Genomic DNA, 57,671 nt, shown 5'->3' with positions numbered 1-57,671 from the left:
TTCCAAATGGGCTGCGCTGAAATCCTTCGTGGATTCCGGAAATGTTCTGCTCATGCTGTTCGTTGCCTTCGGCTCCGGCACAACAATGTTCTACTGGACGAAATGGCTTGGCAAGCTGATTGCGGTTCCGCACAGCTCGCGTCCGCATCCGGACACGGTCCATAAGGATGAGCGTGTTGCACTCGGAACTCTGGCTGCACTGGTTGTTATCCTCTGCATCCTGTTCCCGCTGATTTCTTCCAATCTGGTTCGTCCGGTGTTGGTCGCAATGTTCCACACCAACGAGCTTTCTATCATTACGCGCGGCGATATTCCGATTATGCTGCTGATGATGTGCATGATTGTGATTATTCCGCTGGTAGCCCGCCTGCTCACAGCGGGAAAGACAAACAAGCCTTCCCTTGCTTACATGGCTGGTATCAACAAGGGCGACGACGTCACGTTTGTGGATTCCTTCGGCGAATCCAAACAAATGTATCTTGCCAACTGGTATTTCCCGGAGCTTTTCGGTGAAAATAAGCTTCTGAAGCCCTGCTTGGCAGTCGCCTCCGCAATCCTCGTAATCCTCATGGTCGTCTCAATCGGAGGTGTTCTGTAATGGAAGTATGGATGACAATTCTGAGAGTTGTTCTTTTCCTTGTCCTCGCGCCGTTTGTCGGCGGTCTGCTCTCAGGCCTTGACCGCAAGATTTCCGCAAGGTTACAGGGCAGGCAGGGCCCTCCGCTTTTGCAGCCGTTTTATGACCTTGCAAAGCTTTTCAACAAGCAGTCGCTTATTGTGAATAAGTTCCAAGTGTTCCTCATCGGCGGATATGTACTTTTCACCGTGTTCACGGGCTGCCTGTTCTTCGCGGGCGGAGATTTGCTTCTTGCTTTCTTTGCGCTCACGCTCGGTGAAACCTTCTTCATGATGGCTGCGTTCTCCGCGAACTCCCCGTTCAGCTCCATGGGCGTTCAGCGTGAAATGCTGCAGGCAATGTGCACCGAACCGATGATTCTGATTGCAACCATCGGCTTCTACCGTGTGACGGGAAGCTTTATGGTCAGCGATATCGTCAGCACGGACATCTCTCCGATTGCTTACCTGCCCGGTATGTTCATCGGTTTCCTCTTCATCCTGACGATTAAGCTCCGCAAGTCTCCGTTTGACCTGAGCACTTCCCACCATGCTCACCAGGAAATGGTCAAGGGAACAACAACGGACCTCACGGGTAACGTTTATGCGCTGATTGAGCTTTCTGAGTGGTATGAACAGGTTCTGCTCCTCGCTTACATTGCACTGTTTATTTTGAACCGCAATCCGTGGAGTATTCTTGCTGCAGTAGTCGTTTGCCTGCTGAGCTTTTTCCTTGAAATTCTCATCGACAATGTTTTCCCACGCGTTAAGTGGGATGCCATGTTCCGCTCCGCGTGGATTGTCACGCTGATCTTCGGCGGCATCAACCTGCTGGCGACATTGTTTGTCAACGCGATTCATTAAGGAAGGTGACGTGCAACCATGAAAATGTCTAAATCACCGTGGCTCCTGCATTACGATGGTTCCAGCTGCAACGGCTGCGACATCGAGGTGCTGGCCGCGACAACGCCCGTCTATGACGTGGAACGTTTTGGCGTTGTGAATACAGGCAACCCGAAACATGCCGACATCTTCCTGATCACCGGCGGCATCAATGATCAGAACAAGGATGTCGTGAAACAGCTTTATGACCAGATGCCGGATCCGAAGGTCGTTGTTGCAGTAGGCATCTGCGCCTGCGACGGCGGTATCTTCAAAGATTGCTACAACATTCTCGGCGGAGTTGATAAAGTCATTCCGGTCGACATTTATGTCCCGGGCTGCGCAGCTCGCCCGGAAGCAATCATCGACGGCGTGGTGAAAGCCATTGCTCTGCTCGACAAGAAGCGTGAGCAGATGGATTTGGTTGAAGCCACGGAAGGAGGGGCTGAACATGTCTGAAAAGAATTCCGTCAATGTTGAAGTCAGGCAAATCGAAAAAGAGAACCTGCTCACGGAAGCAACCCGTCTGAAAGCGGAAGGCTATCGCCTGGCTCAGATGTGTAGCACCAAAGTGGAAAACGGTTACGATATCCTCTATACTTTCGGGAAAAACTACGATTTGCTCCACTTGCATCTTTCTGTTTCCGCAGGTGACAAACTCGAGAGCATCAGTCACATTTTCCCCGCAGCGTTCTTTTATGAAAATGAAATTCACGATCTTTTCGGCGTACCGGTTGAGTTTATGACGATCGATTACCACGGTGGCCTTTACCGCACAGCCGAACCAACACCTTATCACTGAAGGAGGAGTGCCAAATGAGTAAACGGAGTGTCGTTCCTTTTGGTCCTCACCACCCGGTTCTGCCGGAGCCGATTCATCTGGACCTCGTTCTGGAAGACGAAAAAGTGGTTGAGGCAATTCCCTCCATCGGTTTTGTGCACAGAGGCCTCGAAAAACTGGTGGAGAAAAAAGATTTCAACGAAATGGCTTTTGTTGCCGAGCGTACTTGCGGTATCTGCAGCTATATGCACGGAATGTCCTACTGCGCGGCAATTGAGCACATTATGAACGTTGAGATTCCTGAGAGAGCAAAATATCTTCGCACCGTGTGGTGTGAGCTGTCCCGTCTGCACAGCCACCTGCTGTGGCTCGGTCTTCTGGCGGACGGCTTTGGCTTTGAAAGCCTTTTCATGCAGTCTTGGAGACTTCGCGAGAAAATCCTCGATATGTCTGAGGCTTCCACAGGCGGCCGCCTGATCTCTTCAGTCAACAAAATCGGCGGTCAGCGCAAAGACGTGGATAACGCCATGCTCCGCGGCTTCGTGGAGGAGCTGGACAAAATGGAGCCGGAAATCCGCGAAATGGCGCGCACGTTCCTCAACGACAGCGCAGTCCGTTCCCGTCTTGACGGCGTAGGTGTCCTCTCCAAAGAGAAGGCGCATGAGCTCGGCGCTGTAGGACCGTTCCTGCGTGCAAGCGGTGTTCCTTACGATATCCGCACCACCGGATACCTCGCTTACGGCGACATTGACTTCGAGCCGGTTACAAGCGATATCGGCGACAGCTATGCCCGTACAGTCGTCCGCATCAACGAACTCTTCCAGTCCATTGACATTATCCGTCAGGTTGTCGCAAAGATTCCGGAAGGCGATGTTGCGGTGCCGGTAAAGGGTTTCCCGAACGGCGAATACATGATGCGCGTTGAGCAACCCCGCGGCGAGGCGCTGTACTATGTCAAGGCGAACGGAACAAAGTTCCTCGACCGCCTGCGCATCCGCACTCCTACTTTTGCGAATATTCCGCCGATGCTCGAAATGCTGAAGGGCTGCCAGCTTGCTGACGTCCCGATGCTGATTCTGACAATTGACCCGTGCATCAGCTGCACCGAGAGGTGAGAAATATGAGTTATTTTTCGTTTGTGAAAACTGAATTGAAGAATCTGTTTTCCAAGCCGGCAACTCGCCCGTATCCGCAGCAGCCCCGCAAATATGCCGAGCGCACGCGCGGACATATCGAAAACAATATGGATGTCTGCATCCTCTGCGGGCTCTGCTCCAAGAAATGCCCGACCGGCGCCATAACGGTTGACCGCACGGGAAAGACTTGGTCCATCAGCCGTTTCAGCTGCATTCAGTGCGGCTATTGCGTGGAAAGCTGCCCGAAGAAATGCCTTTCCATGAAGCAGACTTACACGCAGCCGGACGCGGAAAAGAAAACAGATACCTTCGTGAAACCGGAACAGCCTGCACCGGCGGCTCAACCGGCAAAGCCGGCTGCCGATGCTGCAAAACAGGCATAACCTGAGTTTGGAGTTATAATGACCGTTCACATTACGGTTTTCGGAATTGTACAGGGGGTCGGATATCGACCTTTTGTAGCCGGCCTTGCGGAAGAGGCCGGCATTTCCGGTTTTGTGAGAAATTGCGGAGGCATTGTCGAAATCAGTGCCTCCGGCAATCCGCAAAACCTGAAAAAATTTACGGAACGGCTTCGCCGAGAAGCCCCGGAAGGCGCCTTTGTCCTTCGCGTGGAAGTGCAACAGGCGGAAGAAGAGAAATTCGACGGTTTCCGCATTGCGGAAAGCGGCGAAAGACCCACTTCTTCCTCGGAGCCTCCGCTCATCCCGCCGGACCTTCCCATGTGTGAAGAATGTGCGCGTGAGCTGGAAGACCCGAAAAATCGGCGCTACCGCTATCCGTTTATCAGCTGCGCTTCCTGCGGACCGCGTTACAGCATCATCACAGGTCTGCCTTATGACAGGCCTCAGACGACCATGCGCGAGTTCCCGATGTGCAGCGCGTGTGAAAAAGAATACGCTAAGGGAAGAAGACGCCATGCGCAGACCATTTCCTGCCACGACTGTGGGCCGCAGCTCCTATACTGCGGCGCGGACGGCAAGAAATGCGAGAAGGAAGAGGCTTTGCGCCTTGCAACTCAGCTACTGAAAAACGGCGCCGTGCTTGCCCTGAAGGGCGTGGGCGGCTACCAGTTTGTTTGTTCCCCGTTCCTTCCAAAGACCGTCGAAAGGCTGCGCCTGCTCAAGGGGCGGGAGAAAAAACCGTTCGCCGTCATGTTCCCGTCGGTTGCGTCGGTCCGTGAGTGCTGCGAAGTATCTTCGGAAGAAGAGAAACTGCTTCGTTCCGCCGCACGGCCGATTGTCCTTCTGCGAAAAACGGCGGAGATTTTTTGCCCGTCCGTCAGCGGAGACAGCCGCTTTATCGGCGCGTTCCTTCCTTATACGGGTTTGCATCAGATTCTGACAAAAGAATGCGGCCCGCTCATCGCCACGAGTGCGAACCTTACCACAGAGCCGATTCTTGTGCGCGATGAGGATGTTTTTGCCATGAAATCACCGTACCTTGACGGGGTACTGTATAATACAAGAGAGATCCTAAATCCGCTCGATGATTCCGTCTCCCGCGTGTTCCGCGGAAAGCCGCAGCTCATTCGCCGCAGCAGGGGATATGTGCCGCTGCCGATTCTTTTGGACAAACCGACAAAACGTGCGGTGTTCGCCGCAGGCGGCGACTTGAAGAGCTGTTTCTGCCTTCTTTCGGGAGACCGGGCGTATCTAAGCCAGTATTTCGGCGACCTTGAGAGCTTTGGCGTGCAGAGGAACTACCGTGAGGGCATCGCCCGCATGGAGCAAATCTTCGGCATCACGCCGGCGATGGTTGCCTGCGACCTTCATCCTCGCTACTTTTCCTCACAGCTTGCAAAGTCTGAAGCGGAGCGGCTTGGGCTTAGCAAACCGGTTTCGGTTCAGCACCATCACGCCCATGCGGCCTCTGTTATGGCGGAGCATCATCTGGAAAGCTGCATCGGTGTGGTGTTTGACGGCACTGGTTACGGCACCGACGGCACGGTGTGGGGCGGGGAATTTCTTCTCTGCCGCGGCGCTGCGTTTGAGCGTGCCGGCTGCCTAAGCGGCATCACGCTTTGCGGCGGTGATGAAGCGGCGAAAAATGCCGCTCAAACAGCCGATTGCTACCGCATCGCTTCGGGAGAAACAAAGGGCGGAAGTCCCGCGCTGCCTCTCGTTTCGGCGGCCGTTGCAGGCGGAATCAATACCTTTACTTCCTCCAGCATGGGCCGTCTCTTTGATGCAGCCGCGGCGATTTTCGGCATCCGCGAAAGAAACGGCTATGAGGGTGAGTGCCCGATTGCGCTGGAAAATGCGGCGGCTTCGGCGCTTGCAAAGGGAAAAGAACCATATCCGTTCCGGTTCCGCATTACGCAGGGCGAGAACGGACGTTTGACAGCCGACCAGGCGGATTTCGCCCGTCAGTTGATTCACGCTTCCGAAAGCGGAGCTGACGCGGAATCTGCGGCGCTTGGGTTCCATCTGGCGATTGCGGAGATGGCAGAGAATATCTGCCTTAAAATCCGCGAAAGAACGGGGGAGAACCGCGTTGCTTTGAGCGGCGGGGTCTTTGCCAATCTTTTGCTTTCCAACGAATGTTTCAACCGTCTGGAAAAAGACGGATTTAAAGTTTACACCAATCAAATTGTCCCGTCGAATGACGGGGGCATCAGCCTAGGTCAGGCGTGGATCTGTGCACGTCTGCAAAACGGCTGACCAACGCGAAACGGAGGTTTAGAATGTGCGTTGCATTGCCCGGTAGGGTTGTTAAATTAAAAGGTAGACACGCCACGGTAGATTTCAGCGGAAATCTCGTGGAGGCCGACGCCGGCCTTGTCCATGTAAAGCCGGGGGATAATGTTCTGGTTCATGCCGGCTGTATTCTTCAGGTGCTTTCTCCGGAAGAAGGCGAACAGATGCGTGAACTGTTTCGAGAGCTGGAGGAAATATGACCGATATCCGCACATTTTTGAAAAATTATGACGGGCCGAAGGTCCGTCTGATGGAAGTCTGCGGGACCCACACGGCTTCCATCTCCAAAAACGGAATCGTCTGTATGCTTTCGCCGAACATCCAGCTGATTTCCGGGCCGGGCTGCCCGGTCTGCGTTACGGTAACCGCTTACATCGATCGCCTCACGGAACTTTGCATGCAGCCGAATACGATTGTTCTGACGTTCGGCGACCTCATGCGTGTGCCGGGTACCGAGCGCAACCTGAACGACGCGAAGGCTGCCGGGGGAAGCGTTCGCATGGTTTACTCTCCGCTTGACGCCTTGCGCTACGCGGAGGAGAACCCGCAGCTTACCTGCGTTTTTGCTGCGGTTGGGTTTGAGACCACGGCTGCCGTTTATGCCTCGCTCCTGCAGGAGGCCTTGCAGAAGGAAATCAAGAATTTCCGCCTGCTGACCTCCTTGAAGGTTATGCCGCCCGTCCTCGACTGGGTATGCGCCAACCAGGGTGGGATAGACGGCTTCATTGCTCCGGGTCATGTCAGCGTTATTACCGGTTGGAAAATATATGAACCATTAGCCAAAAAGTATAACATCCCATTTGTCGTTTCCGGCTTTGAGGGCGGACAGCTGCTCGAAACGATTTATGCGTTGGTGAAGCTGCGCGGGATGCCGCGTGTCATGAATCTTTACCCGTCGGTCGTCACGGAGAACGGAAACGAAGAAGCGCTTCGCGCCATGGCGGATTGCTTTGAACCGTGCCCCGCCGCGTGGAGGGGCATGGGCGTGATTCCGGATTCTGGCCTGCGCCTGCACGGCGAATATGCCATGTTTGATGCCGGAAGCGACGGATTGCTGCAAGACCACAGCTTCAACACAAATTGCCGTTGTGCCAAAGTACTTACGGGCGCGGTGTCGCCGACGCAGTGCCCGCTTTTCGGAAGAGTATGCACACCGCAGACGCCGCAGGGCGCCTGCATGGTTTCGCAGGAAGGCAGCTGCTACAATTATTACATCAGCGGGAGAGGTTCCAAATGAAGATTACAATGGCGCACGGAAGCGGCGGAAAGTCCACTTCCGAGCTGATTGGCACAATATTTGAGAAAGAGTTCAGCGACCCCACACTTTCCAAGATGGAAGACTCCGCTGTGCTTCCCGGTTCCGGACGGATTGCGCTGACAACGGACAGCTTTGTTGTAACACCGCTTTTCTTTCCGGGCGGGGACATCGGGCGTCTGTGCATCTGCGGAACGGTAAACGACCTGCTGATGAGCGGCGCGGAGCCGAAATACATCACCTGCGGCTTCATTCTGGAAGAAGGTGCCGACACCGACGACCTGCGTAAGATTGCACACTCGATGAGTGAAACGGCAAAAGAGGCCGGCGTGCGCATTGTTGCGGGCGACACGAAGGTCGTGGAAGGCAAGGGTGGCGTCTACATCAATACGGCAGGTGTCGGTTTTGTCCCGGAGGGCGTGGACATCGGCGCGGAAAACTGCCGGGAAGGCGACGTCATCCTGCTTTCCGGAAACCTCGGCGATCACCATGCGGCTGTTTTGAGCAAGCGCATGGGCATTGAAAACACCATCGTCAGCGACTGCGCCCCGCTTGTGGAGATGGTCAACGCCATGAAGCGGAGCAGCGTTCACATCCACGCCATGCGCGATGTAACGCGCGGCGGCCTCGGTACCGTTTTGAACGAGTTTGCGGCATCTTCGAACTGCACCATTGAGCTGCAGGAAGAATCCCTGCCGGTTTCCGACCAAGTGCGCGCCTTTTGCGGCGTGTTAGGCCTTGACCCGCTTTACATGGGCAACGAGGGCAAGATGGTCGCTGTGGTTGCGGCGGAAGACGCCGAAAAGGCTCTTGCCTGCATCCGCGCAAGCCGCTACGGAGAGAATGCTGCGGTCATCGGCCGCGTTCTAGCCGGAGACAGTGCTGTCCTTTTGAAAACACCAATCGGCGGAACCCGCGTCGTCGGGCCTCTTTACGGAGAAGGCCTCCCGCGTATTTGCTGATAGATTGCTTATAAAAAAATCCCCGCCTCATGGTGGGGATTTTTTGCTGCTCAATTTTACGAACGCTCAAGATGCGCAAAGAGCTGACGCACTTCGGCGCGAAGCCCCCGGTGTTCCGGAAGGTCCAGAGTCTGGTCGGCGGAAAGAATCTTCTGCGCGGCCTCCTGCGCAAGGTTCAGCGTATTCATATCTGCCGCCATATCCGCGATTTTCAGCACCGGCAGGCCGTGCTGGCGGTTTCCGAAGAAATCGCCGGGCCCGCGCAGCTTTAAGTCGGCGTTTGCGATTCGGAATCCGTCGTTTGTGGAGCAAAGCACTTTCAGGCGCGTCGTCGCTTCCTCATTCTGGGCATCGGAAATCAGAATACAGTAGGACTGGTGCTTTCCGCGTCCCACACGCCCGCGAAGCTGATGTAGTTGCGAAAGTCCGTAGCGCTCAGCATTTTCAATCATCATCACCGTCGCGTTCGGGACATCGACGCCAACCTCAACCACAGTGGTAGAGACAAGCACACTGATTTTTCCGGCGCTGTAAAGGTTCATAATCTCATTCTTTTCCTGCGCCTTCATCTTCCCGTGCAAAGCTGCCACCGAGCAGCCCGGCAGCCATTTTTTGCGGAGCTTTTCGGTGTATTGCTGCACGCTAGCCATGTCACTCTGGCCTTCCTCAATCATGGGGCAGATGATGTAGCACTGGCGGCCCGCTTCGATTTGCTTTCTCAAGAAGCCGAATGCGCGCTGACGCTTGTCCGACGTAATAAAATAGGTCTTGATTTCCTGGCGGCCGGGCGGCAGCTCATCGAGAATCGAAAGGTCCAAGTCTCCGTAAATCATCAGCGCAAGGGTGCGGGGAATCGGCGTTGCGCTCATGACAAGCAGGTGTGGGTTGTCGCCTTTCCCGGAAAGGGCAGCCCGCTGCGCCACACCGAACCGATGCTGTTCGTCGGTCACAACGAGGGCAAGGCGGCGAAACGCAACGGCTTTGGAAATCAGCGCGTGCGTGCCGATGACAAGCCCGATGCTCCCGTCCGCTAGGCCCTCCAGGATTAACTTTTTCTGAGCCGGAGGAACAGCGGACGTAAGTAGCGCAACCTGAATCCCTGCCGGCTCAAAAAGTTTCCGTAGAGATTCATAATGCTGCCGCGCGAGAATCTCCGTGGGCGCCATCAAGGCAGCCTGCATTCCGTTTTTCACGGTACTGTAACACAGGGCAGCCGCTACCGCCGTTTTGCCTGAGCCGACGTCTCCCTGTACCAACCGATGCATGACCCGCCCACTCATCATGTCCTCCATCGCCTCAGCGACGGAACGGCGTTGTGCCCTTGTGGGGGAATAGGGGAGAAGGCGGAAAAACTCCGCAGAAAAGTCTTTTTGTAGCTGAAAGCCGCTTTTTATCGTTTCGTGGTTCCGCATCAGACCAAGCCCAAGCTGAAGGACAAGGAGTTCCTCGAAAATCAGCCGCTTGCGCGCTTCTTCCACCGCCGCCGCATTCGGAGGAAAGTGAATGTGTACGATAGCCTCGCGAAGGCCGCAAAGGCCATATTGTTCACGAATCGGCTGAGGGAGCGGATCCCGTATTTTTTCCGGCAGAAGCGCAAGCGCTTCCTTTACCGAATTTGCAATCAGGCGGCTGCTGAGGCCCTGTGTCTGGCGGTATATCGGCCGAATGGGAGGGCAGGTCTCGGCAGGAAAAAATTCCGGAGAAACCATTTCCCGCTTCAGAAAATTCGCGTTGACTTTCCCGTAAAATAGGTATTCCTGTCCCTCTTTGAGAAGGTCGGTTACATAGGGATTGTTGAAAAACAACAGGGAAAATTCGGAATCTCCGTCATCCGCCTTCCCACGGTAGAGCGTCATCCCGCCGCGTATGCGCGTGCCTTTCGGAGATTCCGTCACAACAGCACGGACAGCGCACGGCACACCAATCGGTGCGTTGCGGATTGCGCAGGGATTGCTTAAGTCCTCATAGGCTCTAGGGTAGAAACGAAGCAAGGCGCCGACCGAAGACACGCCGAGCTTCTTAAAAAGCTCAGCGCGCCGACTTCCGACGCCTTTGAGTGACTGAATATCTTTCCGGTATAGAGTTGCCAAAATTCCACCACCTACCGGTCCGGTGAAATGTTTATTCCACGGAAACGATGTAGTAATAAACAGGCTGACCGCCGTTTACCAGCGTTACTTCAATGTGGCTGGGGATCTTAGCCTTTATCTGGTTGCAGACGTTGGTGGCTTCCTCCTCGGTGACATTGTTGCCGTAGATAAGCGTTACAAACGAGGTACTGCGGGAAACCATCTGGCGCACCAGCTTTGTGCAGACCTTGCTGATATCGCGGTTATGGTCGATAATCTCGAGTTTTCCGTTGACAAGGCCCATAGTGTCATCTTTGCGAATCTTACGGCCGCCGAATTCAGAATCCCTTGCCGCGTAGGTGACAGTTCCGGTTGCAACAGCCGAAGCAGCCTCCATCATATTGACGGTGTTTTCTTCCACTGTGCTTTCGGGGTCATAAGCAAGCAGAGCAGTAAGTCCCTGCGGAATGGTCTTTGTAGGAAGCAGAACAAGTTTCCGGTCGGTTACAAGCGGAATGGCTTGTTCCACAGCGAGAATGATGTTTTTATTGTTCGGCAGAACAAACACGGTTTTTGCCGGCGTAGCGCGAACCGCCGCAGCAATCATCTCGGTGCTTGGGTTCATTGTCTGGCCGCCGCTGACAACCTGCCCGCAGCCGAGGTCGGTAAAGAGGGTCTTCAAGCCGTCACCGGCAGCTACGGCAACAAAACCAACTTCTTCGGTCGGTTCAACGGGCTGAAATTCTTCTGAATTCTTCGCCTGAGCCTCTTCGTTTTCTTCCGCGGCTTTGCGATGCTGTTCCTTCATGTTTTCGATTTTCACGGTCAACAGCTGGCCGTAGGCAAGGCCTGCTTCCAACGCATTGCCCGGATTTTCCGTGTGCACATGTACTTTGATGATTTCGTCGTCATCCACGACGAGTACGCAGTCACCGATTGTTTCCAGGAATGCACGCAGCTCGGAGGGCTGTTTGGTGCATTCCTTGTTGCGCCCGACAATAAATTCGGTGCAGTAGGTAAAATGAATTTCCTGGTCAAACTCCGCTGCTGCATTGCGGAAAAATTCATCAGAATCTATATTTACTTTTTCCGTGCTGACATCCTCTTGAATCACAACACCGTCACGGAGATAACTGAGCATACCTTCAAAAATACAGCACAGCCCTTTTCCGCCGGCGTCCACAACGCCTGCACGTTTCAGAACAGGCAGAAATTCCGGTGTCTGTTTCAGGGCTTCCTCTGCGCCGTTGCAGACTGCCTGCCAGACAGTACAAGGGTCATTTCCGTTTTCCAGCGCTGCTCGTCCGGCTTCACAGGCAAGGCGCGCAACGGTCAGGATGGTTCCTTCCGTCGGCTTCATAACAGCTTTGTAGGCTGCCTCAACGCCGATGCCGAGTGCTTCTACAATATCTCCACCGCCGACCTCGTTTTTTCCTTCAAGACCTTTTGCAAAGCCTCGAAAGAGGATGGAGAGAATTACACCCGAGTTGCCTCGCGCTCCGCGAAGCATTGCGCCTGCGGCTGTCTTCGCGATTTCACCGGCGGAATCGGAATTATTATTTTCAAGCTCACGAACAGCTGAGCTGATTGTCATGGACATATTGGTACCGGTATCGCCATCCGGCACTGGGAAAATATTCAGTTCATTAATCGACGTACGATATTTCAGAACGTTATTTGCACCAGATATGATTGCCGTTTTCAGGTCGGTTCCGTTTATCACTTTGTCAGCACTCCCTCAAATCGTATAAACGGGTTTACCCGCATCGATTCAATCTTATTCTGAAATTACTTCAAACTAATTTTGCAATTATTTCAATCTTATTCTGTAATTATACCATATCGTTGTCCCCGATTCAATCATAAAATCGGAAGCCATGCTCATGCAAAAAGAAAACCCTCCGTATTTCGGAGGGTTAAGTATGCGGAGTATGTTCAGCGCGGCTCAACAATCAATTTGATTGCAGTGCGTTCCTCACCGTCGATTGTAACACTGGCAAAAGCGGGTATGCAGATGGCATCAATGCCGGACGGAGCGAGATAACCGCGCGCAATGGCAATTGATTTAATCGCTTGATTCGTAGCACCTGCACCTACAGCCTGCAATTCTACTGATCCGGATTCCCTGATTACTCCTGCAACTGCGCCGGCGACCGAGTTCGGCGCTGACTTTGATGATACCTTGAGTATTTCCATCGACTATCCCCCCATTTTTGGAAGAAATAATATTATACTCAAATAATAAAACTAAAATTCTAATTTTGCAAGAGTAATTTAATAAATTCTGTAAATTCTTAACAAAATCTTACACGATCGTAAGACGTTCGACCCCAACTGTTCTGCCTGTGGCCTCGTCGATGGTAAAAATTGCCCCGTCAATGCGGCAGTCGCCTTCGGCAATATCGAACCTTGCAGGCATCTTGGTACGCATTTTTTGAATGATGATTTCAGGTTTAACACCGAGCACAGAATGAATCGGGCCGGTCATGCCGAGGTCGGTGATGTATCCAGTGCCCTTTGGCAGGATACATTCATCCGCGGTCTGCACATGGGTGTGCGTTCCGAAAACCGCGGAGACACGGCCGTCGAGGTAATAGCCGAGCGCGCGTTTTTCACCGGTCGCTTCCGCGTGGAAATCGACGACTGTGATTTTTGGCATACCTTGTGCGAGAATTCGGTCAACGCAGTCAAAAGGGGAATCCATGCTTTCTAGGTAGACTACGCCCATCAGGTTGATGACGCCGACCTGAATCCTTCCCATATCGACAACGCAGAAGCCGTGCCCCGGTACAGAGGGGGGAAAATTGGCCGGGCGCAGGAGCGTTTCGCAGGAGTCGTAGAGGTCGTAGCTTTCTCTGCGGCGGAAGCAGTGATTTCCGGTGGTGATGATATCTACACCGCTGTCAAACAGAAACTGCGCGGAAGCCGGCGTCAGACCATTTCCGTTCGCGGAATTTTCTCCGTTTACGATAACGAGGTCAATGGCCTTCATCTTTTTCAGGGCGGGAAGATGGCTGCGCAGGAAATTGCAGCCAATGCTTCCCACAACATCACCGATTGCAAGAATATTCATAGGATACATCCTCCGGTTCAACTATAAAAAGATGGGGAACAGTCGCCTGCTCCCCTTCATCGTCTGATTGCTATTTTGCGTATTCGATTGCGCGGCTTTCGCGAATAATATTAACCTTAATCTGACCCGGATATTCCAAATCACTTTCAATTTTTTTGCAAATCTGTCTTGCAAGAAGAACCATCTGATCGTCATTAACCGCTTCCGGTTTAACCATAATGCGAATCTCACGCCCAGCCTGAATTGCAAAGCACTGTTCAACGCCTTCAAAGGAAGAAGCGAGTTCTTCGAGCTTTTCAAGCCTCTTAATATAGTTCTCAACATTCTCACGACGTGCACCCGGACGGGCGGCACTGATTGCGTCAGCAGCCTGAACAAGGCAGGCGGCAATACTCTTTGCTTCCACATCGCCGTGATGCGCCTGAATGGCGTGGATGACGGCGTCGTTTTCCTTGTACTTTCTAGCAACTTCTACGCCGATGTCAACATGCGAACCTTCAATCTCGTGGTCGAGAGCTTTGCCAATATCATGCAGCAAACCGGCTCTGCGTGCAACTGACGGATCAATTCCGAGCTCAGAGGCCATCATTCCGGCCAAGTAAGAAACTTCAAGCGAATGATTCAGAACATTCTGACCGTAGCTTGTTCGGTAGCGCAGGCGCCCGAGGAGCTTCACAAGTTCCGGATGAATACCGTTGATTCCGGCCTCCAGAACAGCGCGCTCGCCTTCCTGCTTAATGGTAGCATCAACCTCGCGGCGAGCTTTTTCAATGGTTTCTTCGATTCGTGCGGGATGAATACGCCCGTCGGCAATCAGATGCTCAAGTGCGATGCGTGCAACTTCTCTGCGGACCGGTTCAAAGCAAGAGAGGGTAATGGCTTCTGGTGTATCGTCAATAATCAGGTCAACGCCGGTCATTGTCTCAATCGCCCGGATGTTCCGGCCCTCACGCCCGATGATGCGGCCCTTCATCTCATCGTTTGGCAGCGGCACAACGGAAATCGTAGCTTCCGCAACATGGTCGGCGGCACAGCGCTGAATGGCGGTTGAAATGATTTCTCTTGCCGCTTTTTCTGCTTCTTCACGCGTCTGCTGTTCAAACTCCATGAGTTTAACGGCTTTTTCATGCGTCAGTTCATTATCAAGACTGTTTAGCAGGTATTCCTTTGCCTGCTCCATGGTGAATCCGGAGATTTTTTCCAGCATGTCAAACTGGCTTTTCTTTAAAGCATCCGCTTCCGCCAAGCGTTCTTCAACTTGCTTGTGCTTGTTGTTAAGAACTTCTTCCTTGGCCTCGAGCGCTTCCATTTTCTTATCAAGGGTTTCTTCCTTTTGCTGGATGCGGCGTTCCTGCCGCTGAACTTCCTTTCGGCGCTCGTTCAGCTCGCGTTCCACTTCTGTGCGCTGGCGGTGAATTTCGTCTTTTCCTTCAAGTATTGCTTCTTTTTTCTTTGCTTCTGCCGTTTTAATGGCATCACTTACAATGCGTTTTGCTTCTTGCTCTGCAGAACCTATGGTATATTCAGCAGTTTTCTTGCGGTGCTCTGTTCCCCAAATGAAGCAAATCACACCTGCAACAACTGCGCATACAACCGCAATTATTATGCAGACATACAAATCAACATGCAAATGCTGGCACCTCCCTGTGGTAAGAATTTAAGTAACATTCCGTATTTCTAAATCAAAAGGTAAAATTGCTAAATGCACACAATCGCATCATAAGACTAATTGTATATCTTTTCACACCCTCCTGTCAAGGAATTTGCTTGATTCACAAGGCGGTAACACAGTACAAATTCCAGAGTGTAAATTTGTGTAAAAGAATTGTAAAAGCGTTTTCCGCGGGTAGAAAGTGCCCTTGACAACAGCTAAAACTGGTGCTATGATGAGGCCAAACAGCATAACTACAAAGCGTTGATGAGGAAGCCCCATCAAGGCCGCAGCAGAGAGCAGGCGTTGTAAGCTGAAAGCGCCTGCGGCGGAGAAGATGAACGGCTACCGCCTCTGAGTGTGCGCCGTGGCAGTTTTTGCAAAAGGCGTGCCGGCCGGCACCGTTATAGCCGTCAATGAGGGCGGGTTTTCCCGCTGAAATTGGGTGGAACCGTAAGGAACGAGCCTTACCCCATGTGGGTAAGGCTTTTTTGTCGTTAATTTTTAGAAGGAGTGAATTTTGCATGGTAAAAGTCAGCCTAAAGGGCGACGTCAGAGAATTTGAAAGCGGAACGACGGTTGCGGAAATCGCAAAGTCAATCGGCGCAGGACTCTATAAAGCCGCATGCGCCGGAAAATTGAACGGAAAAGTGGTTGACCTTCGCACACCGGTGACGGAAGACTGCGAGTTGCAGATTCTGACATTTGACGATGCGGAAGGCAAAAAGGCATACTGGCACACAACCTCTCACATCATGGCGCAGGCCGTGAAGCATCTCTTCCCAGATGCGGGTTTTGCAATCGGCCCTGCCATTGAAAACGGGTTCTATTACGATTTTGACCTTCCCCGCACGCTTACGCCCGAGGATATGAAGGCAATTGAGGAGGAAATGAAGAAGATTATCAAAGCGGACCTTCCTCTTGAACGCTTTGAGCTTTCCCCCGAAGATGCTTGCGCATTGATGGAGAAGGAGCACCAGAAATATAAGCTCGAGCTGATTCGAGAACATGCCGGAAAGGGTGAGAAAATCAGTTTCTACCGCCAGGGCGATTACGTTGACCTGTGCGCCGGCCCGCACCTGATGAGCACCGGGCGTGTCAAGGCCGTGAAGCTGACAAACTGCACCGGAGCTTACTGGCGCGCCGACGCAAAAAACAAAATGCTCCAGCGTGTTTACGGCATTTCCTTCCCGAAGGCTTCGGAGCTGGAAGCGTACCTCAACATGATTGAGGAAGCAAAGAAGCGCGACCACCGCAAACTCGGCCGCGAACTCGATTTGTTTGACATCTATGAGGAGGGCCCCGGATTCCCGTTCTTCCTGCCAAAGGGCATGGTTCTGCGCAATCAGCTGGAGCAGTTCTGGCGCGAAGAGCACATCAAACGCGGGTATCAGGAAATCCGCACCCCGATGATTCTGAGCGAAGAGCTGTGGCATCGTTCCGGCCACTGGGATCATTACAAAGACAATATGTATACCACCAAAATCGACAACGCCGATTTTGCAATCAAGCCGATGAACTGCCCGGGCGGCATGCTTGTTTACAAGCGGAAGATGCACTCATACCGTGATTTGCCGGAGCGCCTGGCGGAACTCGGCCTTGTTCACCGCCATGAGCTTTCCGGTGCGCTTCACGGCCTGATGCGCGTTCGCTGCTTTACGCAGGACGATGCCCACATCTTCATGACGCCGGACCAGATTGAGAGCGAGATTCTCGGCGTTATGTCGCTGATTGACAGCTTCTACAAAGTGTTCGGCTTTGATTACAGCCTTGAGCTTTCCACGCGTCCGGAGGATTCCATGGGTACGGACGAACAGTGGGAGATGGCGACGAACGCCCTGATTCATGCTTTGAAGGCGAACGGCAAGCCGTATGAAATCAACGAGGGCGACGGCGCATTCTACGGTCCGAAGATTGACTTCCATCTCCGCGATTCGCTGGGCCGTACTTGGCAGTGCGGAACCATTCAGCTCGACTTCCAGATGCCGGAGCGTTTTGACCTCACCTACACAGGCGAAGACGGCGAAAAGCATCGTCCGGTCATGGTTCACCGCGTCGTTTTCGGCAGCATCGAGCGCTTCATCGCCATCCTGACGGAGCACTATGCGGGCGCGTTCCCAATGTGGCTCGCACCGGTGCAGGTAAAGGTTCTGCCGATTTCCGATGTCACCCGCGATTACGCGCAGAAGATTACCGACCAGCTTGAGGCTGCCGGCATCCGCGTGGAAATCGATACCCGCAACGAGAAAATCGGTTACAAGATTCGTGAAGCACAGCTGCAGAAGATTCCTTATATGCTTGTCGTCGGCGAGAAGGAGCAGCAGAACGGCACGGTTTCCGTCCGCGGCCGCAAAGCAGGCGACCTCGGCAGCATGACGCTCGAAGCATTCCTCAAAAAAGCAAAGGAAGAAATCGATACCAAAGCAGCCGATTGATTCTTTCGATACACACGGAAAACAGGTTCCGGAGAAATCCGGAACCTGTTTTTTATTCGCAAAACGACAAGCATCCGAATAAAAGCGCAAAAAAATCGGCGTATCTCCGAAAGACATACGCCGATTTCGCAGTCCGTTTATATGGTAAGAAAACCCTTATGATTCAAAGAAGGTAAGAATACCCTTGTAGGTCATGTAAACATCGAGCTTTGAAACAACCTCAAACGGGGAGTGCATCGAGAGAACGGGCACGCCGATGTCGATGACATCCACATTCAGGCTGGCAATATAAAGAGCAACGGTTCCGCCGCCGCCAAGGTCGACTTTGCCCATTTCGCCGATTTGCCAGAGAACGTCGTTCTTGTCGAACAGGGTGCGGATTTCGGAGACAAATTCCGCCGAAGCCTCGCTGGTGCCGTTTTTTCCGCGGGCGCCGGTGTACTTGGCGACGCCAACGCCGCCGTTAATAAAGTTGGCGTTCAGCGCTTCATAAGCGTCCGCATAGGTTGGGTCAAACGCGGCGGTAACGTCTGCCGAGAGGCATTTGGAGCGGCTCAGAACATGGCGCGCCTCCAAGCCTTCCGCCTGCGCGAGGTCGGCGATGAAGTAGCGCAAAAATTCGGAGTTTAGGCCCGTGTTGCCGTAGCTGCCGATTTCTTCGCGGTCGGCGAGCACCGTAACAATCGTTTTCTTCGGCTTCTTTGCGTTCAGAACAGCGGTTAGGGCAGGGTAGGCGCAGACGCGGTCATCATGGCCGTAGGCGCCGATCATGCTGCGGTCAAAGCCGAGGTCAACAGCATGGAAAGCGGGGACAAATTCAATGTCCGCAGAAACAAAATCTTCCTCTGTCATGCCGTATCTTTCATGAAGGAGCTTCATCACGTTCAGCTTGACAAGGTCGTCGCCTTTGTCGGTGCGAATCGGGCGGCTGCCGATGAGAATGTTGAGGTTTTCACCCTCAATGCCCTTGACGAGCGTCTTTTTCATCTGTTCGTCGGCAAGGTGCGGCAGCAGGTCGGTTACGCAGAACTGCGGTTCGCCGTCCCGCTCGCCGATGTTTATGTCCACGCGGGTGCCGTCTTTCAGAATGACGCGTCCATGCATGGCAAGCGGAATTGTCGTCCACTGGTATTTCTTGATGCCGCCGTAGTAATGTGTCTTGAAGAGCGCCAGTTCGTTTTTCTCATAAAGCGGATGGGGCTTAAGGTCGAGGCGCGGAGAGTCAATGTGCGAAGCCGCAATGCGAACGCCTTCGCGGCATCCTTCCGTACCGATGACGGCAAGCACAACGGCCTTGCCGCGGTTGTTGTAATAGACCTTGTCGCCGGCCTTATATTTTTTGGTCGCGTCAAACGGGACAAATCCGGCTTTTTCAGCCTGTTCAACGGCAAATTCGACGGCTTCCCGTTCCGTTTTTACACGGTTGAGAAATGCCTTGTAGCCTTCGCAGTATTCGTCGGAAGCCTGAATCACAGATTCCGGCATTTTTCTGAGACCGCTTTTGCGGTCAACGAGTAACTTCTCCGCAAGTTTTTTTGCGTCGATTTTCTCTGTATCCTTTGCCATGCTGAAACACTCCTTCATTGTATTTTCAAATGCGGCTTAGTCGGAACCGTAAAGTTCTTTGTATTGCTCGTAATTCTGTTCCACCTTGCGGGCGTAGTCCTCGGTTTCCGGATACGGAACAGAAAGAAGGGTTTTGCCATCTTTGGAGAGGGAGGAATCTTTGAGCCAGCTGTCTACCCGCCCCGAACCAGCATTGTACGCACAGAGCGACGTGTGAAGAACGCCGTATTTTTTAATTAAATAGGCGAGAAAACGGCATCCGTATTTCACATTGACTGCCGGGTTACGTAGAGAACTGGTGGGAAGCGTTACACTTCCGTGTTCCTGTTTCTGAAGCCATTGGAAGGTTTCCGGCGTCAACTGCATCAGCCCCACGGCGCCGGCGCTGGATTCCGCATCAGCCTGAAAGCGGCTTTCCTGACGGATGACCGCGTAAACGAGGTTTGGGTCTAAGCCGTTTTCCTTTGCCGCAGCAGTCACTTCTTCCGCATAGTCGCGAGGATACATCTTGTAGAGTGTCTGAATATGCACCCAGCGCAGAAGAAAAATGGCCGCAACAACCATAGCCGCAAGAACGGCGGCGGTAATCAGCAGCTTTTTATGCTTCTTCATTCGTATCCCCCATAATGCGGTTCAAAAGATTCGCAACGGTTTCGTCAAAAACATCCCACGGGGTGCTGCCATCAAACGTGAAGTCGGCTCGTTCTTTGTAGTAATCGTTCCCATGCTGTGCCGCCATTCTTAGCGCGGCGTCTTTCTCCGAAATCCCGTCACGCGCCATAATGCGTTTCAGGCGGGAAGCGTCCGGTGTGATAACCGCAACCGTAGCATCGCAGAGATTCTCCGTTCCGCTTTCAAACAGCAGCGGCGCGTCGAGAATCACGGCTTTGCAGTCGCTCGCGGCTGCCTCAGCCAGCTGACGCTTACATTCCCGGATAATGGCGGGGTGCGTTACGTCGTTGAGTTTCTTCGTGTTCTCCGGCGTGGAAAAAGCGCGTTCGGCGAGCTTTCTGCGGTCGAGCGTTCCGTCTGCCGCGGCAATATCGTCGCCGAAGGTTTCTTTCAGGCGGGCGAGGCAGTCCGGATTCTGCACAATATCCCGTGCGACGCGGTCAGCGTCAACGACTGCACAGCCGAGCTTGCGGAATGCGGCCGCCACAGTGGATTTTCCGGCACCGGTCGGCCCGGTCAGACCGATGATGGGTTTACGCAAGTTTTAGCACCTCGAATCCTGCGGCGCGCATCAGCCGGTTATAGACGGCAAGCCCGACGCCCTTCGGCTCCGGACAGCGCGCGTAAACCGTTTTGGCGCCGATGTCGTCCAAATGGCGCAGCGCTTCAAATAAATCCCGCGCCTGCGCTTCATAGTCGGTTTCGCCGCCGTAGCAGACGGCTGGAACATCAACGAGTTTTTCTTCGCCGGTATAGCATAGGACCGCAACGCCGGGAGCTTTATGCGAATTGACAAAATCTGCGAAAGTTTTCTCATCGCTTTGGATTATAATGATATTTGCTTTCGGAGAATAATGCTTGTATTTCATACCGGGAGACAGTGGTTTTGCGTCTTTCGGCAGAGGATTGAGGACGGCTTTGTCGACATCGACCCTGCCGAGGACAGCCTGAAGCTGTTCCAGCGTAATCCCGCCCGGGCGAAGCAGGCGCGGCGGGTCTGAGGCGAGCGTTACAATGGTGGATTCCACTCCCACACCGCAGGTTCCGCCGTCCAGCACGGCGTCGATTCTTCCGTCCATGTCGCGCATGACGTGTTCGGCGGTCGTCGTGCTCGGCAGACCGGAGCGGTTGGCGGACGGAGCGGCAATCGGCACCCCGGCCGCGGTGATGAGTGCCTGCGCAACGGGATGGGACGGGAACCGGATACCGACGGTGGGAAGCCCCGCACTCACGATGTCCGGAATTAAATCGGATTTTTCCAGCACCATGGTCATCGGCCCGGGCCAATATGCTTTTGCAAGTTTTTCCGCAGATTCGGGAACGGATTTCACAAGCCGGCGAATCTGCTCGAAAGCGGATATATGAACGATGAGGGGATTATCCTGCGGACGTCCCTTCGCTTCAAAAATCTTGGCAACGGCCTTGGCGTCCAGTGCATTTGCGGCAAGGCCGTAAACGGTTTCGGTCGGCATGCCGACAAGTCCGCCGTTCCGAATGATTCGGGCGGCTTCTTCAATTGCGCCCGGTTCGGCGGCGTTCAGCAGCAGAGTATGCATTCTTTTCTCTTCCCTTTATCTAAATTATACGGACTGTTCCGCCTGCTTCAGCTTGGCGGCGCGGTCTGCGGCAATCAGCGGGTCAATGATTTCGTCAAGCCCGCCGTTGAGGATATCGTCGATTTTATACAGCGTCAAACCAATGCGGTGGTCGGTCACGCGCCCCTGCGGGTAGTTGTAAGTGCGGATGCGCTCCGAACGGTCGCCGGTGCCTACCTGAGAACGGCGCTCCGCGGCTACCTTTTCGTCCTGTTCCTTCTGCTTCATTTCAAACAGGCGTGAACGCAGGATTTTCAGCGCGCGGTCTTTATTTTTGTATTGGCTTCGTTCGTCCTGACATTCCACCACGATGCCCGTCGGCAGGTGGGTAACGCGGATGGCAGAGGAAGTTTTGTTGATGTGCTGTCCGCCTGCGCCGCTGGAACGGAACGTGTCGATTTTCAAATCATTGGGGTCGATTTCCACTTCTACCTCATCCACTTCGGGCAGAACGGCCACCGTGGCCGTGGAGGTGTGGATGCGCCCCTGCTGTTCCGTTTCCGGCACGCGCTGCACGCGGTGCACGCCGCTTTCATATTTCAGGCGTGAGTAGGCGCCTTCGCCGCTTATCATGAAGCTGATTTCCTTGAATCCGCCGAGCTCCGTTTCGCTGGCATTGAGAATTTCCGTTTTCCAGCCCTTTGATTGGGCATACATACTGTACATCCGGAACAGAACAGCGGAAAAGAGGGCCGCTTCTTCGCCGCCGGCCCCGCCGCGGATTTCCATAATGACGTTGCGCTCGTCGTTCGGGTCCTTTGGCAGAAGCAGAATCTTGATTTCTTCCGTCAGCTTTTCTCGCTCGGCGCGCGCCGTATTCAATTCTTCCTCGGCCATTTCGTGCAGCTCACGGTCAGAATTATCGCTGAGAAGAGCAAGAGCGTCTTCTTCGTCCGCAAAAGTTTTCTTATATCTGCGATATGCTTCGACAAGCGGTTCTATGCTTTTTGTTTCCTTCATCACATCGCGGTAAAGATCAGGGTTTGAAACAATATTCGGGTCGTAGAGCTTGCGGCTCAGTTCTTCATATCGCTTCTCAAAAACATCGAGGTTTTCAAACATAGTATTTGTATTTCTCCTTTTACATTTTCCCGTTTAGTCAGCAAAAGGAGTTCTATAATTCATCCTGCGTGTTTTCACGGATGATTTTCTTGATGTTCTTTTCACATTTCAGGCGGGGCACAATGACTTCATGCCCGCACTTTGTGCACCGAATGCGAAAATCCATTCCGGAGCGCAGCACAAGGAATGTGTTGTTCCCGCAGGGATGCTGTTTTTTCATCAGCAGCTTATCGCCGGGTCTGACATCCATCGGTGGTGTCTCCTTCCCGTTTTGGTTGTAAGCCATAGATAGCTTCTCTTCATATCACACAATTATAACATAAACGCAGGGAAAGAGAAACAGCGCGTGCTTGCCGAGACGGCGGTTCGCAGCTATAATAGTGGAATAAGTATGGCAAAGGACGGCGATAAAATGTCGGAAAAAGAAACGGTGCTGCATCAGCTGCCGAAAGGGGGAGGCTCGGACTGTTATACACCGGAGAACATCGTAGCTGGGCTCAAAACCGAGAAAATCGGCCGCACCGTTTTTTGTTACGACATAGTCGATTCAACGAATGAAGAAGCAAAAAGACAGGCCCTGAAAGGCGCACCCAGCGGAAGCCTCTTTCTTGCGGAACAGCAGACATGCGGCAAGGGACGTCTCGGCCGCAGCTGGGTTTCACCGCCCGGAACCGGAATGTGGTTTTCGGTTCTTCTTCGCCCGGAAGTCCTCCCTAGGAACATCGCGGCGACCACCCTCCTTGCCGGAACGGCGGTCTGCGGTGCTGTTCGGGAAGTTACCGGATGCGACGTAAAAATTAAGTGGCCGAATGACATTGTAGCCGGCACCAGAAAAATAAGCGGTATTCTGACCGAAATGAACGTCACAAAAGGGTGTGCGGAATTTGCAGTCGTCGGCATCGGTGTAAATGTAAACTCCACGGCTTTTCCGGAGGAACTGCGTGACAAGGCAACATCCATCTTCCTCGAAACCGGCAGACCTGTCCGCCGCATCGCACTTTTGCAGGAGATCCTGCGCAGGCTGGAGCTTCTGCTGAAGGAAAATGCCTGCGGCCTCGGCGCCTCATTCCTTGAGCAGTACAAAGCAGACTGCGTCTCACTCGGCAGACAGGTGGGGTTCCGGCACGGCGGTGTTTTGATGACGGGCACTGCAGTTGACATTTCCCCTGAGGGCGAGCTGATTGTCCGCCTGCCGGACGGTTCCTTGCAGACTGTATTATCCGGCGAAGTGAATATCCAAGGCTTTTACGGGAGCAGCATGACACCGTAAACAACGAAACTGAACGAAACTGTAAGTCGTCCTTCCTGCAATATTTTGTAGCAGAATCATAAAAAATACGATGGGTAATAATTGAGCCTTTTTCAACAGATTAAACTGATTTTTCAACATTTTGACAATCGAAGCGTGGAACGAACCAATATTTTGTACCGGAAGAAATGAATATTTCGCTTTTCATGGAATCTTCATCAAAGTGTTACCGTGTATTTACCCTTTAATAATAGAGTTTTAATTGGGTCATACTAGTATGTAACTGTTCTTTATAGGCCAATTGCGAAAGGAGAATGCTTCATGTATACGATTGGCATCAATACGTATGCAAAAGTTTTTTCTGTTGTCATGAAAGGCAACATCACCGAAGATGACAGCAGAACTTTTGCCGCGGAACTGCAGAATAAAGTCAATACCATAGTTCCTTCCGATTATGCACTTTTGGTCGATACAAGGGACTTGCCCGAAACCATGCGCCTCAGCGGGAGGGAACTTTTAAGGAAAAGCCTGATTTCGTCAATACCGTTCAAAACAAAATATCATTTTACACCGGTGCAGGTCCTCGACTAGCTACAACATATAAAAATCCCCGGCTTTTCGGAACGGGCCCGATGCGGCGGCTGGCTGCATACGGGGCGATTCCTGAACGCCGGGGATTGCGTTTATGATTTTTGCTTTCCTGCGGTAATTTTGCCGCACCATTCGCCGAGCATCATTGCGGGAAGTGTTGCGGCATACCAAAGAATTGAGAACGGAAGACATATCTGACCGAGAATGTTCATCGGCATCTGGGAATAGTCCCAAACATCCATCTTGAGAATCAAGTTTACGATAACGCCTGTTAAGAATTCAACGGCAGTGATAATGCCGGAACCGGCAAAGCATTTCACAGAAAGCGGCATCGCGCGCAGCTTTTCGTTGCAGATTCGATCAATCAGGCAGACGCAGGTTCCTCCTGCAAGAGCCATAGAAAAATCCGTTCTTCCGCGGCATAAAATTTCACAAGCGGGGTAGAGGGTACCGCCCATCATAAAAAGAACCGCGTATTTCTTCATGTTTTCAGCATTCACCTCCAAGCGACAATTTCATTGTTCGCTCGGGGGTGGGCAATATTCATGGAAAAAACGGGCGGAAATGCTGGCGTTAATTGCCGATTTCGGGTAAAACCTACTATTCTTTGTGGTATAATGAACCGTAGAGAAAGAGAGGAATCAATACATGCAGTTCGGAAAAAATATTCTGGCTTATCAAGACGAAATTGTTCGTGATCTTGCCCGAATGGTGGCGATACCTTCCGTTTGCTCAGAAGCGGAAGAAGGCAAGCCGTTCGGCGCGGAATCCGCCAGAGCTTTGAATGAAATTTTAAAAATTGCCGAAGGACTGGGCTTTGCAACAAAAAATGTCGGCAATTACGCAGGCCACGCGGAATACGGCCAAGGTGAGGAATCTGCCGCGGTAATTACGCATGTTGACGTTGTTCCGGCTGGAGACGGCTGGGATACGCCGCCGTTCCAGATGACGCAGAAGGGAAATCTGCTGTATGGCCGCGGTACTGCAGACGATAAAGGTGCGGCTGTCGTTGCTCTTTACTGCCTCAAGGCCTTAAAAGACGCCGGTGTAAAGGGCAAACGGAAAATGCGCGTGATTTTCGGTGCAGGCGAGGAGATTGCGAGCGATGACCTCGCCATGTACTTTAAAGAGGAGCCGATGCCTGTAATGGCGTTTACTCCGGACAGCGAATACGGCATCTGCAACCGGGAAAAAGGGATCATGCGCGTCAGGCTTAGCTCAGCCAGAAGCGGCATGGAAGCGGTAAAAGAATTTTCGGCAGGAACGGTAGTCAACGCAGTGCCCGCATTGGCGGAGGCTGTCGTCGAAGGAGAAGATAACCTGCTTACAAGGCTTCAGGCCGCTGCGGAAAAGACAAATGGCAAATTCGAGTTTGAACAGAGAACAAACGGCGTCAAAGTTACGTCCATCGGAAAGGCAAGCCACGCCATGCAGCCGCAGGAAGGCATCAACGCCGCTTCCAATTTGATTTGCCTGCTGGCTGACGTTCTCCCGACCGAGAAGTTGGGTGGCTTTTTCGCATTCCTGCGGAATGCCGTCGGCACCGAAACAGACGGTGCTTCCATGGGCGTCAAAATCAGCGATGAACCCTCCGGGGCATTGACGCTAAATCTCGGAATCCTGCATGCCGACGCTTCCTCGGCTGAAGCAAAGCTCGACATTCGCTACCCTGTTACCGTAAATGGGGAGGAAATCTTTGAAAAGATTCGCTCCAAAGCGGAAACAGCCGGCATCAAAGCGGAACTTCTGCTCGACCAGAAACCGCTTTACTTCCCGGCAGACCACCCGCTGGTGCATCTGCTTCAGGAGTCCTACCGGGCTGTGAAGGGCGTTCCCGCCGAGCTGTATGCAACCGGCGGTGGTACTTATGCCCGCTCGGTTCCGGGCAGGGCTGTGGCGTTCGGACCGTTCTTTGCAGATGAGCCGAACCGCAGGCTCCACGATTCCAACGAGAGCATCGATATTTCCCGGTTCATGGAACATGCGCAGATTTGCTTGGAAGCCATGTACCGCATGATGACGGAATAAGCGCTGCAAAGCGCAGCAAAAAGGGAAACCTTTTTTGAGGTTTCCCTTTTTCATTTTTTGTTTATTCCTCAGGCGGACAGTCGTAGCGAAAATCGAAGAAATCTGCGACTCCACCCACTGTTTTTGTGGAAAAGAGGAAGAGTGCGAACCGGCAGCCCACAAACTGGTCCAGCCGGAAAAAGAGCTTGTGCGTAATGCCGAGTTTTTTCCATTCGCCGTTGTGCAGGTAGAAAAATTCTGCCTCGTCGTCCTTGCCGGGAAGAGTACATTTCGCCTTCAGCGTAACGACCGGCCCGTCCACGGGAATCCGCGCATATTCTCTGCCCGGTTCCGTGATAACGCGGTTCGGTGTTGGGCCGCAGTCCTCTAATTCCCGCGCCACCATGGCAAGATAGTACTTCCCGTTCTCTTTTGTAAGGGCGAGAAACGCGTAGCAGCCCTGCAGCGTGCAAAGTCCGGCATAATCGCCGTCGTGAAGACCGCTACCGTCGACTGTGACCGATGCTTCACATTCGGGGAATACGGTGCGCTGCGTCAGCGTGTTCACGGCTTGGCAGACGTTGGTGCAGAGCTTACCGCTGCGGATGCGCAGATGCCCGGGGCACTCCGTCAGCGACCAAAGGTCGTGATTGGGAATGTGGTTCCACTGCCAAAAACTTTTCAGCGTTTCGCTTTGGAAATCATCGCTGCCGTAAAGCGGCTCGTAACGGTGTTCGGGGCGGGTGCTGGTTGTTTCGACTAGCTTTGGCGCTTTCCCGTCGATGCCCAGAACCGGAAAATCGTTTTCCCAGTGCATCGGAACGAGAACCGGCACGCGGCCGACTGCGCCGTGGTCCTGAAACAGCATGGCATACCATTTCCCGTCGGGCGTGTCAACAATTCCGCCCTGCGCGACGCCTTGGTTGAAAAATCCCATGTCGTCGTCCATTATGTCTTTCCCGCGGAATTCCCCTTCCAGGGAGTCCGAAACAAAGCAGGTTTCCACCCGTCGCTTGGTTCCGTCATTCGGCCAGTGAATCAGGAACAGATAGTATTTCCCGTTGATTTTGTAGAAGTGGGAGCCTTCGTAGCCGAGGCCGGCGTTCTTCCTGTCCTGTACCAGCAGGCGGTTGAGGCCGCCCGGTTTCGGACCGGTCAGGTCGGAAGTCAGCTCGGTCAGGTAGATTTCCGTGTTGCCGTGAACGATAAAAACGCGGTCGTCTTCAAAGTAGAGTGAGCTGTCATAGTAAAAGCCTTCTATGTTCTGCCTCTGCCACGGACCCTCAATGTTTTTTGAGCGGAACAGATAGGTGCGGTGCGTGTCGTTTGCAATGAAAGATACATAGAACGTGCCGTTGTGGTATCGGAGGGAACCGGCCCACATTCCTTGGCCGTAAGCGCATTTTTCCCCTTCCAGCCGTTCTTCCGGGGTGTTTTCCAGTTCATCGTAGAGATAACTTACAATTTCCCAGTGAATCAGGTCATAGGAGCGCAAAATCACGCCGCCTGGCATGAAGTGCATGGTGGTGCTTACCATATAGTAGGTGTCTCCTACCCGTATGACATCGGGGTCGGGAAAATCACACCGAAGAATCGGGTTCGTTCCTATCATAAGGCTGAATCTCCTTTCTGGCGAGGCCTGTCAATTGTTTTCATTGTAAGCCGTGCAGATTCAGCGGACAAGCGCATCTGCGCAAAATGGCAAAAGGTTTCCGAAGTTGAGCAAGAAATGGCACTCAAAAAGAAAAGATGGCGCACAAAAAGATTGGATGATATTATCAAAACGCACTCCGGAAGTGCTGGAAAAGATGGGCCTTCTGGCGGGGCAACTGCTGCAGATGGTGCTGAACATCATGTGGGATGGTTGCCGCAGAAGGAAGGACGCGGAAAGCGTTAACGGAGGATGAAAGAGTGTTGATTGTGAAGAGGCGCCACTCCGGCAGGGAAAACCGGCAAAATCAGCTCCGGGAAAGATTGACTTTTCTCTTTGCCCGGTTTATACTTGAAAAGTGTTTTGAATAGGAAAAAAGCGCTGAAGGGCAGAGCAGCAGGGAAGTCCGCTCAAGAGAGGGAACCGTTGGTGTGAGGTTCCTGCGGAAGCCGTGCCGCAGCCGGCCCGGAGCTTCGCACCGATGAGGTGCGGCGTTTTCCCGCGTTAAGGGGGCCAGAGTGGCGCCTTATTTGGGCGCAATTTGGGTGGTACCACGGATTTTTCCGTCCCATACGGGCGGGGAAGTCTTATTTTTTTGCGCGGCCATAAATTCGGCCGCGCCGGAAATGGGGCAAAAAGGACTATGAAATGGACAGGATTGAACGAACTGCGCGAGATGTATCTTTCGTTCTTTGAATCGAAAGGTCACTTGCGTCTTCCAAGCTTTTCACTGATTCCGAAGGACGACAACAGTCTCCTTCTCATCAACTCCGGCATGGCGCCGATGAAGAAATATTTCACCGGCGAGGTAACGCCGCCGCGCAAGCGCGTGACCACATGCCAGAAATGCATCCGCACCGGCGACATTGAAAACGTCGGCATTACGGACCGCCACGGCACATTCTTTGAGATGCTGGGGAACTTTTCGTTCGGTGATTATTTCAAGCATGAGGCGATCGCTTGGGCATGGGAATTCTGCACCAAGGTGCTGGAACTTCCGGAGGACAAGCTGTGGGTGACAATTTATATCGACGACGATGAGGCGTACGACATCTGGACAAAGGAAGTCGGCGTCGACCCGTCGCACATTGTGCGCCTCGGCAAAGAGGACAACTTCTGGGAGCATGGATCCGGCCCGTGCGGCCCCTGCTCGGAAATTTATTTTGACCGCGGCGAGGAACACGGCTGTGGCAAGCCAACCTGCGGCGTAGGCTGCGACTGCGACCGTTATGTGGAATTTTGGAACGTCGTTTTCTCTCAGTTCAACAGCGACGGCAAGGGCAACTACCCGCCGATGGAGCATCCGAACATCGACACAGGCATGGGCCTTGAACGCCTTGCCTGCATTATGCAGGGTGTCGACAACCTGTTCCTTGTCGATACCGTGCAGAACATTACGAAGCAAGTTTCCAAGTTGACCGGCGTCAACTATGGCGACGACGAGAAAAAAGACATTTCCCTGCGCGTTATTACCGACCACATGCGCAGCGCCGTCTTTATGATTGCCGACGGCGTGATGCCTTCCAACGAAGGCCGCGGCTATGTGCTTCGCCGTCTGCTCCGCCGTGCGGCGCGCCATGGACGCCTCCTCGGCATGCACGAGACATTCCTGTATAAGATTGTCGATACCGTGGTGCATGAGAATCAGGGCGCTTATCCGGAGCTTGCCGAAAAACGCGACATGATTACGAAGCTCATTCGCGTGGAAGAAGAAAGCTTCGCAAGAACCATCGACCAGGGACTTCAGTTGCTGAACGGCTACATGGACGAGACCGTCAAGAGCGGCAAGACCGTGTTCCCGGGCGAAGATGCGTTCCGCCTGAGCGACACCTACGGCTTCCCGATTGACCTCACAAAAGAAATCGTTGCCGAGCGCGGCCTCACGGTGGACGAGGAAGAGTTCGGCAGACTGATGCGCGAACAGCGCGAACGTGCCCGCGCGGCACGTAAAAACGCCGGCGCCGATGCTTGGGCCGGTGAGAGCAATGTCCTCGACGGGGTGCCGGAGACGGAGTTCCTCGGTTACGAGACTCTGGAAGCCGAGGCAAAAGTGCTTGCCATCGTCCGCGACGGCGTGCGCGTGGAATCCGCTACGGCCGGCGACGAGGTTCTCCTCGTGCTTGACCGCACTCCGTTCTACGGCGAGAGCGGCGGCCAGGTCGGCGATACCGGCTCCATCGAGTCCGAAGATGCCGTGCTCGAGGTAACAAACACAACGAAGAACCAAGCGAAGAATTTCTTGCACCATGTTGCGGTTCAGGCAGGAGAGATTCGCGTCGGAGATAAAGTCAAGGCAGCGGTGAATGCAGACCGCCGCGCCGCCATCATGCGCAACCACACAGCGGCACACTTGCTGCAGGCAGCTCTGCGCCGTGTGCTCGGCACGCATGTGGAACAGGCGGGCCAGCTTGTCAACGACAAGCGCGTTCGCTTTGACTTCACGCACTTCTCCGCCCTCACAAAGGAAGAACTGAAAAAGGTGGAGGAGCTTGTCAACCACGAAATCCTGAGCGCTGTTCCGGTCGAGAGCCGTGAGATGCCGATTGAAGAAGCGAGAAAGCTCGGCGCGATGGCCCTGTTCGGCGAGAAGTACGGAAAGGTCGTCCGTGTCGTTTCCGCGGGAGATTTCTCGAAGGAATTTTGCGGCGGTACGCATGTTTCAAACACCGCCCAGCTCGGTTTATTCCGCATCGTTTCCGAGAGCTCTGTCGCTGCGGGTGTCCGCCGTATTGAGGCTGTAACAGGAACGAATGTGCTTGCGCTGCTCGACGAAACAACCCAGATGGTAGAAGACGCCGCCCGCGAACTGAAGCTCAACAACCCCGCAGAACTTGTTCACCGCATCGGCCAGCTGTCGGCAGAACTGAAAGAAAAAGAGCGTGAAGTCGAATCACTCAATGCGAAGCTAGCTGCCATGCGTGTGGAAAGCCTGTTCTCTTCCGCAAAAGACGTGAAGGGCGTTCAGCTCATCACGGCAAGATTTTCCGGTGTGGAGCCTGCCGCCCTGCGCGTAATGTGCGACAAGGTGCTGGAACGCTCGCAGAACTGCGTCGCCGTTATTGCCGGCGTGAACGGAGAAAAGATTAACATTGCTGCCTGCGCAGGCAAAGACGCACAGGCCAAGGGTGCCCATGCGGGCAAGATTGTCCGCAGCGTTGCCGCAGTCGCGGGAGGAAGCGGCGGCGGACGCCCAGACAGTGCCATGGCCGGCGCAAAAGATGTTTCAAAGCTTGATGATGCTCTTTCCGCAGCCGAAAAAATTGTTGCGGATATGTTGAAATAAGGCTATAATAATACCGTTGTGCAAAGGAGGTTCCGCGATGGACTGTGTGTTCTGTAAAATCGCCGCAGGCGAGATTCCGAGCAAAAAGGTCTACGAGGACGACAAAGTCCTTGCATTCTATGATCTTGAGCCGCAGGCTCCGGTGCATATTTTGATTATCCCGAAAGAGCACATTGCTTCTGCGGCTGAAATCACGCCGGAAAACAGCAGTGTTGTCGCACATATTTACGAAGTAGCTGCAAAGCTTGCAGCGGAGCAGCACCTCGATGACGGCTTCCGCATCGTCTGCAACGCAGGCAAAGACGGCGGCCAGACTGTGCCGCATCTGCATTTCCACCTGCTTGGCGGGCGTTCGATGAAGTGGCCTCCCGGCTGATGGAAGGCTGCGCACGGATGCCGATTACATTTTGAAAGGTCGTTCTGATTATGAGCGGGAAATACTATGAAATGACGATTGCAGGTTGCAAGCGGCAGCTGCCGATTTGCCCGATTAATGAGCACCTCGACATTGCCGGCTTCATCATGCTCGGCGATGTGGAACTGACGGAGAAGACCGCCGCCGCACTTCTGAAAAAGTGCCCGGAACACGACGTCGTCGTGACCGCCGAAACAAAGGGAATTCCGCTTTGCTATGAGATGGCAAGGCAGGGCTGCGGCAAATATGTTGTGGCGCGCAAAAGCGTCAAGGTATATATGAGAAACCCGATTTCCGTCGAAGTGAAGTCCATTACAACGGATCATATCCAGAAGCTTTTCCTTTCGGAAGAGGACGAAAAGGTTCTGCGCGGCAAGCGCGTGTTGATTGTTGACGACGTTATCAGCACCGGCGAATCGCTTGCAGCCATGGAGAAGCTCGTCGGAATGTATGGCGGCAACATTGTCGGCCGCGCGGCCGTGCTCGCAGAAGGCGACGCAAAGGACCGCAGCGATATTATTTATCTGGAACCTCTGCCGCTTTTCTTCAAATAAAGTTCAACGAAATACGGGGGAGTTTTATGAGACGACCGCTGGTGTTGGTGGGATTTTGCTATCTGCTGACGCTTGCGGCCGCCGTTTTTTTCGGCGCAAGTCTGTCGTTTGTTCTGTTATGGGTCTGTCTCGCCGGATTTGCCGTTACGTTTTTTTGGTGGCGTACCCGGCGGGCAGTTGTTTTTCCGCTCGCCTTTGCGGCGGCTGCTGTTGCGCTTGCGTCGTTTTGCTTGTACTCCCGCACGGCGGTGGAACCGCCCCGTTCTCTCGATGGGAAAACCGCGGAGATTACCGGCACCGTCTGTGAACTGCCCGAACAGCGCTACGGCCGCTGGTACTATGTAATTCGCGTCGACAACGTCAGCGACGCAGAGGAAATCAAGAATTTCAAGATTCGCCTTTCCTCCTCGAGTCAGCTGGATGTCGGGCCGTATTCCCGAGTCAGCGGAAAAGTTAGCTTCTTCCTTCCGTCAGGCGGCGACGGCTTCACATCGCGCAGTTATTACGCCTCAAAAGGCATCATGCTTTCCGCTTACGCGCCGTGGGGCGAAACGTTGGAAGTATTGCCGCCTAGCGAGAAGCCGCCGTATTACTATGCGCTTTGCGTACGGCAAAAGCTTCTGAATGCCCTCGATGAAGTGCTTCCGCCGGAGGAGACGTCGCTCGTCAAGGGTATCCTGCTGGGGGATACAAGCGGCCTCTCAGACAGCTTGATGGACGATTTCCGAACGGACGGAGTCTCGCATATTCTCTCTGTTTCGGGATTGCATATGTCGACCATTGCGGAGCTGCTCATCTTTCTGCTGCTGTTCTGTCGGATTCCGAAACGGGCTGCGTCTGTTGCAGCAGCCGGCGGCGTGCTCGGATTCATGGCGGTAACGTGCTTCGTTCCGTCCGTCACGCGCAGCGGCGTCATGTGCCTGCTGTTTCTTGCCGGTCCGCTGTTTTCACGCCGCGCGGACCCGCTGAACTCTCTATGTACGGCAGCTTTGCTGATTTGCATTTCCAATCCGTACTCCGCGGCGGATGTCGGCTTTCTGCTCTCATTCTTTGCCACGCTCGGCCTCATCGTCTGCACGCGACCCGTTACAGCTTTCCTCAATAAGAAGTTTGACCGGGTACGGGCGCTCAGCCCGCTTGTGAAGGGAATAAACGGTGTGCTTGCCACTTCGGTGGGCGCCACGCTGTTCACGCTTCCCATCATCATTCTGAGCTTCGGCACCATGTCGCTCGTTTCACCGCTGGCAAATATTCTGGAACTTGTACCTTCATCGCTCCTCTTGTGCTTCGGCGCAGCAGCCGCAATTTTTCAGCTGCTTCTGCCGCAGACGTTTCTCGCCATGCCGTTTGCCCTTGTTTCGGGTCTGCTTGCAAAATATATGCGTGCGAGCGCGGCGTTTCTTGCTCGTCTGCCGTTTGCGTCTGTTTCCGCTTCGCAGGGATTCGTAACGCTTTGGCTTGCGGGCACACTGCTTTTGTTTGCCGCGGCCCTGTTTCTCGCGAAGGGCAAACGGCTCTTCCCACAGGCGGCCTGCCTTTCCTTTATTTTGTTGCTTGTTGGCATCGGCTCGTTTCAGCTGTCTCGCCAGAATGTGACGCGCCTGACGCTGCTTGACGGCGGGGACGGCATATGCGCCGTGCTTACGCGGGGCGGACATGCTTTTGTCGTCGGATGTGACAGTTATAACTCGGGGAAACTGCTCTCGCACTTTTGCAGCGAAAACGTATCAAAGCTGGACGGCATTGCGGTGCTGACGCAGAATCGGGATGAGTTTACTTGCGCGAAAGAGATAGCGGCTCGCTTCCGTCCGGTGAAGGTCGTTGCTCAGGAAACTGCGGCCGCGGACGGATACGTCAGGCGGGCAGCGCAGAACAGTCTGCTGATTCCGTTTGTGTCGCAGGCGGAATGTACGGTGTGGAATCGTGTAAAAATTCAACTGGTGCAGGCGGGGAAGGCCACAGCGGCGCGGATTACGTCTGACGGCGTTTCGGTTCTTCTGTGTCCGGACGGGGTGAAGAGCCTGCCTGCGAACTGGAAGACTCCGGATTTCCTTGTCGTCGCGTCCGCGTCGTCCGCGCTCGAAGATGTTTCGCCGGTCTGTACCGTTTTCTCTATGGAAAATGAGACACTCCGGAAAAATCATGACGTTGTGGCCGCACGGCGAGCCGTCTGGACGGGCGGATACGGAAATCTTGTGCTGAATATGACGGGGGAACGAAAACTGTCCGTCGGGAGGGAAAAGTAAAATGCCTGAAATAACCGAAGCGGAGCTGAAAAAGCAAATTGAAAAAAATAACTTTGCCAAGCTGTACTTTCTTTACGGCGAAGAAAAATACATGGTGGAGCATTATGCCCAGCGGCTGATTGCCAAAGCTTCCGCGGAAGGCCTGCGCGACTTCAATTTTCAGAAATTCGACGGCTGTGAGGCGGATATGGATTCCATCGCTGCAGCGGTAGAAGCGATGCCCGTCATGGCGGAGCGAAAATGCGTGGCAGTCTCCGACCTCGACGTTGGCGCCCTGCGAAGCACAGATGCGAAAAAACTCGAAGAAATTCTTTCCGACCTTCCCGACACCTGCGTTCTGGTGATTTACCTTCTCTCCTTCAATTTTGACGAGAAGCGCGATAAAACTTGGAAAAAGTTCCTCACGACCGCCAATAAAATCGGGGTTACGGTTCCGTTCCGCCGCCTTTCGCAGGCGCAGATAGAAAAATTCATCTGCGCCTGCGCGGAAAAGCGCGGGTGCACAATAACCCGCCAGAACGCCGCGAGAATGCTTTCACTCTGCGGCACGGATCTGCAAACCGCGCTGAACGAACTCGAAAAGCTGTGCGCTTACACCGGCAGCGGCGAAATCACCGCGCAGACGGTCGATTCCATGACGGTCCGGAATCTAGAGGCGCGTGTCTTTGACCTTTCCAAAGCGATTCTCGCGGGCGCCAGCGACCGTGCCTATACGATCCTCGGTCAGCTTTTTCAGCAGAATGAAGAACCGGTTTCCATCTTGGCGGTCCTCTCGGGGGCGTATCTCGATATCTACCGTGTGAAGGCTTCGCTTCAGAGCGGATTCTCCGCGCAGGAGCCGGCGAAATATTTTGACTACGCTCGCAAGGAGTTTCGTCTGAACAACGCGGCATACGAAGCGAAGCGCTTTTCAACGCCCATGATTCGCCAAAGCCTTGACGCCTTGCTGGAAGCCGATGTGGCGCTGAAAAGCTCGCGCGGAGACCGCAGGCTGGTGCTCGAGGAGCTGCTGGCGAAGCTGATTTGGATTGCGGAAAAGGAGAAGATCGCTTGATTCACGTTAAAGAGGCAATCGTTGTAGAGGGAAAATACGATAAAATCAAGCTGTCTTCCTTTTTAGATGCGCTGATTATCGAAACGGACGGTTTCCGCATCTTCAAAGACAAAGAGAAGATGGCCATGCTCCGCAAACTGGCGCGGACGCGGGGCCTCGTGATTCTCACAGACAGCGATTCTGCGGGCTTTCTGATTCGCAATTACCTCACCGGCTCCATTCCGGCAGAGCAGATTAAACACGCTTATATTCCGGATTTGTTCGGAAAAGAAAAGCGCAAGGCGGCGCCTTCCAAAGAGGGAAAGCTCGGTGTGGAGGGCGTTCCGGTTGAGACAATCCTCGAAGCACTTCGGCGTGCAGGTGTCGGCACCGAGGAGCAGGAAGAAAATGCCGGAGGGCGTAAGATTACAAAAACCGACCTTTATCTTGCCGGTCTTTCGGGCGGGCCGGGAAGTTCGGAAAAACGGCGTAAACTGCTCCGCAGGCTGAACCTCCCCGAACATCTCTCGGCTTCTTCATTGCCGGGCGTGCTCAATTCGCTGATGAGCTACGAAGATTTTGTGCGACTCACTTCCGAGGAATCGGAGCCGAGCGGGCAAGGTTGACAAAACGGGAAAAAAAGAATACAATAATATAAAATTTAACAATAGTGCTGTCTTCGGGGCGGGGTGCAAGTCCCCACCGGTGGTGATGCGGCGTAAGCCGACGAGCCCACGAGCGCTATGCGCAGGAGCTGGTGCGATTCCAGAGCCGACGGTATAGTCCGGATAGAAGAAGATAACGCAATCTTTGCGTCTTTTTGGCCCCTGCAGTTTTCTGCAGGGGCTGTTTTCGTTGACAGCCGGAAAAGGAGAGCATTGCTATGGAAAACACCAACACAGCGGCGGTCTGCCGCAAAAAGCCAACCTTGCTTGACATTCGCAATATTGCCCAAATGGGTATTCTTGCGGCGATTGCGTTTGTTCTGGCGTCACTTGAGATTCCCGTATGGTTTGCTCCCGGCTTTTACCGAATTGATTTGAGCGAGCTTCCCGTGATGATCGGCGCGTTCGCCATGGGCCCGCTTGCGGGCGTGATGATTGAATTCCTCAAAAACGTGCTGTATTTCTTCCTTCACGGCAGTTCCACGGCTGGAATCGGTGAGATCGCAAACTTTATTGCGGGCTGCTGCCTTGTGGTACCGGCCGCACTGTTCTATAACCGGAAAAAAACAAAAAAGAGGGCGCTCATCGGCATGTGCGTCGGCATTGTGCTCATGGCGATTGCGGGCTGGCTGCAGAACGCTTATATTCTGCTCCCACTCTATGCTTCCGTGTTCCATATTCCGCTCGATTCGCTGATTGCCATGGGAACAAAAGTAAACGCATCGGTTACTGACCTGCCCACATTCGTTCTGCTGATTGTTGTGCCGTTTAACCTGCTTAAAGGTGCTGTGGTTTCCGCGCTCACCTTGCTGCTTTACAAACGGGTCAGCCCCATCCTTCATGGCAAGCTTTGCTGAATATTACATTACTTTGCGTTTGTATATTTACTTTTTTTCTTGCCATGCTATAATAAAACATATAAAAAAATATACGCCCCTTATCAAGAGTGACGGAGGGAACAGGCCCTATGATGTCCGGCAACCTGCTTTTGCAAGGTGCCAAGTCCTGCGGGAAACCGACAGATGAGGTATGGTGATACTATGCCGCTCGGTTTCGGGCGGCATATTTTTTATAACCGGAGAGGAAATCGCTCGGCCGGGGGAAAACAGGAGGATGTAAAAATGTCAAAACACTTCTTTACTTCGGAATCAGTAACGGAAGGCCATCCCGATAAAGTCTGCGACCAAATCGCCGATGCCGTGCTCGACGCTATCATTGAGCAAGACCCGGATGCCCATGTGGCCTGTGAAGTAACGGCCACCACCGGAGTCATCCATGTAATGGGTGAGATTTCGACCAGCTGCTATGTGGACATCCCTGCTATTGCACGCGGCGTTGTCTGCGATATCGGCTACAATAACCCAGCCTATGGGTTTGACGGCAACACCTGCGGCGTGCTGACCTCCATCGACGCACAGTCGCCGGATATTGCAATGGGGGTGAATGAGTCGCTCGAAAGGAAGAACGGCGCCCGCGATGAAGACGACCTCATCGGCGCGGGAGATCAGGGTATGATGTTCGGCTTTGCCTGCGACGAAACACCGGAACTGATGCCGATGGCAATTTCTCTGGCGCACAAGCTTTCCAAGCGCCTGACCGAGGTCCGCAAGAACGGAACGCTTACATACCTGCGTCCCGACGGAAAAACGCAGGTCACTGTGGAGTATGACGGCGACACGCCGGTCCGCGTCGATGCCGTCGTTGTTTCCGCTCAGCACGACCCGGATGTTTCGCTCGAGCAGATTCGCGCGGACATCAAGGAACATGTCATCAAAAAGGTCATTCCCGCAAAATGGCTCGATGAGAACACCAAGTATTTCATCAACCCGACCGGCCGTTTTGTCATCGGCGGTCCGGTGGGCGACAGCGGCCTGACCGGAAGAAAAATCATTGTCGATACCTACGGCGGCTACGGCAGACATGGCGGCGGCGCATTTTCCGGCAAAGACCCCACGAAGGTGGACCGCTCGGCAAGCTATGCGGCGCGCTATGTGGCAAAGAACATTGTGGCTGCGGGCCTTGCCAAGAAGTGCGAAGTTCAGCTTGCTTACGCCATCGGTGTTGCGCACCCGGTTTCCATTGCGATTGAGACGTTCGGCACATCACAGTACGGCAACGACGAGCTTGCTGCGGCTGTTTCCAAGGTGTTTGACCTGCGCCCGAACGCAATTATCCGCAAGCTCGACCTTCGCAGACCGATTTACCGCGCTGTTTCCACCTACGGCCACATGGGCCGCGAGGACCTGAATGTTCCGTGGGAGAGACGCGACAAGGTCGATGCCCTGAAGGCAGCCCTTAAAAAGTAATGTCAAAATTCCACCCCGGCACATAGGATGGTGCTGGGGTGGTTTTTCATGCCGGAATTCATATTCAAGTGCCTTTTTGCCGTTCTGGCCGTCATCGGTGCGGTGGAGGTTTTCCGGATGATTCTGCTGCGAGTTCTCCGGACGGATCACCCGGGCAGGTTGCTGCTGACACTCACCTTTTCCGGCCATGACGAACAGGCGGAACTGCGCCTTAGGAACGCGCTGGAGCGGGCCGCTTGGATGCCCGGAGGCGTGCAGGTCGCTTGCATCGACAAAGGGATGGATGAAGAAACGCGGGCCATCCTTGAAATGATTTGCGTGGATAATCCGGGGGTTATCCTCTGCACACCGGAGGAATTTGTCGAATTCTGGATCGACTGAATTGAAAACCATGCTTGTTTCGGTTATACTGAAAAAAACCAAAAATTTATCGGGGGAGTTCGTTGCAGCAGAAACAGCTTCTTGAAATGACCGGCACCGTGGAGTCGGTCATTTTTCGGAATGACAAAAACGGCTATGCCGTCATAGAACTCAACAACGGAGAAGACCTTGTTGTGGTCGTGGGAACCATGCCGTTCGTCGGAGTCGGCGAGCAGCTCCATGTGATTGGCACATGGGTAAACAATTCCACCTATGGAACCCAGTTTAAGGCACAGATAATTGAACGCCGTCAGCCGTCGGATTCCGGTGCGATGCTGAAATATCTGTCATCCGGGGCAATCCGCGGAATCGGGCCGGTCATGGCGCGGAAAATTGTGGAGACGTTCGGGGAAAACACTGCGTATGTGCTGGAAAATGAGCCGGAACGCATCGCCGAGATTAAGGGGATTACCCGCAGTAAAGCGCTGAGCATTTCGGAGGAATTCCGCCGTGTCGGCGGGATTCGAGAAACCATGCTCCGGCTTGCCAACTATGGAATTACACCGGAGGAAGCGGTGCGCGTTTGGAAGACATTCGGCCCGCAGGCAGAGGAAATGGTAAAGCAGGACCCGTATTGCCTCTGCGGAGATGGGCCTCAGATCGATTTTTTCCGCGCAGACCGCATTGCAGCTTCGCTGGAATTTCCGCAGGACGACCGGTGCCGTCTGCGCGCAGGAATTGTTTTTGTGCTCAAACATAACGAGGGCAACGGCCACACTTGCCTTCCTGCGGACAAGCTCACGGCAGCGACCTCAAAAATGCTCGGAGTTTCTCTGGAGAAGGTTTCCGCTACCTTAGAGGAACTAAAAGCAGACGGCAGCCTTGTTTCACGGGTGATTCGGGAACGGGAGTTCCTGTTTACGCCCCGCCTGTACCGTGCCGAAGTGTATATTGCCGGGCGCATCCGCATGATGCTCCGCTTTCCGCCGCAGCCGGTTGAGGGGGTAGAGGGGTATATCTCCACCATTGAAGCGGAGGAAGGCATGGAATATGCCGACCTGCAGAAGAAAGCCATCCGCGAAGCTTTAACCCGCGGAATGTTGATTCTCACCGGCGGCCCGGGCACCGGAAAAACAACAACGCTCAATGCCATTATCCGTATTCTGGAGTTTCATGGAGCGAAGGTTTTGCTCGCGGCGCCGACGGGACGCGCCGCAAAGCGGATGTCCGAGCTTACGGGCAAGGAAGCGAAGACGATTCACCGGCTGTTGCGCGTGAAATGGGATGAAAACGACCGCCCCGAATTCGAGAAAAACGAAAAAGATCTGTTGGACTGCGACGCACTGATTCTTGACGAGCTGTCAATGGTGGACACGCCACTCTTTGAAGCGATCCTAAGGGCTTTGCCGCTCGGCTGCAGACTGATTATGGTCGGAGACTGCGACCAGCTGCCCTCGGTCGGTCCGGGCAACGTACTCGGCGACCTGATTGCTTCCGGCCTTGTCCCCGTGGTGCAGCTGCGTGAGATTTTCCGTCAGTCCATGAAAAGCCTGATTGTTACCAATGCACACCGCATTGTCGCAGGGCAGGATCCCGACTTGACCGTGCACACCTCGGATTTTTTCTTCCTGCCGTACCGTTCCGCAGCGGAAATCAAATCCGTCATCATTGACCTGTGCAGCAGGCGCCTGCCCAACAGCTATGGCTATTCGCCGTTTTCGGATATTCAGGTGCTCACGCCCGGGCGAAAAGGAGAGCTCGGTGCCGCAGAGCTGAACCGCAGCCTGCAGCAGGCGGTGAACCCTCCTTCTCCGGAAAAGCAGGAGTTGACCGTAGGAGGCGTGCTTTTCCGCGAAGGGGACAAGGTCATGCAAGTGAAGAACGACTATAACCTTCCGTGGACGCGCGAAGACGGAACCTGCGGCGAGGGCGTGTTCAACGGCGACCTCGGAATCATTGAAAAAATTGACCGCAGGGCCGCTGCATTCACGGTACGCATGGAAGACCGCGTCATTCTCTACGAAAAGGAAACTGCGGAGGAACTGGAACTAGCCTATGCCATGACGGTTCACAAGAGCCAAGGCAACGAATTTCCGGCGGTGGTGATTCCCATGTTCCGCGTGGCGCCGCAGCTTTCTTACCGCAATCTGCTTTACACCGCCGTCACAAGGGCTAAATCGCTGCTCATTTTAGTGGGGCGGGAAGATATCGTCCGGCAGATGGTCGCCAACGACAAAAAGACCAGACGCTACACCGGCCTTCTTGATTTTCTAGCGGGGGAAACAGAAAACGATGAAAAGAACGGCTGAACGCGTTTTTCGCTTCCTTGCGGATTTGCTGTTTCCGCCGCGCTGCGTCTTTTGCGGCGAGGTGATTCCGCCCGGAACGAAGATTTGCGGCAAGTGCGAAAAAACCGTGCTGCCAAAGAAAACAATCCTCAGGCTGCATTTGAATTCGCCGGACTCCGTTGTGCCGTGCGCCGCGCTGTTTGCGTATGAGGGCAAGGTGCGCGAGTCCATGCTGCGCTATAAATTCCGCGGTGAAAAACACTGTGGGGACTATTACGCCGAAAAACTCGCTGCATTCGTTCGGGAGGTCTTTCCGGAAACATCGTTTTCGCTTGTTACATGGGTTCCGCTTTCCGTAAGCGGAAAGAAGAAACGCGGTTACGACCAAGCAGAATGGATTGCCCGCCTTCTTGGGCGGGAACTCGGCATTCCCTGTCTGCCGAGCCTTAGGAAAATTAAAGAAAATAGAACCCAGCATCTTTTGCGTCGGGAAGAGCGTGCCGCAAATGTGCGCGGGGTCTATTCCGCGGTCGGAAGCGCGCAGGAGGGAAAAACCGTTTTACTGGTCGATGACATCGTAACAACCGGTGCAACACTCTCCGAGTGCGCGGCAGTGCTGCTTCGCAGCGGGGCAAAAGAAGTTATTTGCGCCGCTGCTGCACATACAGACAAGGAACCTGTTGAAAAGTAATTTCTGTTGTAATATGATAAACAAAAATATGCAAAATAAGTAAATGCGACGATTGGCCGGTTTTGCTCCGGCATAAAATATTCTGCAACTAACAGAAATGGATGTGATGAGTTGCTCGGTAATGATATTGCGCTCGACCTGGGCACGTCTTCCGTAAAAATATATGTGGACGGAAAAGGAATCGTTCTTGATGAGCCAGCGATTGTCGCCGTGAATCTGGAGACGGATGAAATCGTTGCAACCGGAAAACAAGCCTATAACATGGTGGGGCGTACTTCCGGGCGCATCCGAGTGTGCCACCCGCTTTCCGGCGGCGTTATCTCAGACTTTGACCTCGCAAAATGCCTAATCCAAACATATTTGAAACAAATTGGCATCAGCAAGCTGATTATGCCCCGCATGGTCATCAGCATTCCGTGTCAAATCACCGAAGTCGAGAAGCGTGCGGTTGTTGACGCGGCAAGCTCGGCCGGCATGCGGAAAATCTGTCTGATTGAAGAGCCGGTTGCCGCCGCGCTCGGCGCAGGGCTCGATATCTCAAAGCCTCACGGGTCTCTCGTTGTGGACATCGGCGGCGGCACGACGGATATGGCCGTCCTGTCGCTTCGTGGCATAGCCTGCTGCCGCTCGGTGCGTGTGGCGGGCGATGCGTTTGACGAAGCAATCATCAAGTATATCCGCCGCAAATATAACCTCATCATCGGCCAGCGAATGAGCGAGGAATGTAAGAAGACCATCGGCTGCGTATTCCCGCGCAAAGAGATCCAAACTTTCCGCGTGAAGGGCCGCAACGCAATGACCGGTCTCCCGCAGTGGGCAGATATTACAAGCGATGAAGTTTTGGAAGCACTGATTGACAGTGCTATGCAGATTATCCGTGTGCTGCAGGAGATGCTCGAGAAAACACCTCCGGAGCTGATGGGAGACATCTATTCCGACGGCATGGTTCTGACCGGCGGTTCGGCACAGCTGTACGGCATAGACCAGCTTCTTGCCAAGCGCACAAAGATGCCGGTGCGTGTTGCAGAGGATCCTCAGCACTGCGTCGCACTGGGAGCGGGAAAATCCATTAAGTTCATCGACAGTGTCGATGGTAACAGCTTTGGAATTCTGAACCCGCTCAGCGAAGCTTATTAATACGAATAGCACAAAAAAAGGGGATGCAGCCAAGGCTGTATCTCCTTTCAAATTATGCGCAATCTTTTTCTGTTTTTTGATATATGGCAGAATAATTACTTCTGCATGGTGTAATTGATAAACATCAGTTCATCTTCCGGGTTTTCCACGCTGATTTCTGCTGTGATGGGTGCGTCCTTTGTCTTTTCCAGCAAAGTGTGAATACCGTACATTTGGCAGAGCTTGCTTTTCAGGTTCAGCTTGTTGCCGTCGTCGGTAATCAGGTACACATTTCCCTTCGCCTTGTCGAGAAGCTCACTCAGCTTTTGTACGTCAATATTATAGAGTTTCAAACAGCTTCCCCCTTGCTCCGCTTTTAGAAATCCCAGCTGCATTATAGCATTTGGTTGGGGGATAGTCAATTCAGATGACAAAATCTTTCCACAAATGCGAATAATTTTAGGTAAAAGCACATTCGATTGAAAAGATAAATTCGTTGCAGAAAAGTTCATAAATTGTTAATTAAATGAGAAATACGTTCTAGTACAATAAGAATTGCTTTATTCCCGGATTCTGACGCATTTTAAAGGTGATAATTTTGTTTGGTTATGTCAAACCTCAGAAGTCAGAATTACTGGTGCGTGAATTTGAAGCATACCGCGGTGTTTACTGTGCCCTATGCCGCAGGCTCGGAAAAGACTACGGCTTTCCGGCACGCTTGGTGCTGAATTACGACTGCACATTTTTTGCGGTTCTCCAGCTTGCCGTTGCAGAGAGCACCGAACCTGACTTCTACCGAGGGCGGTGCGTCGTCAATCCGCTGAAAAAATGCGGTTTTTGCCGGGAAAATGGGCAGGAACTTGCTTCGGCTGCCGCGCTGACAGTGATTCTTGCTTATTACAAAGTCAAAGATAACATCGCAGATTCTGGTTTCTTTCGGAGACTGCTTTCGCTTATAGTGCTTCCTTTTTTCAAGCAAAAAGAACGAAAGGCAGCGAAAAAATACCCTGAGCTTGAGAAAATCGTTGCCAGTGCCATGCAAGAGCAGGCCATGGTAGAACACGAAGACTGCGGCATAGACCGTGCTGCGGAACCGACGGCAAAAATGCTGGCAGGTATTTTCGAGACCATCGGCGCAGGCAGCAGTTTAGGGCGTATTCTTCACGAAGCTGGGTATTACCTCGGCAGATGGATTTACCTAATGGATGCTGCCGACGACCTACAAAAAGATATAAAAAAGAAGAATTTCAATCCGTTTGCGGTCCACTTCAAGCTGACACCGGAAAGCACCCAAGAACAGCTGGAACAGGCACGCGATTTTGCAAACGAAGAGTTGAACAGTACGCTTGTACGGCTCCGTGCGGCGATTGATCTGCTGGAAATGAACAGCCTAGGGCCGGTCGTACGCAATGTTGTTGCCAACGGACTTCCGATGATGCAGAAAGAACTACTTTATAAGAAGGAGAGCGGCAATGTCAGACCCTTATAAAATCCTCGGTGTTTCTCCGACAGCGTCGGACGAAGAGATCAAAAATGCATACCGCACTCTTGCGAAGAAATACCATCCGGATAACTATGCGAACAGTCCTCTCGCAGACCTGGCCAGTGAGAAAATGAAGGAAATCAACGAAGCTTACGACCAGATAATCAACGAGCGGAAGAATAAACAAGCGGGCGGCTACGCAGGTACGGCTTCCGGCAGTTATTCCACATCTTATTACGCTTCCAGCTCGGAATATCAGGATGTGAGAAACCTGATTATAGCTGGCCGTATTGCAGACGCGGAGCAGATTCTCGACGGAGTCCCAACCGACCGCCGCAGCGCGGAGTGGTATTTTCTCAAAGGCTCCGTGCTTTACAGACGTGGCTGGCTGAATGAGGCTTATCAAGACCTTGTGAGAGCCTGCCAGATGGATCCGTCCAACGCGGAATACCGTGCGGCGCTGAACCAGCTCAACAGTCAGCGTAGCGGAATGTACGGCGGCTATAACCCGAATGTTCCCACTACCGGAAATTGCACCGGATGCGATGTTTGCGCCTCGCTCTGCATTGCAGATGCCTGCTGCGACTGCTTGGGCGACGCTGGGTCCTGCTGCTGAAGAATTCCGAGGGAGGGCATACGGTTGAGTCGGAGTGTGAAAGTCGCGTTCTGCGGAATAATGACTGGGGGTTCCATTGCCGTCCTTTTCCTCACGGGCGTTATCCCGTTCGGCCGCATGGCGCTCGCGGGGCTTGCTGGTCTATTGCTCATCGCCGTCGTAACGGAGATTGGCACGCCGTGGGCGTGGTCCGTATACGTTGCGGTTTCACTCCTTGCTGTTTTTGTTGTTGCATATAAGCATGCGGTTGTGGCTTATATCCTTGTTTTGGGCTGTTACCCAATCCTGAAGGCGGTTATAGAGAAACGGACGAAGGGTTGGTACAGCCTTGTTTTGAAGCTTGTGTATTTTAACGCAGCGGCGCTTCTCGATTTCTGGGTTGCCGTAACCCTGCTCAGTGTTCCGAGAAGCAGTTACAGGATTTTCGGCATGAATTTGCCGTGGCTCCTTCTGCTCATCGCCAGCGCGGGATTCCTTGTGTATGACTACGCGCTTTCGCTGATTGCCATTGGCTATTATGAAAAAATTCACCCGATTGTTCGTAGAGTATTTCACAATTAGAATCAAGTGTTTTGCATAATTGCGCTGCAAAGACACTTGATTTTTTTTAGCATTCCGTTTAAAATATTGGCAATAGAAAAGACCGGAACGCGGTTCCGGCCTATCTTTTGTGGGGAGAAATCAATACCACGGCTAGCCCGCGCAGAGCCGTGTGCCTGAAATTTTTGCGCGGAGAAACGGCAGTTTTCATGGATAATTTACTGGAAGCCAGAATTCAACGGAAAGCCATGGAGTTTTCCAAAGGACAGAAAAAAATCGCAGCCTATATCAGAGAGAACTATGACAAGGTCGCATTTATGACGGCGTCGAAACTCGGTGCAACGGTCGGCGTCAGCGAGTCGACTGTGGTACGCTTTGCAACGGAGATCGGGTATGACGGTTACCCGCAGCTTCAGCAAGCCATACAGGAGATGATCCGCAACAAACTGACGATGGAGCAGCGCATGAACGTTACGGCTGCCCGCATCGGGGATTCCGACGTCCTTGATTATGTGTTCAATCAGGATATCGACGTAATCCGTCGAACAATGGAAGAAACGTCCCATGAGGATTTTTACCGTGCAGTGGACGCCATCACGGCATCCCGCAAGATTTATATTCTCGCGGCACGCAGTGCCCTTGCACTCGGTACGTTCTTGTTCAACTACCTGAATATGCTGTTTGAAAATGTCCTTTTGGTGCAGTCGACAAGCGAGGGCGAAATCTTTGAGCAGATGATTCATCTGAATGAGAACGACACGGTCATCGGCATCAGTTTCCCTCGCTATTCGAGAAAAGTTGCCCACGCCATGGAGTTTGCGCACAAACAAGGGGCAAAGGTTGTCGCCATTACGGACTCCAACGTGTCCCCAATTGCCGAGAATGCAGACTTTACACTGCTTGCCCACAGCGACATCGCGTCCATCGTGGATTCGCTCTGCGCACCGCTTAGCCTCATCAATGCGCTGATTGTCATGATTACCATTAAAAAATCCGGTGAGGTCAAGCAGACTTTCCAGAAGCTTGAAGATATTTGGGACGAGTATGGCGTGTATGAGAAGGTAGAGGATGCCGGAAAGTGAACTGTGATGCACTGGTTATCGGAGGGGGACCGGCCGGCATGATGGCTGCCGGAACAGCAGCACGGAACGGTCTCTCGGTTTGGCTGTTGGAAAAAAATGCAGTTCTTGGCAAAAAACTGCGCATTACCGGCAAGGGGCGCTGCAACGTTACGAACGCCTGTGACGTGCGTACGGTTGTGGAATCCACCCCCACAAACGGCCGCTTCCTTTACGGAGCGGTTTCGCAGTTTTCTCCATCCGATACTGCGGCGTTTTTCGAGTCTCTCGGTGTTCCGCTGAAGGTTGAGCGTGGGAATCGGGTTTTCCCTGTTTCCGATAAAGCGGCCGATATCGCCGAAGCATTGATTGGCTTTGTCCGCAGTGCCGGCGTTAAGATTCTCCGCGGCGAAGCAAAAAAGCTTCTGGTCGAAGACGGCCGTGTCCGCGGCGTTGAATTGAAAGACGGCAAAATTATCACGGCTGCGAATGTGGCAGTCTGCTGCGGCGGAGCATCATATCCCGGGACGGGTTCAACCGGCGACGGCTATCTTCTGGCAAAGCAGGCAGGCCACCCGGTGACGCCGCTGCGGCCTTCGCTTGTGCCTCTTACCGCGCAGGCGGAAGACGCGCAGGATTGCCGCGACATGATGGGACTCTCTTTGAAGAATATCGCCATCCGTGTTACCGACACAAAGACGAAGAAAGTTGTTTATGAAGATTTCGGGGAAATGCTGTTTACGCATTTCGGGCTTTCCGGCCCTGTGATTCTCAGCGCCAGCGCCCATATGCGCAACATGGAACCGGGGCGCTACCGCGTTTCCATTGACCTAAAGCCTGCGCTCACGCCGGAAAAGCTCGATGCTCGGCTTCTGCGTGACTTTGAAAAAAACCGCAATCGGGATTTTTCAAATTCGCTGTCGGAGCTGCTGCCGCATAAATTCATCCCGGTGGCTGTCCGCCGTTCGGGAATCCCGCCGGAAACGAAGTGCCACTCCCTGACCCGTGAGATGCGGCGTTCCTTTGCGTCCCTCCTCAAAAATTTTGAAATCGGCATCGAGGGCTTCCGCCCGATTGCCGAGGCGATTGTGACATCCGGCGGCGTCGAGGTCGGCTTAGTCGACCCTAAGACGATGGAGTCGAAACTTGTTCATGGCCTGTACTTCGCTGGAGAAGTTCTTGACGTGGACGCTTACACTGGGGGATTCAACTTGCAGATTGCCTTCAGTACCGGAAGACTCGCGGGAAATTCCATGCGTCGTGAAGAAGTAGAAGCGAAAGGATAGAATAATAATGACCGCAGTTGCAATTGACGGCCCTGCAGGAGCAGGAAAAAGTTCAGTCGCCCGCAAAACGGCTGAGAAACTCGGATTTTTGTATGTAGACACTGGTGCGCTGTATCGGGCAATCGGGCTTTATATGCTGCAAAATGGCGTTGACCCGGGGGATGCCGACACGGTAATTCCGCTTTTAAAAAAAATTACGGTTTCTTTGAAATACTGCGGCGGGGAACAGCGGGTGTTTCTCTGCGGAAACGATGTGTCGGACAAGATCCGCACGGACGATGTTTCGCTGGCAGCCTCGCGCGTTTCTGCCATTCCGGAGGTGCGCAGTTTCCTTTTGTCTTTGCAGCGGGATATCGCAAAGGAAAACAACGTCCTGATGGATGGGCGAGACATCGGCACGGTCGTTTTGCCGGATGCGCAGGTCAAGGTGTTTCTCACTGCTTCCACGGAGGAACGTGCAAAGCGCCGCTATTTTCAGTTGCTTCACAGCGGAATCAAAGCTGACTATGACGAAGTTCTGGAAGATTTAAAACAGCGCGATTATAACGACACACACCGCGCTATCGCTCCGCTCAAGCCTGCCCCCGACGCGGTTGTGATGGATACGACCGGGCAGACGCTTGAACAATCCGTTGAACTGTTGATTCGCTTGATTCAGGAAAAAACCTCCGCAAATATTACTTAATGGGATAGGAAGAAACATGACAAGCTGGCTTTATCAATTTGCGCGTCACGGCCTCAAGTGGTTCTTTTGTACCTTAATGCCTTTTCGTGCCCACAACAGTGAGCGTATGCCCCAGAGCGGCGGGGTTATTCTTTGCAGCAACCACCTGAGCAATACGGACCCGATTCGCATCGCATATTCTCAGAAGCGACAAATCAACTTTATGGCGAAGGCGGAACTGTTTCGGTTCCGTCCTGTTGGGGCGATTATTCGGGCGCTCGGTGCTTTCCCTGTCGAACGCGGGAAAGGCGACAAGAACGCCATCAACTCTGCGTACGAGATTCTGCGGCGCGGAGATGTTCTCGGCATTTTTATTGAGGGAACCCGTTCAAAAGACGGAAATCTTCTCCCTCCGAAATCCGGAGCCGTGCTGATTGCACACAACTGCAATGTTCCCATTTTGCCTTGCTGCATCACTGCAAAGGACGGCGGGTTGCCGAAACTCTTTCGGCGGTGCATCGTTTCCTACGGCGAATTGATTCAACCGGAAGAACTAAATATCAAGAATGGTACTCCGAGCGAACTTCGCGCTGCGAGCAAACTTGTCATGGAACGAATTGCGACTTTGCGCGAAGAAAGCCTCAAAGAGTTTTCTTCCGGCAAATGAACGAATGGCTGACATTGCAATCAGCAGGAGGGTAAAATGCAGATTACGGTAGCTTCCTCGGCCGGCTTTTGTTTCGGTGTGAGTCGGGCAGTCAAAATGGTTTCCGAGCTTCTTGATGCAGGCAAGAAAGTCTGCACGCTCGGCCCAATCATCCACAATCCTCAGACATTGAAGGAGTTTGAGGAGCGCGGCGTTACCATTGCACAAAATGTTGCCGAAGCTCCGCAGGATGCCACTTTGGTCATTCGTTCTCACGGAGTTGGGCAAAATGTTTATGACGAAATCGCCAAACGAGGCCTTTCCTTCTGTGACGCGACCTGCCCGTTTGTTGCGAAAATTCATGCAATCGTCAAAAAAGCTTCCGCAGAGGGTAAAACCGTCTTAGTCGCCGGAAATCCGGACCATCCGGAGGTGCAGGGAATCCTCGGGCACTGCAGCGGGCCGAGCTTTGTTTTCCGCAGCGCAGCGGAACTCCAGAAGATTACTTCCGAACAGGAGAACCTGAAAGAAAGCCCTGTTTGTGTTGTATCACAGACGACTTTTAGCGTTGCAGAGTGGGAAAATTGTTTGGAAATCATTCGAAAAGTGTATACAAATGCGGTTGTTTTTGATACAATATGTAATGTAACTGCAATTCGCCAAAAGGAAGCGGCTGAATTGTCACGCGCCTGTGACGCAATGATAGTGATAGGCGGCAGGGAAAGTTCCAACACCGCTAAGCTATTCAATGTGTGCCGCGCGAATTGCAATACTTTTTTTGTGGAAGCCGTGGACGAGCTTCCGATTGAGGCCTTGAAAAAGGCCAAGCGGGTTGGCATTACTGCTGGTGCTTCCACGCCGGCAAGCATTATAAAGGAGGTATTTGATACCATGTCAGAAGTTAATGAGACGACGCAGACGGCAGGTGAAGCTGCTGCAGAAAATACGAAGGAGAATCCGGCCGAGGGCAGTTTTGAAGAAATGCTCGAAGAATCCCTCAAGACCTTGAATACCGATGAAAAGGTCCACGGTGTTGTTGTTGGTGTCACACCGACCGAAGTCCTTGTGGATGTCGGAAGAAAACAGGCCGGTTACATCCCTGCGTCTGAACTTTCGGCTGATCCGAACGTAAAGCCGGAGGATGTCGTCAAAGTCGGAGATGAGATGGACCTCCTTATCATGCGTACCAACGACCAGGAAGGAACAATCATGCTTTCCAAGAAGCGTTTTGACGCTGCTAAGGGTTGGGAAGAAGTTGTTGCTGCTGCTGAAGATAACACGGTTCTCGAGGGAACAGTTACCGAAGTTGTCAAGGGCGGCGTAATCGTCGTTAGAAAGGGCGTGCGCATTTTTATCCCTGCTTCGCAGGCTACCGCATCCCGCAACGATCCATTGGAAGATCTCCTGAAGAAGCAGGTTAAGTTCCGCATCATTGAGGTCAACCGCGGCCGCAAGCGTGCAGTTGGTTCCATCCGTTCCGTTCTACGCGATGAGAAAAAGGCATTGGAAGAGAAGTTCTGGGAGACCGCGGAAGTGAATAAGGTTTACACCGGCGTTGTCAAGTCCCTGACCTCTTACGGCGCATTCGTAGACCTTGGCGGCATTGACGGTATGATTCACATTTCCGAACTGTCTTGGACGAGAATTAAGCATCCTTCCGAAGTCGTCAACGTGGGAGACACCGTTACGGTTTATATCAAAGCGCTTGACCGCGAGAAGGGCAAGATTTCTCTCGGCTACAAGAAAGAAGAAGATAACCCGTGGGTGATTCTGAAGAATCAGTACCCGGTAGGAACCGTTCTGGATGTTAAAGTTGTCGGCCTGACCACCTTCGGCGCATTCGCTCAGGTTATTCCGGGCATTGACGGTCTCATTCATATTTCCCAGATTGCGGATCACCGCATTGAAAAACCGCAGGATGTTCTCAAAGTCGGCGATGTGGTGAAAGCGAAGATTACGGATATTGATTTCGACAGACACCGCGTAAGTCTTTCCATCCGCGCACTTTTGGAAGAACAGGCAGAAAAAGCCGAAGAATCCGAAAATAACTGATTTCTATGCGCTGCAGGGCACAAAGAATCCAAGGGTTTCTTTGTGCCCTTTTTGTCGTCCCCCGGAATAGATTTAAGTTTCTTTCACAAAATAATTTCTCCCGGAGTATTATAGGGTAATTCAGTTTCAGGGAGAGATATTATTATGAGGGTACGGCGCCGCAGAACAGCACGGCCCAAGATCCTGCTTGCCCTTGTCCTAGCCATTACTGCCCTTTTGATTTTTAACTGGCAGATTAAGCCGGTCATGGAGTCGGAGACCGAAAATGCTGCGAAGGTCAGGGCCGTAAGCATCATCAACAGCACAGTGCTCGATGAAATCAGCAAAAATCCTGTTCGTTACGAGAATCTGGTACATATCACACGCGACTCGGAAAACGGGGTTCTTTCTCTTACGTCCGATGTCATGAAAATGAATGAATTTAAGTCAAAAATAGTCCTAGCCGTTCAGAAAGAACTCCAAGACCATGAGGATTCCTCCGTCAACATTCCAATCGGTACGCTGATCGGCAGTCATTTGTTCCATGGGCGGGGGCCCGGCCTTAACTTAAAAATCACGCTTGCCGGCAACGTGAAGGCGGATTTTAAGAGTTTGTTCGAGTCTGCCGGAATCAACCAGACGCGGCACAGAATTTATCTAACCGTGGCAACCAGTGTGTATTCTTTCCTTCCCGGTGTTGAAAGCACAACAGATGTGAGCACCGATGTGCTTGTTGCCGAGACTGTCATCGTGGGGGATGTACCTCAGGTAGTAGTGGACAGTAAGCGAAGTTGAAACCAATCGCAGAAAAGTGGGGATTGAAATGAATTTACAGGAAGCGGAAAAATTAATTGCGGAACTTTCTGAGCAGATCCGTTATCACAACAAAAAATATTACGACGAAGACGCGCCGGAAATCGACGACGCAGAGTACGATGCGCTGTATCGCCGCCTTGAAAATCTGGAAGCGGAGTTTCCGGAACTTGTAAAGCCGGATTCTCCTACACAGACAGTTGGCGGCCATGCGCTCGCAAAATTCTCACCGGTAACGCATACGGTGCCGATGGAGAGTCTGCACGATTCCTTCTCGGAGCAGGAACTCATTGATTTTGACCGCCGTGTGCGTGCCGTGGTGCAAGACCCCGTCTATATTGTGGAACCGAAGTTTGACGGGCTTTCCGTTTCTATTGAGTACCGTGATGGCGTTCTGGTGCGCGGTTCCACGCGCGGCGACGGAACAGTCGGCGAGGATATTACCGAAAATATCCGTACCATTCGCACAGTGCCGAAAAAGCTCAAAGAGCCGATTCCGTTCCTTGAGGTGCGCGGCGAAGTCTATATGTCCCACAAGGTCTTTTTCGAGCTTTCCGCCATGCAGGAACTAAACGGTGAGAAAACCTTCAAGAACCCCCGCAACGCGGCGGCCGGCTCCCTGCGGCAAAAGGATGCGAAAATCACGGCTTCTCGCAAGCTGGATATCTTCGTTTTCAACGTGCAGCAGATCAACGGCGTGGAACTTTCCGAGCATGACGAAGCGCTGAAATTTCTGAAAAACCTCGGCTTCACCGTTCCGCCGTTCTTCACAAGGTGCAATACCATCGAAGAAGTCATCGCCGAGGTTCGCCGCATCGGCGAGATGCGCGGTTCTCTCGATTATTCCATTGACGGTGCTGTCGTCAAGGTGAATTCTTTCGCGCAGCGCCGGATGCTCGGCAGCACGGCGAAATTTCCGCGTTGGGCGGAAGCCTTCAAATATCCGCCGGAGGAAAAGCAGACAAAGCTGCTGAACATCGAAGTAAACGTGGGGCGCACCGGCGTCCTCACGCCGACCGGTGTTTTTGAGCCGGTTATGCTTGCGGGAACTACCGTAAGCCGCGCAACGCTTCATAACCAAGATTTCATCTCGGAAAAGGATATCCGCATCGGCGACACCGTTGTGCTCCGCAAAGCAGGGGAGATTATTCCGGAAGTGGTTTCCGTGGTTTCTCATGCACCGGATTCGGTCCCGTTTGTTCTTCCGAACACCTGCCCATCCTGCGGTGCCCCCGTCGTGAGGGAACCGGGCGAAGCCGCAACACGCTGCACCAACCCCGAGTGTCCGGCGCAACTTCTCCGCCATCTGATCCATTTCTGCTCCCGTGATGCAATGGATATTGACGGCTTTGGCCCTGCCGTTTTGGAACAGCTTGTTTCCAGCGGCCTCATCGCTTCTCCGGCCGACCTCTATACCCTTACGGAGGAACAGTTGATTTCCATGGAGCGCATGGGCAAAAAATCGGCGGAGAACCGCTTGAACGCGGTGGAAAAGTCAAAGCAGAACGACTTGTACCGCCTCGTTTATGCCTTGGGCATTCCGCACATCGGCCTCAAGGCCGCAAAGCTTCTGGCAGCGCGCTTCGGCTCCATTGATGAAATTTTCCGTGCGTCGGAAGAGGAAATCGCCACCATTGACGGGTTTGGCGAAATCATGGCGCGAAGTGTCCGCCAATTCTTTGATCTTCCGAATACGGCTCACCTCATCGGCCGCCTTCGCGACGCAGGCGTCAACCTCACGGCTATGTCGCAGGGAGCTAAAGATTTACGCTTTGCCGGAAAGACCTTCGTACTGACTGGAACGCTTCCGACTATGACGCGGTCGCAGGCGACGGAAATCATTGAGAAATTCGGCGGAAAAGTCAGCGGCAGCGTCTCGAAAAAAACGGACTATGTCCTTGCCGGCGAGAACGCAGGCAGCAAACTCACAAAGGCCAACCAGCTTGGCATAACGGTTATCACCGAGGAAGACTTTGAAAAGATGATTCAGTAATCTGTGCCGCTCCGCATGACGGAGCGGCTTTTTCAAAGAAAAGAAGGATTATTTTGTTGAACGAAAGGGTTGCAGTTGAATTGAATGTCCTAAAATGGTAAAATAAATTTCTATAGGGCAGGTGGGAGTAATTGAGCATCAAAAAATGGCAGGTCATGTCGTTTGACCGCATTCAAGCGACGAAGCTGGCAGCAGAGGTCGGTGTACCTCCGTTGCTCGGAGTGCTTTTGCAGACTCGCGGCATTACAGACCCCGGGCAGGCGCGGACAATGCTCTCGCCCGGGGCCGAGTTTTCTGACCCCTTTTTGTTGCCGGATATGCAGAAAGCCGTTGAACGCATCGGCCGCGCTCTGGACAGCTTTGAGAAGATAGCCGTTTACGGAGACTATGACGCAGATGGCGTCACAGCCACCGCTATGATGTACTCTTACTTGGAATCCTGCGGCGGCAATGTGATTTTTTATATTCCGGATCGCGAGGCAGAAGGCTACGGCCTGAACATGGATGCCGTCAAAGCCCTGCATGACGAAGGCGTTTCCTTGATTCTTACGGTTGACAACGGGATTTCTTCCGTCGCTGAAGTGGAATACGCCGCAAGCCTCGGCATCGACACAGTTATCACCGACCATCACAGGCCGAAAAGTGAACTGCCGAAGGCCGTCGCTGTGGTTGACCCATGGCGAGAAGATTGTACCTGCCCTTACCGGGATTATTCCGGTGCGGGCGTTGCTTTTAAGCTGCTGACGGCTCTGGAAGGTCCGGAATTTGGAGCGGAAGCCCTGCTCGATAATTACGCCGACCTTGTCGCCATCGGTACCATCGGCGATGTGGTGCCGCTTACCGGCGAGAACCGCCAGCTTGTCAGCTCCGGACTCATCGCGCTTTCCAATGGAGACCGCCCTGGCCTTGCGGCTTTGCTGGAGCTTTGCGGAATGGACCAGCGTCCGCTCACAGCCATGGATGTTGCGTATACCATTGTTCCGAGAATCAATGCCACAGGGCGCATGGGAGCTGCAGATCGCGCCGTCAGGCTGCTTACGGCAGACTCGATGGAAGATGCGGAAAATTTGGCAGCCGAGATCTGTTCGGAAAACGCCTCACGCCGCAAAATCGAGGACGAGGTCCTGCAGGAAGCGATGAACTGCTTCCGCGAGAATCCGTCGCTGCTGTATGACCGGGTTCTAGTCGTGTGGGGAGAAAACTGGCACCACGGCGTCATCGGCATTGTCGCGGCCAAAATTACCGAGCGTTTCGGCAAGCCATGTATCGTCCTTTCTTGTAACGGGAAAGATGCGAAGGGGTCGGGCCGCAGTGTCGAGGGATTTTCCTTGTTCGATGCGGTATGCTCCTGCGATGACCTGCTCACGAAATACGGCGGGCATCCCATGGCGGCAGGAATGTCCCTGCCCGTTTCCAACCTTGAAGAATTCCGGAAAAGAATCAACCAATATGCAGCTTCGCTGCCCGGGCCTATGCCCGTTCCGCTTTTGCGGATTGACTGCGTTTTGAAACCGGAGAAACTTTCTGTTGATATACCGCAAAGCCTGCAAATGCTGGAACCGTTCGGAACAGGCAATCCGTTCCCGCTGTTTGGGCTTTTCGGCGTCGTCATAACGGACATTACGCCCGTCGGTGGAGGAAAACATCTGCGTTTAACGGTAAAAAAAGGCAACACATCCGTTTCCTGCATGAAATTCGGCGTAACACTGGAACAGTTCGCTTTTCGTGTGGGGGATACCGTCGACCTTGCTGTGGTTTTGAAAGCAAGACCGTACGGAGGACATTTGACTCTTTCGGTCATTGTACGGGATATCCGATTAGCCGGAATGGACGAGGAAGCGCTTATCTCCGGCCGCGCCCTGTATGAGAAAGCTCTGCGGGGAGAACTGCTTTCCCCTGAGGAAACGGCAGAACTTCTCCCAACACGTGAGGTGTTTTCAACGGTTTACCGTGCACTGCGGGATAACGGCGGCTTTTGCGGAGAACCGGAGTATTTCTTCAGCCGCCTTTCCGGCGCGGGCGGATTTGCCGCATTTCTAACTGCGCTTGCCGTTTTTCAAGATTGCGGGCTGATTGAGGAAGACCGAGAATCCAATACATACCGGGTCAGGGTTATGCGGACAAGCGGAAAAGTGAATCTTGAGGAATCCCCGCTTTTGGTATCGCTCCATTCCGCGGGGAAAGCAGGTGAACAGTAATGGCATCGCCTCTTAAAACATTTGATGATTTAAAAGCAAGCATTGCGGCAAGCGAGCATGAGTATGACATGGACGTCATCGAGCGAGCTTACCGCCTTGCCGAAGAATCCCATAAAGGACAGAAGCGCCTTTCCGGCGCGCCGTATATTTCCCACCCGGTGGCAGTAGCGTGCATTCTGGTGGAGCTGGGCATGGACACCGAGTCTGTTGCCGCTGGCCTTTTGCACGATGTCATCGAGGACACGCCAATTACGCTTGAACAGCTGCGCAAGCAGTTCGGAAGCGAAATTGCCAGCCTGACGGACGGAGTGACAAAGCTCGGCAGAATTCCGTATTCTTCCCGTGAAATTCAGCAGGCAGAGAATCTCCGCAAGATGCTGATTGCCATGAATGAGGACATCCGCGTTATCATTATCAAGCTGGCGGACCGCCTTCACAATATGCGCACGAGCGAGTACTGGGATGAGCAGAAACAGCGCGACAAAGCCCGTGAGAACATGGAGGTTTACGCTCCTATCGCTCACCGTCTCGGTATCCGAACGGTTAAAGAGGAACTTGAGGATCTTTCGCTGCGCGTCCTCGACCCCGTTGCTTACCACGAAATTGAAAACGGGTTGGAACTGCGGGCAAGTGAGCGCAATGCGTTTATTGAAATGACAAAGAAGCGCATCATGGAACGCGTTTCGCAGACCATTCCGAATGTTTACCTTGAGGGACGGGTCAAGAGCATCAACGGAATTTACCGCAAAATGTTCCTTCAGGGTCGTTCGATGGATGAAATCTATGATATTTACGCGGTTCGCGTCATCGTGGACACCGTGAATGACTGCTACAACGTGCTCGGCATTATTCACGATATGTTCCGTCCACTGCCGAACCGGTTCAAAGACTACATTTCCACGCCGAAACCGAATATGTACCAGTCTCTCCACACGACGGTCATCGGCAAGGAAGGCATCCCGTTTGAGGTGCAGATTCGCACTTGGGAGATGCATCATACAGCGGAGTATGGTATCGCGGCGCACTGGAAATACAAGCTCGGCATAACAAGCGGTAAGGAAGATATGTTTGAAAAACGTCTTTCCTGGATTCGTCAGATGCTGGAGAGCCAGAAAGACAGCGAAGACGCTACCGACCTTGTGCGCATGATTAAGTCGGACTTGGCGCCGGAGGAGGTTTTCGTCTTTACTCCGCGCGGCGACGTCATCAGCCTTCCGGCGGGTTCCACGGTCATTGATTTTGCCTACGCGATTCACAGTGCCGTCGGCAACCGCATGATTGGTGCAAAGGTTGATAAGCGCATTGTCCCGCTTGACTACAAAGTCAAGACGGGCGAAATCGTAGAAATCCTCACCGCAAAAGAAGCGCGCGGCCCGAGCCGCGACTGGCTCAAGATTGTCAAAACCAGTGAAGCGCGCAACAAAATCCGCACCTG

The 57,671-nt window shown here is 53.1% G+C and carries 53 protein-coding genes, 2 riboswitches and 1 other annotated feature (2 of these 56 cut by a window edge); of the genes, 39 read left to right on the top strand and 14 right to left on the bottom strand.

Annotated elements, in window-relative coordinates:
* The 10 genes in view from NOG13_RS05885 to hypE are tightly spaced (at most 23 nt apart) and all read left to right on the top strand, a layout consistent with a single transcriptional unit that may run on beyond the window.
* Positions 1-598: the final stretch of an NADH-quinone oxidoreductase subunit 5 family protein gene (locus tag NOG13_RS05885; protein WP_283109654.1), read on the top strand. It extends 1,325 nt beyond the left edge of the window; the window shows 598 of its 1,923 coding nt (coding positions 1,326-1,923); its start codon lies beyond the left edge, outside the window; the stop codon is at positions 596-598.
* Positions 598-1,479: a respiratory chain complex I subunit 1 family protein gene (locus NOG13_RS05880; protein WP_283109653.1), complete on the top strand. Its 882-nt coding sequence runs from the start codon at positions 598-600 to the stop codon at positions 1,477-1,479. The genes NOG13_RS05885 and NOG13_RS05880 overlap by 1 nt, the downstream gene beginning before the upstream one ends.
* Before the next feature lie 18 nt (positions 1,480-1,497).
* The gene (locus NOG13_RS05875; protein WP_283109652.1) at positions 1,498-1,956 is read left to right on the top strand and encodes an NADH-quinone oxidoreductase subunit B family protein; all 459 of its coding nucleotides are present in this window, start codon (positions 1,498-1,500) and stop codon (positions 1,954-1,956) included.
* Positions 1,949-2,299, top strand: a complete 351-nt coding sequence (locus NOG13_RS05870; RefSeq protein ID WP_283109651.1) for an NADH-quinone oxidoreductase subunit C — start codon at positions 1,949-1,951, stop codon at positions 2,297-2,299. Before NOG13_RS05875 ends, NOG13_RS05870 begins: the two co-directional genes overlap by 8 nt.
* Before the next feature lie 14 nt (positions 2,300-2,313).
* Positions 2,314-3,393 (top strand): hydrogenase large subunit, encoded by a 1,080-nt coding sequence (locus NOG13_RS05865; protein ID WP_283109650.1) that lies wholly within the window; start codon positions 2,314-2,316, stop codon positions 3,391-3,393.
* A gap of 5 nt (positions 3,394-3,398) precedes the next feature.
* A complete protein-coding gene (locus NOG13_RS05860; RefSeq protein WP_283109649.1) occupies positions 3,399-3,797 on the top strand; it encodes a 4Fe-4S binding protein in 399 nt (132 codons plus the stop codon).
* An 18-nt stretch (positions 3,798-3,815) separates the two neighbouring features.
* Positions 3,816-6,077: a carbamoyltransferase HypF gene (gene hypF / locus NOG13_RS05855; protein ID WP_283109648.1), complete on the top strand. Its 2,262-nt coding sequence runs from the start codon at positions 3,816-3,818 to the stop codon at positions 6,075-6,077.
* A gap of 23 nt (positions 6,078-6,100) precedes the next feature.
* On the top strand, positions 6,101-6,313 hold the full coding sequence (locus NOG13_RS05850; protein ID WP_283109647.1) for a HypC/HybG/HupF family hydrogenase formation chaperone: 213 nt from the start codon (positions 6,101-6,103) through the stop codon (positions 6,311-6,313).
* On the top strand, positions 6,310-7,350 hold the full coding sequence (gene hypD, locus NOG13_RS05845; protein ID WP_283109646.1) for a hydrogenase formation protein HypD: 1,041 nt from the start codon (positions 6,310-6,312) through the stop codon (positions 7,348-7,350). The genes NOG13_RS05850 and hypD overlap by 4 nt, the downstream gene beginning before the upstream one ends.
* Entirely contained in the window at positions 7,347-8,330 is a 984-nt protein-coding gene (hypE, locus tag NOG13_RS05840) for a hydrogenase expression/formation protein HypE (RefSeq protein WP_283109645.1), read from the top strand. Before hypD ends, hypE begins: the two co-directional genes overlap by 4 nt.
* A gap of 56 nt (positions 8,331-8,386) precedes the next feature.
* On the opposite strand, the gene recG is transcribed toward hypE, so the two are convergent.
* The 5 genes from recG to rny form a co-directional block, all read right to left on the bottom strand.
* The gene (gene recG, locus NOG13_RS05835) at positions 8,387-10,420 is read right to left on the bottom strand and encodes an ATP-dependent DNA helicase RecG (protein ID WP_283109644.1); all 2,034 of its coding nucleotides are present in this window, start codon (positions 10,418-10,420) and stop codon (positions 8,387-8,389) included.
* A 31-nt stretch (positions 10,421-10,451) separates the two neighbouring features.
* The gene (locus NOG13_RS05830; protein ID WP_283109643.1) at positions 10,452-12,122 is read right to left on the bottom strand and encodes a DAK2 domain-containing protein; all 1,671 of its coding nucleotides are present in this window, start codon (positions 12,120-12,122) and stop codon (positions 10,452-10,454) included.
* A gap of 212 nt (positions 12,123-12,334) precedes the next feature.
* A complete protein-coding gene (locus NOG13_RS05825; protein ID WP_283109642.1) occupies positions 12,335-12,595 on the bottom strand; it encodes a stage V sporulation protein S in 261 nt (86 codons plus the stop codon).
* Between the two features lie 109 nt (positions 12,596-12,704).
* Complete coding sequence (locus NOG13_RS05820) at positions 12,705-13,472, bottom strand: TIGR00282 family metallophosphoesterase (protein WP_283109641.1); 768 nt, start codon at positions 13,470-13,472, stop codon at positions 12,705-12,707.
* 70 nt (positions 13,473-13,542) lie between these two features.
* Positions 13,543-15,102 carry a ribonuclease Y gene (gene rny / locus NOG13_RS05815; protein WP_283109640.1) on the bottom strand — a complete coding sequence of 520 codons (1,560 nt, stop codon included), beginning with the start codon at positions 15,100-15,102 and terminating at the stop codon, positions 13,543-13,545.
* 545 nt (positions 15,103-15,647) lie between these two features.
* Between rny and thrS the strand changes: the two genes are divergently transcribed.
* Complete coding sequence (thrS, locus tag NOG13_RS05810; RefSeq protein WP_283109639.1) at positions 15,648-17,558, top strand: threonine--tRNA ligase; 1,911 nt, start codon at positions 15,648-15,650, stop codon at positions 17,556-17,558.
* Between the two features lie 156 nt (positions 17,559-17,714).
* On the opposite strand, the gene NOG13_RS05805 is transcribed toward thrS, so the two are convergent.
* From NOG13_RS05805 to NOG13_RS05780, 6 genes are read right to left on the bottom strand one after another with little or no spacing between them, the layout of a single operon-like run.
* Positions 17,715-19,124, bottom strand: coding sequence for an aminopeptidase (locus NOG13_RS05805; protein WP_283109638.1), 1,410 nt, complete (start codon positions 19,122-19,124; stop codon positions 17,715-17,717).
* 36 nt (positions 19,125-19,160) lie between these two features.
* Entirely contained in the window at positions 19,161-19,736 is a 576-nt protein-coding gene (locus tag NOG13_RS05800) for a lytic transglycosylase domain-containing protein (RefSeq protein WP_283109637.1), read from the bottom strand.
* Positions 19,723-20,337 (bottom strand): dephospho-CoA kinase, encoded by a 615-nt coding sequence (coaE, locus tag NOG13_RS05795; protein WP_283109636.1) that lies wholly within the window; start codon positions 20,335-20,337, stop codon positions 19,723-19,725. The genes NOG13_RS05800 and coaE overlap by 14 nt, the downstream gene beginning before the upstream one ends.
* Positions 20,330-21,352 (bottom strand): L-threonylcarbamoyladenylate synthase, encoded by a 1,023-nt coding sequence (locus NOG13_RS05790; RefSeq protein ID WP_283109635.1) that lies wholly within the window; start codon positions 21,350-21,352, stop codon positions 20,330-20,332. Before NOG13_RS05790 ends, coaE begins: the two co-directional genes overlap by 8 nt.
* Before the next feature lie 24 nt (positions 21,353-21,376).
* Complete coding sequence (prfA, locus tag NOG13_RS05785; protein WP_283109634.1) at positions 21,377-22,453, bottom strand: peptide chain release factor 1; 1,077 nt, start codon at positions 22,451-22,453, stop codon at positions 21,377-21,379.
* Between the two features lie 52 nt (positions 22,454-22,505).
* Positions 22,506-22,703, bottom strand: coding sequence for a DUF951 domain-containing protein (locus tag NOG13_RS05780; protein ID WP_283109633.1), 198 nt, complete (start codon positions 22,701-22,703; stop codon positions 22,506-22,508).
* Positions 22,704-22,844: 141 nt separating this feature from the next.
* Here NOG13_RS05780 and NOG13_RS05775 point away from each other — a divergent pair, with 141 nt between their 5' ends.
* Together NOG13_RS05775 and NOG13_RS05770 are read left to right on the top strand one after the other, a co-directional pair.
* Positions 22,845-23,723, top strand: coding sequence for a biotin--[acetyl-CoA-carboxylase] ligase (locus NOG13_RS05775; RefSeq protein ID WP_283109632.1), 879 nt, complete (start codon positions 22,845-22,847; stop codon positions 23,721-23,723).
* Between the two features lie 300 nt (positions 23,724-24,023).
* Positions 24,024-24,293 carry a hypothetical protein gene (locus NOG13_RS05770; RefSeq protein WP_283109631.1) on the top strand — a complete coding sequence of 90 codons (270 nt, stop codon included), beginning with the start codon at positions 24,024-24,026 and terminating at the stop codon, positions 24,291-24,293.
* A gap of 92 nt (positions 24,294-24,385) precedes the next feature.
* On the opposite strand, the gene NOG13_RS05765 is transcribed toward NOG13_RS05770, so the two are convergent.
* Complete coding sequence (locus tag NOG13_RS05765) at positions 24,386-24,778, bottom strand: putative ABC transporter permease (RefSeq protein ID WP_283109630.1); 393 nt, start codon at positions 24,776-24,778, stop codon at positions 24,386-24,388.
* A 163-nt stretch (positions 24,779-24,941) separates the two neighbouring features.
* On the opposite strand from NOG13_RS05765, the gene pepV reads away from it, so the two are divergent.
* Entirely contained in the window at positions 24,942-26,321 is a 1,380-nt protein-coding gene (pepV, locus tag NOG13_RS05760) for a dipeptidase PepV (RefSeq protein WP_283109629.1), read from the top strand.
* A gap of 61 nt (positions 26,322-26,382) precedes the next feature.
* Here pepV and NOG13_RS05755 read toward each other — a convergent pair whose 3' ends face one another.
* The gene (locus NOG13_RS05755; RefSeq protein ID WP_283109628.1) at positions 26,383-27,912 is read right to left on the bottom strand and encodes a glycoside hydrolase family 43 protein; all 1,530 of its coding nucleotides are present in this window, start codon (positions 27,910-27,912) and stop codon (positions 26,383-26,385) included.
* A 157-nt stretch (positions 27,913-28,069) separates the two neighbouring features.
* Between NOG13_RS05755 and NOG13_RS05750 the strand changes: the two genes are divergently transcribed.
* From NOG13_RS05750 to mreB, 13 genes are all read left to right on the top strand, one after another.
* A complete protein-coding gene (locus NOG13_RS05750) occupies positions 28,070-28,207 on the top strand; it encodes a hypothetical protein (RefSeq protein ID WP_283109627.1) in 138 nt (45 codons plus the stop codon).
* 116 nt (positions 28,208-28,323) lie between these two features.
* Positions 28,324-28,525 (top strand) — a binding site (T-box leader).
* 69 nt (positions 28,526-28,594) lie between these two features.
* Positions 28,595-31,234: an alanine--tRNA ligase gene (gene alaS / locus NOG13_RS05745; protein WP_283109626.1), complete on the top strand. Its 2,640-nt coding sequence runs from the start codon at positions 28,595-28,597 to the stop codon at positions 31,232-31,234.
* A gap of 37 nt (positions 31,235-31,271) precedes the next feature.
* The gene (locus tag NOG13_RS05740; RefSeq protein WP_283109625.1) at positions 31,272-31,610 is read left to right on the top strand and encodes a histidine triad nucleotide-binding protein; all 339 of its coding nucleotides are present in this window, start codon (positions 31,272-31,274) and stop codon (positions 31,608-31,610) included.
* A gap of 50 nt (positions 31,611-31,660) precedes the next feature.
* Positions 31,661-32,203, top strand: coding sequence for a phosphoribosyltransferase family protein (locus NOG13_RS05735; protein WP_283109624.1), 543 nt, complete (start codon positions 31,661-31,663; stop codon positions 32,201-32,203).
* A gap of 26 nt (positions 32,204-32,229) precedes the next feature.
* The gene (locus tag NOG13_RS05730) at positions 32,230-34,449 is read left to right on the top strand and encodes a ComEC/Rec2 family competence protein (protein ID WP_283109623.1); all 2,220 of its coding nucleotides are present in this window, start codon (positions 32,230-32,232) and stop codon (positions 34,447-34,449) included.
* 1 nt (position 34,450) lies between these two features.
* Positions 34,451-35,503: a DNA polymerase III subunit delta gene (holA, locus tag NOG13_RS05725; protein WP_283109622.1), complete on the top strand. Its 1,053-nt coding sequence runs from the start codon at positions 34,451-34,453 to the stop codon at positions 35,501-35,503.
* Positions 35,500-36,108 carry a ribonuclease M5 gene (locus tag NOG13_RS05720; RefSeq protein ID WP_283109621.1) on the top strand — a complete coding sequence of 203 codons (609 nt, stop codon included), beginning with the start codon at positions 35,500-35,502 and terminating at the stop codon, positions 36,106-36,108. Before holA ends, NOG13_RS05720 begins: the two co-directional genes overlap by 4 nt.
* A gap of 45 nt (positions 36,109-36,153) precedes the next feature.
* Positions 36,154-36,286: riboswitch (FMN riboswitch) on the top strand.
* A gap of 79 nt (positions 36,287-36,365) precedes the next feature.
* Positions 36,366-37,004: an ECF transporter S component gene (locus tag NOG13_RS05715; RefSeq protein ID WP_283109620.1), complete on the top strand. Its 639-nt coding sequence runs from the start codon at positions 36,366-36,368 to the stop codon at positions 37,002-37,004.
* A 77-nt stretch (positions 37,005-37,081) separates the two neighbouring features.
* Positions 37,082-37,176, top strand: a riboswitch (SAM riboswitch).
* 92 nt (positions 37,177-37,268) lie between these two features.
* Entirely contained in the window at positions 37,269-38,453 is a 1,185-nt protein-coding gene (gene metK, locus NOG13_RS05710) for a methionine adenosyltransferase (RefSeq protein WP_283109619.1), read from the top strand.
* A 48-nt stretch (positions 38,454-38,501) separates the two neighbouring features.
* Positions 38,502-38,834, top strand: a complete 333-nt coding sequence (locus NOG13_RS05705) for a hypothetical protein (RefSeq protein WP_283109618.1) — start codon at positions 38,502-38,504, stop codon at positions 38,832-38,834.
* 62 nt (positions 38,835-38,896) lie between these two features.
* Positions 38,897-41,122 carry an SF1B family DNA helicase RecD2 gene (gene recD2, locus NOG13_RS05700; protein ID WP_283109617.1) on the top strand — a complete coding sequence of 742 codons (2,226 nt, stop codon included), beginning with the start codon at positions 38,897-38,899 and terminating at the stop codon, positions 41,120-41,122.
* Positions 41,106-41,792, top strand: a complete 687-nt coding sequence (locus tag NOG13_RS05695; RefSeq protein ID WP_283109616.1) for a ComF family protein — start codon at positions 41,106-41,108, stop codon at positions 41,790-41,792. The genes recD2 and NOG13_RS05695 overlap by 17 nt, the downstream gene beginning before the upstream one ends.
* Before the next feature lie 111 nt (positions 41,793-41,903).
* Positions 41,904-42,929, top strand: a complete 1,026-nt coding sequence (gene mreB / locus NOG13_RS05690; protein WP_283109615.1) for a rod shape-determining protein — start codon at positions 41,904-41,906, stop codon at positions 42,927-42,929.
* Between the two features lie 95 nt (positions 42,930-43,024).
* On the opposite strand, the gene NOG13_RS05685 is transcribed toward mreB, so the two are convergent.
* Positions 43,025-43,261, bottom strand: coding sequence for a hypothetical protein (locus NOG13_RS05685; RefSeq protein ID WP_283109614.1), 237 nt, complete (start codon positions 43,259-43,261; stop codon positions 43,025-43,027).
* Positions 43,262-43,506: 245 nt separating this feature from the next.
* Between NOG13_RS05685 and NOG13_RS05680 the strand changes: the two genes are divergently transcribed.
* The 12 genes from NOG13_RS05680 to NOG13_RS05625 all read left to right on the top strand — a co-directional run.
* Positions 43,507-44,397, top strand: coding sequence for a DUF5685 family protein (locus NOG13_RS05680; RefSeq protein WP_283109613.1), 891 nt, complete (start codon positions 43,507-43,509; stop codon positions 44,395-44,397).
* The gene (locus tag NOG13_RS05675) at positions 44,381-45,007 is read left to right on the top strand and encodes a J domain-containing protein (protein ID WP_283109612.1); all 627 of its coding nucleotides are present in this window, start codon (positions 44,381-44,383) and stop codon (positions 45,005-45,007) included. Before NOG13_RS05680 ends, NOG13_RS05675 begins: the two co-directional genes overlap by 17 nt.
* Positions 45,008-45,031: 24 nt before the next feature.
* Positions 45,032-45,568, top strand: a complete 537-nt coding sequence (locus NOG13_RS05670) for a hypothetical protein (RefSeq protein WP_283109611.1) — start codon at positions 45,032-45,034, stop codon at positions 45,566-45,568.
* Positions 45,569-45,756: 188 nt separating this feature from the next.
* Positions 45,757-46,629 (top strand): MurR/RpiR family transcriptional regulator, encoded by an 873-nt coding sequence (locus NOG13_RS05665; RefSeq protein WP_283109610.1) that lies wholly within the window; start codon positions 45,757-45,759, stop codon positions 46,627-46,629.
* Positions 46,626-47,891 carry a BaiN/RdsA family NAD(P)/FAD-dependent oxidoreductase gene (locus NOG13_RS05660; RefSeq protein WP_283109609.1) on the top strand — a complete coding sequence of 422 codons (1,266 nt, stop codon included), beginning with the start codon at positions 46,626-46,628 and terminating at the stop codon, positions 47,889-47,891. The genes NOG13_RS05665 and NOG13_RS05660 overlap by 4 nt, the downstream gene beginning before the upstream one ends.
* A gap of 7 nt (positions 47,892-47,898) precedes the next feature.
* Entirely contained in the window at positions 47,899-48,576 is a 678-nt protein-coding gene (gene cmk, locus NOG13_RS05655) for a (d)CMP kinase (protein ID WP_283109608.1), read from the top strand.
* Between the two features lie 16 nt (positions 48,577-48,592).
* The gene (locus NOG13_RS05650; RefSeq protein WP_283109607.1) at positions 48,593-49,222 is read left to right on the top strand and encodes a lysophospholipid acyltransferase family protein; all 630 of its coding nucleotides are present in this window, start codon (positions 48,593-48,595) and stop codon (positions 49,220-49,222) included.
* A gap of 36 nt (positions 49,223-49,258) precedes the next feature.
* Complete coding sequence (locus NOG13_RS05645; RefSeq protein WP_283109606.1) at positions 49,259-51,253, top strand: bifunctional 4-hydroxy-3-methylbut-2-enyl diphosphate reductase/30S ribosomal protein S1; 1,995 nt, start codon at positions 49,259-49,261, stop codon at positions 51,251-51,253.
* Positions 51,254-51,397: 144 nt separating this feature from the next.
* On the top strand, positions 51,398-52,027 hold the full coding sequence (gene yunB / locus NOG13_RS05640) for a sporulation protein YunB (protein ID WP_283109605.1): 630 nt from the start codon (positions 51,398-51,400) through the stop codon (positions 52,025-52,027).
* A 28-nt stretch (positions 52,028-52,055) separates the two neighbouring features.
* Positions 52,056-54,038, top strand: coding sequence for an NAD-dependent DNA ligase LigA (gene ligA, locus NOG13_RS05635; protein ID WP_283109604.1), 1,983 nt, complete (start codon positions 52,056-52,058; stop codon positions 54,036-54,038).
* 131 nt (positions 54,039-54,169) lie between these two features.
* Positions 54,170-56,236: a single-stranded-DNA-specific exonuclease RecJ gene (gene recJ, locus NOG13_RS05630; RefSeq protein ID WP_283109603.1), complete on the top strand. Its 2,067-nt coding sequence runs from the start codon at positions 54,170-54,172 to the stop codon at positions 56,234-56,236.
* Positions 56,236-57,671 carry the 5' portion of a RelA/SpoT family protein gene (locus NOG13_RS05625; RefSeq protein ID WP_283109602.1) on the top strand. The gene runs 754 nt beyond the window's last position, so 1,436 of the gene's 2,190 nt are visible here — the first part of the coding sequence; it begins with the start codon at positions 56,236-56,238; its stop codon lies beyond the right edge, outside the window. Before recJ ends, NOG13_RS05625 begins: the two co-directional genes overlap by 1 nt.

The sequence above is a fragment of the Thermocaproicibacter melissae genome (assembly GCF_024498295.1).
GTDB lineage: Bacteria > Bacillota > Clostridia > Oscillospirales > Acutalibacteraceae > Thermocaproicibacter > Thermocaproicibacter melissae.
This window is presented reverse-complemented; position numbering and strand designations above follow the sequence as displayed.

Bases quoted from the DNA above. Each gene is read 5' to 3' on its own strand.
- NOG13_RS05665 (WP_283109610.1), top strand. From the start codon at position 45,757: ATGGATAATTTACTGGAAGCCAGAATTCAACGGAAAGCCATGGAGTTT.
- hypD (WP_283109646.1), top strand. From the start codon at position 6,310: ATGACCGATATCCGCACATTTTTGAAAAATTATGACGGGCCGAAGGTC.
- NOG13_RS05800 (WP_283109637.1), bottom strand. From the start codon at position 19,736: ATGAAGAAGCATAAAAAGCTGCTGATTACCGCCGCCGTTCTTGCGGCT.
- thrS (WP_283109639.1), top strand. From the start codon at position 15,648: ATGGTAAAAGTCAGCCTAAAGGGCGACGTCAGAGAATTTGAAAGCGGA.
- prfA (WP_283109634.1), bottom strand. From the start codon at position 22,453: ATGTTTGAAAACCTCGATGTTTTTGAGAAGCGATATGAAGAACTGAGC.
- yunB (WP_283109605.1), top strand. From the start codon at position 51,398: ATGAGGGTACGGCGCCGCAGAACAGCACGGCCCAAGATCCTGCTTGCC.
- NOG13_RS05870 (WP_283109651.1), top strand. From the start codon at position 1,949: ATGTCTGAAAAGAATTCCGTCAATGTTGAAGTCAGGCAAATCGAAAAA.
- NOG13_RS05790 (WP_283109635.1), bottom strand. From the start codon at position 21,352: ATGCATACTCTGCTGCTGAACGCCGCCGAACCGGGCGCAATTGAAGAA.
- NOG13_RS05770 (WP_283109631.1), top strand. From the start codon at position 24,024: ATGTATACGATTGGCATCAATACGTATGCAAAAGTTTTTTCTGTTGTC.
- NOG13_RS05865 (WP_283109650.1), top strand. From the start codon at position 2,314: ATGAGTAAACGGAGTGTCGTTCCTTTTGGTCCTCACCACCCGGTTCTG.
- NOG13_RS05645 (WP_283109606.1), top strand. From the start codon at position 49,259: ATGCAGATTACGGTAGCTTCCTCGGCCGGCTTTTGTTTCGGTGTGAGT.
- NOG13_RS05715 (WP_283109620.1), top strand. From the start codon at position 36,366: ATGGAAAACACCAACACAGCGGCGGTCTGCCGCAAAAAGCCAACCTTG.
- NOG13_RS05650 (WP_283109607.1), top strand. From the start codon at position 48,593: ATGACAAGCTGGCTTTATCAATTTGCGCGTCACGGCCTCAAGTGGTTC.
- NOG13_RS05875 (WP_283109652.1), top strand. From the start codon at position 1,498: ATGAAAATGTCTAAATCACCGTGGCTCCTGCATTACGATGGTTCCAGC.
- metK (WP_283109619.1), top strand. From the start codon at position 37,269: ATGTCAAAACACTTCTTTACTTCGGAATCAGTAACGGAAGGCCATCCC.
- alaS (WP_283109626.1), top strand. From the start codon at position 28,595: ATGAAATGGACAGGATTGAACGAACTGCGCGAGATGTATCTTTCGTTC.
- NOG13_RS05765 (WP_283109630.1), bottom strand. From the start codon at position 24,778: ATGAAGAAATACGCGGTTCTTTTTATGATGGGCGGTACCCTCTACCCC.
- NOG13_RS05695 (WP_283109616.1), top strand. From the start codon at position 41,106: ATGAAAAGAACGGCTGAACGCGTTTTTCGCTTCCTTGCGGATTTGCTG.
- NOG13_RS05730 (WP_283109623.1), top strand. From the start codon at position 32,230: ATGAGACGACCGCTGGTGTTGGTGGGATTTTGCTATCTGCTGACGCTT.
- NOG13_RS05755 (WP_283109628.1), bottom strand. From the start codon at position 27,912: ATGATAGGAACGAACCCGATTCTTCGGTGTGATTTTCCCGACCCCGAT.
- hypE (WP_283109645.1), top strand. From the start codon at position 7,347: ATGAAGATTACAATGGCGCACGGAAGCGGCGGAAAGTCCACTTCCGAG.
- hypF (WP_283109648.1), top strand. From the start codon at position 3,816: ATGACCGTTCACATTACGGTTTTCGGAATTGTACAGGGGGTCGGATAT.
- NOG13_RS05780 (WP_283109633.1), bottom strand. From the start codon at position 22,703: ATGGATGTCAGACCCGGCGATAAGCTGCTGATGAAAAAACAGCATCCC.
- NOG13_RS05880 (WP_283109653.1), top strand. From the start codon at position 598: ATGGAAGTATGGATGACAATTCTGAGAGTTGTTCTTTTCCTTGTCCTC.
- cmk (WP_283109608.1), top strand. From the start codon at position 47,899: ATGACCGCAGTTGCAATTGACGGCCCTGCAGGAGCAGGAAAAAGTTCA.
- NOG13_RS05860 (WP_283109649.1), top strand. From the start codon at position 3,399: ATGAGTTATTTTTCGTTTGTGAAAACTGAATTGAAGAATCTGTTTTCC.
- NOG13_RS05775 (WP_283109632.1), top strand. From the start codon at position 22,845: ATGGCAAAGGACGGCGATAAAATGTCGGAAAAAGAAACGGTGCTGCAT.
- holA (WP_283109622.1), top strand. From the start codon at position 34,451: ATGCCTGAAATAACCGAAGCGGAGCTGAAAAAGCAAATTGAAAAAAAT.
- ligA (WP_283109604.1), top strand. From the start codon at position 52,056: ATGAATTTACAGGAAGCGGAAAAATTAATTGCGGAACTTTCTGAGCAG.
- NOG13_RS05675 (WP_283109612.1), top strand. From the start codon at position 44,381: ATGTCAGACCCTTATAAAATCCTCGGTGTTTCTCCGACAGCGTCGGAC.
- NOG13_RS05705 (WP_283109618.1), top strand. From the start codon at position 38,502: ATGCCGGAATTCATATTCAAGTGCCTTTTTGCCGTTCTGGCCGTCATC.
- NOG13_RS05850 (WP_283109647.1), top strand. From the start codon at position 6,101: ATGTGCGTTGCATTGCCCGGTAGGGTTGTTAAATTAAAAGGTAGACAC.
- pepV (WP_283109629.1), top strand. From the start codon at position 24,942: ATGCAGTTCGGAAAAAATATTCTGGCTTATCAAGACGAAATTGTTCGT.
- NOG13_RS05820 (WP_283109641.1), bottom strand. From the start codon at position 13,472: ATGAATATTCTTGCAATCGGTGATGTTGTGGGAAGCATTGGCTGCAAT.
- NOG13_RS05825 (WP_283109642.1), bottom strand. From the start codon at position 12,595: ATGGAAATACTCAAGGTATCATCAAAGTCAGCGCCGAACTCGGTCGCC.
- NOG13_RS05805 (WP_283109638.1), bottom strand. From the start codon at position 19,124: ATGGCAAAGGATACAGAGAAAATCGACGCAAAAAAACTTGCGGAGAAG.
- NOG13_RS05750 (WP_283109627.1), top strand. From the start codon at position 28,070: ATGATATTATCAAAACGCACTCCGGAAGTGCTGGAAAAGATGGGCCTT.
- NOG13_RS05735 (WP_283109624.1), top strand. From the start codon at position 31,661: ATGAGCGGGAAATACTATGAAATGACGATTGCAGGTTGCAAGCGGCAG.
- NOG13_RS05740 (WP_283109625.1), top strand. From the start codon at position 31,272: ATGGACTGTGTGTTCTGTAAAATCGCCGCAGGCGAGATTCCGAGCAAA.